This window comes from Emticicia sp., from assembly GCF_043780375.1.
In the GTDB taxonomy this organism is placed as follows: domain Bacteria; phylum Bacteroidota; class Bacteroidia; order Cytophagales; family Spirosomataceae; genus Emticicia.
On the sequence record NZ_JAYWCU010000004.1, the window covers coordinates 1 to 55,187 of the forward strand.

A 55,187-nucleotide genomic window follows, 5' to 3' on the forward strand; every position below is an offset into this window, starting at 1 on the left:
TGGACTTAGATTGGTTTTGCCAATGGTGTTGTCGGGAACAATAATTGAGAACCCATTGTAGCGAACACCTGCCGAAAATTGCCAATGATTTTGGGTGAATTGATGCAACGAATAAAGCGAGTAATTTAAGAAAGTCGAATTGTCAGGGTATAATCCACGTAAAATTTTTGGGGCTTCCGATGAAGTGAACGATGCAGGAGCATCAATTTTTGTACTTCGCACCAAATCGTGGTAGATTTCTATGCCCGAATTGGCTGTCCACTTGTCCGAAAATTTAGAATAAACATTGGTAGTGAGGCTTTTAGTATAAACTTTATCGGATTCGCGAATCACTCTCATCGCTCCGTTTTTTTGACTATTTCTACCTTCATAAGTAGCTTGTAGTGAGCCAATTATCGAAATTCCGTTGAAAAACTTCGACTCGTTTTCTTGCGTAAATTTCAGATATGACAAATTTCTACGTTGCGGCTGAAATTCGTTGATAGCAAAGTTTTCTAAAACAACTTTATGATATACAGGCACATCCTGAGCCTCGAAATATTGATGAGCCAAAGTCAAAATACCGTTTCCTACTTTAACCTTTGCTTTCAGATTTGCCATTTGCTCGTCATAGCCCGACGGCGACTGTTGGCCAGTAAGTTTTCCGCCTACTAAATTGCCAAAGTTTCGGTAGCCAAAACTTCCCGAAATAGCCAATTTCTCACCGCCATAATTAATTTCACCACGAGCGGTTTGTTCCATTCCTTGCGTGGCGAGTCTTCCCAATAGGTTGATATTCAGTCCTTTGCCAAATGTTGGTTCGGTCGTAAAAACCTGAATCGTTCCGCCCACGGCATCAGAGCCGTACTGCACTGAGCCTCCGCCTTTCAAGACTTCGATTTTTTCAATCGAAAATGGGTCAATCGTATTCAAATATTGGTTTGGCCCGTAGCGAAAAGTGCTATTATTAAGCCTGATGCCATCAACCAAAAGTAATGTCTGATTGCCTGTAAGTCCACGAACATAAGGTGAACCTCCGCCGTGATTGGTTTTCTGAACAAACACACCATTAACGCCAAAAAGAGCTTCTGGCGTAGTGCGTGGGGCATTGCTTTCGAGGTTTTTTTTATTTAAAACCGTAATCGAATTAGGGGTTTGAAATGCTTGATTTTTCGAGCGGTTTGCTGTAACAACGATTTCATTCAGTAAAGTTGTTTTGATAACCGTACTGTCTGGGGTATTTAGAGATATTAGCAATAAAGTCTTGAAAATCATTTGACTGAATTATTTTACATTTGAAATAATTGAAATATACAGAAAAACATAAAATTTTCTTAATCTTTATCGTTTTTGATAACTCGCAGAAATGCACTTCTTCGTGGAGCGGGTAATTGGGCTAATTCACCTTTAATTCCTTTCCATAAAATCTCGTTGAAAAGATTATCATCGTTACTATCAACTTCGGCAAAATCTAAACCTTCCGAACGCTTCGCCGATGGCGTGTAGGCAATGTTTATTTCACTCAAATTTATAGAAGGTATAACCAATTGATATGGCATGAAATCAGGTTTTGAAGTAAAACTACGAAACATTGGCGTAGCGGCGGCATCGTATTGCGTCATTGGGGGTAAACCCAAAATTAGCTCCATTGTTCGTAACATTCCTGAAGTTGAATACATTGTGTGGTCAACGAATTTGCGTTTAGTAAAAGGACTAATTACGAGGGCATTTGAACGGTGAGCATCAACGTGATCAGGCCCATTTTGAGCATCATCTTCTACAATAAATACTGCTGATTCATTCCAAATAGGGCTTTTGCTTAAATGTTCCACAAACATTCCGACAGCCAAATCATTATCGGCAACACAAGCAAAAGGTGTTGGTCTGCCTACTGCCATTCCTTGGGTATGGTCAGCTCCAAGCCTAATTGAGTTGAAAGCTGGTACTGCTTTGACAACAACTAAAGAATCGAAATCTCGCTTCCATTGATTGACACGAGTGGTATCTTTTACTTTTTGGTTATAATAACCTGTGAAATACGAACAAACATGGTCTTTATCTAAGGCGGGAATATTACCTTTTTTGTCATCGGCAAAAACACCATAGGTGCGGTAACTTACGCCTTTACGTTTGCAAAAATCCCAGATGAAACCATCTTTGTCATTAGCAATTTCACGTCGTCCCATACCTTCTGTTACGCCCCCTCTTCTGCCGTAGCCTGTTGGCCAAGTTTTTTCCAAATAATCGTTGGCGTGAGCTCCCAAAGACCAATTATGACCATCGGCACTTACTTCGGCATCAACGTAAAAATTATCTAATAATACATATTCTCGTGCCAATTTATGTTGATTAGGCGTATATTTTTCTCCAAATAGGCAAAGGGTAGAATCGCCATTTCCTTCTTTCATATCACCAAAAACTTGGTCGTAAGTACGGTTTTCTTTCAGAATATAAAATACGTGTTTAATAGGTGAAGCATCACCAACTTTCATTGGGATAGGGTTGTTTGCTTCGCCATTAGTGATAAGTTCTTTATCTTTTTTGTAAGGTGTATTTTCATATACTTTTTTAGAATAAATTTCTAATTCACTTGCGTTGGGCGTATCAATAATACTAAGTGTTCCCTTCATCAAGTTACCAATATATTGCCCACGAGTATCTTCTCCTAAATGAGATTCTGATCGTATTTCTCGCTTAATAGGCTGTGGGCCTTGTGGATTAGCAAATGAGGTAAATCCTTTTCCATTGGCTACAAAAATTTGCTTGCCAACCACTCTTACATTGGTCGGATACCAGCCTACAGGAATAAATCCCTTTGAAAAACTATTTCCTTTGGCACTTACATCAAAAACCGCTAAACAATTATTATCAGCATTGGCAATGTAAAGTGTTTTTTCGTCTTTTGATAAAGCAACTCCATTTGTAACTGAACCAACAAGCGAGTTGGGGTACAGACCCGCATCTAAAACTTCGATTACTTTTTGTGCCTTAGTATCAATTACCGAAACACTATTATCGCCTGCGTTTGCAACGTATAAATATTGTCCGTTTTTGGTCAAAATCAGTTCATTAGGGTTGTAAGAAACTGGAATTGTGCTAAGAATTTTTCGGGTTTTGGTGTCGAATAATGCAATTTTGCGTCCGCCCCAAAGAGATATATAAAGAATTTTTTTATCGGGAGAAAGCATGCAAGTGTAGCCTTCGTGACCTAAATTTTGCTCGTGAACAATTACCTTAGTTTTCAAATCTAAGATATAAAACGAGTTGTTTTCTTTGGTGACGACATATAATAATTGACGGTCGTCATCAATTTCGATTCCTACTGGTGATATTTTATTGGGCCATTTTTTGCCCAGAATCAAGCTATCATTCAGCACAAGTTTATTTTTGATGATTGCATATTTCAAAATCCAGTTGTCATTTCCGCCCGAAGCATAGAGGTTTTTCTCATCCCGACTAAATTTTAGTCCATAGAATGATTTTGGGATTTCGATATTATCTAATATTTTCTCAGTTTTTGTATCAATCAACTGAATCGTTTGTTTGCCTTGCCCATTGTTTGTTACCGCCATTAGTTTCTGTGAAGAAGAAACGGCGATATTTAGAGGCAAATCACCCACTTCTAATGACCGCCCCGCAGGAGTTAAAGACCAACCATTGGGCAACATCACTCGGCGACTTTCGAGCTGAGCGTTTAAGTTTTGTCCAAAAGTTGCCAAAGAAGACAATAAAATGATAAGGTTGAATATTTGTTTCATTTTAAACAATTTTTAAATGTATAACGCTGACAAGTTACCAAGAACTTGCCAGCGTCTGAAAGGATTTCATATAATCTTTTATTTTTCCCACCAAACTTTGGTATCGCTATTATCACCACCGATGGAGGTTGCGGCATTAGCCAATCCTTCGGGGTTTAGCGACTGTAAATAAGTCGGATACGGTACACGGCTCGGAAATTTGTTTGCAACAGGAATACCCATGCCACGTGGTAAAATCGGATAGCCAGTTCTACGTTTTTCAAACCATGATTGATAATCGACAAAGAAGTAAGCGTAGTATTTTTGCAACATAATTTGCTCTAATTGCTTGTCTGCACTTAGGGTTTCGTCATACGCAATGCTTTTTTGGGTTAAAAATGTAGCTGGTATGGTTGCACCCCACTGAATCATTGAAGCCGCAATTCCTGCATCATAATGATTTTTTGGCGTTTTTCCAGTTGTATAGCCTTTCAGAGCAAGTTCGGCTTTAATAAATTCCACTTCGGCGTAAGGCATCATTACACCTAATTGTGGAAGTGTTTTGAGGGCATCGGTATAGCTCGAATTTTGACCGACTACATATTCTAAAGTTGTTGGATAACCACTTTGAATGCCTCTGAAAGTTGAAACTCCCGCAACCATCACTGGAATTGCCCAAATAGCACGGCGTGGGTCAGAACTGGTATTCATTTGATTCAAGAAAAATTCGGTAAAATAGGTGCCTTCACGCCAATCCAGCGTGCGGGCATTGTAGTAAGGGTTGAAATAAGGAAATGTGCCAGGATAACGAAAAATGGCATCATCGGCATTGGCTGTAAAAGTTGGGTATTTTACGGCATCAGCCAAAATTGCTGATATTTGCTCTTTTACATTAATTTCACCCTCTTTTTTCGAGATTCTTAGCAATAATCTCAATCGAAGTGAATTTGTAAATTTTTTCCAACGTTGAATTCCGACATTTTTACCACTTGTCAAAACGCTTGTATTATAGACTAAATCACCACCATAGGTCAAAATTTTAGTATCATCAAAAAGACCATTTGCTGTTTCTAAATCTTTAAAAATCTGCGTGTAAATGTCCTTTTGTTTGTCGAAAGAAGGTTTAAAGTTGCCCTCTGTTGCTTTGATTGCTTGCGAATAAGGCACATCGCCATACAAATCTGTTAAAATAGAATACGCCCAACATTTATAAACCAATGCAATTGCCTTATAATTATTTTCTTTCAAACGGTCGGCGATTGTATAAATATCTTCGGCATCGGTGAGGTTTTGATAAAAACTACTCCAAACACCCGCCCCAGGATTTACCGTATATCGGTGCAAGCCTAAGCCACTCGTACTGGAACGGGGTGCATCAACTTGCATCAATTCGTGCGTAAATCCACGAGCTGCCGAAACAGAACTGTTGATGATTCGGTACTGCATTTGTCCTAAAATTACTCCAGGATTTACTTTTTCTGGGCGATTTGGGTCAATATTGATTTCTTCAAAGTTTTTAGTACATGAGGTTATGCAAGACAACAGGACTAAAACGGTAATGATATATTTAGATTTTTTTTTCATTTTCGAGGTTCTTTTTTATTAAAACTTAAAGGTCAAATTTGCTCCCATGCTACGTGCTGACGGAAACTGAGCGAGTTCTACACCGGGTGTTAATGTTCCATTATTAAGATTACCTCCTTCGGGGTCAAAACCTGGAAATTTGGTAAAATTGAACAAATCACGTCCAAACAAAGCAACGCTTGTTTGACGAATACCAACTTTACTGAGCAAACTTTGTGGTAAATTAAATTCAAAACGAACTTCTCTTATTTTCAAAAATGACGCATCAAAAATATTTACTTCCGCATTGCTGATTTGATAGTAGTTGTCGTAATAAGCACTTGCTGCTACTTTAACGGTATTTGGTTTAAATGCACCATCAGCCTGTGAAACTACACCATCACCTATTAATCCACCATCTCTTCCTGGCAGTGTTACTTTTGTTTTGCCAAGTGTATTATTTTTATGGTTGGTTTGAGAATACATACTTCCACCCATTTGACCATCTAATAATACGCTTAGTTTGAGCCCTTTATAGGTAAATTCGTTTGATAAACTTCCCTTCCAATTGGCAAAAGCATTACCCCATTTCTTTACAGTTGGGTCAAGTTGTGCTGGCAATCCGTTTGTGCCATAAATGATTTGACCATCGGGAGAACGTTGGAAACCACGACCATACATATCGCCCATTAGTCCACCTACACGGGCTTCAATTGTGACATTGCTAGCATGACTGTAAATTGTTTGGTTAGTAATTCCTTCTGCCAATTCACGCACATAACTACGATTACGTGACCAAATTGCAGTCGAATTCCACTTAAAATTAGTGTTATTAACGATTTTTCCATTCAATTTGACTTCAACGCCTTTGCTATTAATCAAACCTGCATTGATAAGGGCATTTGAAAAACCAGAAGTTGGGTCAAGCGGCACGGCTAAAATTTGATTACGGCTATTATTATTGTAGTAAGCCAAATCTAAACCTAAACGGTTTTTGAATAAACGCAAATCTAAACCAAACTCGTAGCTTGATGTAATTTCGGGTTTGAGATTGGCATTAAATAATGTCGAAGGATTGGTGAAACTATTACCATAAATTCGGTCATAATAACGAGTAGTTTGGTAGGGACGAGTATCGTTTCCAACTTGAGCCCATGAAGCACGCACTTTAGCAAACGAAACCGATTGTGGCATTTTGAATAACTCGTTCAATAAAAAACTTGAGCTAACAGAGGGATAGAAAAACGAATTGTTAGCAAATGGCAAGGTACTCGACCAATCGTTTCTTCCAGTCAAGTCCAAGAAAATCTTTTCATCGAAGGCAAATTGAGTTGTAGCATAAACACTATTGATTGCTTTACGAGTTTTGAGTGGGTCGGCTACGGCTTGGTCTAAACTATTTGAAATTTGATAGATTCCAGGCTGTGCCAATTGGTCAGCATACAATCCCGCAAAGTCGTAGGTTTGTTTCATGGCATTTCCTCCCACCGAAGCTCTTACGCTAATTTTATCGCTAAAATTATCTTTGTAGTTTAATAAAACATCGGTATTTGATTCGTAACTAAAAACATTTTGTTCTCTAAACATTCCTCTTGGATATTTTGTCATACTGAATGGGCGTTGCTGCGAACGATATTCAAACGACATATCTACACCCGTTCTGAGCATCAAATCAAGTTTATCAGAAATCTGGTAATTGGCAGAAATATTTCCGATGAGTCCATGCTTATTCATTTTATTCAGCATTTCGTACATATCCAAAAATGGATTATCAGGACCGGGATTAAACGGATTTCGTTGTTGAACACCCTCTAAACCAGGCTGCCAATAAGGTTTGTACCACTCTGGATTTACATTGGGTGCTGGGCCAATTATAACAAAATACATCAAAGATTGATTATTATAACCAGCCGCAGGAAGATTATTGCTCCTTTTGTTAGTATAATTTGCTTTACCCGTGATTTTTAATTTAGATGATAATTGTTGATTGACCGACAAAGCAGCATTGATGCGTTCAAAGCCAGTATTCGGTATAATCCATTCGTTTTTTAGGTGCGTAAACGAAAATCTTGCCGAACCCTTCTCCGTTCCACCTTCGAGTGAAAGACTATTTGAGAAAGTTTTTCCTGTTTGAAAATACCCTGAAATATAGTTTTCGTAAGGAACCCACGGTGTACGCTCAGTTGCTTTACCATCTGCCGCATCGGGGTTATATTGAAAGTAGGTTTGACCATTAAATTTTGGCCCCCACGCACGCCCAGCCGCAGCCGTTGTACCTGTATTGATGCCATCGACACTATTTAGGTATGAATAATAAGTATCAGTGCGACCTTCGCCATATTCAAACTGATAATCGGGGTAACGATTTATTTGCTCAATATTAAAGTTAGTATTGAATGTTACGCCAATTCCTCGGTCTTTTCTTGCTCCTGTTTTTGTTGTAATAACCAACGCACCACCTGCCGCACGACTGCCGTAAAGTGCGGTTGCTCCTGGACCTTTTAATACCGTAACGCTTTCAATATCATCAGGGTTTAAGTCTGAAACTGTTGAGCCATAATCAACTGGACTATCAGCCGAAAGATGAGAAGTATTGCCTGTTCCAGTAATTTTACTGCTAATTGGCACACCGTCAACAACGATTAGTGCTTGGTTATTTTCCAAATTGAGCGAAGACTCGCCTCTCAACGTAATCCGTGACGAACCCATCGGACCACCGCCAACACCTTGAATATTCAAACCAGCTACTTTGCCCGAAAGTGAATTTACCCAGTTGTTAGATTTAGCATCAATTACGGCGTTAGCGTTTATAGTTTGTGCCGCAAATCCGAGTGATTTTTCATCCCGTTTAATACCCAAAGCCGTAACAATTACCTCATTTAGGGTTTTGGCATCTTCTTGTAAAATTATATCAATCTTACTGCGATTTCCCACCACTATTTCTTGGGCAACAAAGCCAATTGAAGAAATTACAAGAATAGTTTTCTCGGCATTTATACTGATTTTGTAAAAACCTTTGGCATCAGTAACCGTACCTGCGTTTGTTCCTTTAACTTGGATGTTTACTCCAGGTATAGTCTCGCCTGACACCGCCGAAACAGTACCAGTAATAATGTTGCTTTGTGCTGTTAAATGTTGTATAAAGAATAATACAATTAGAAAGGTCTGTAAGACCTTGAGTAGATTTTTTAGCATACTTTTGGGTGATTTTTTTGTAAGTTTTTTAAAAACCAAGATATTCTTGAATCAATTATTAAGAATATCTTGTACTAATATTACGAACAACAAAGGTATTTTTAATGTATAAAGCAGATGTTAAGCAAAAATGAAATTACTATTATTTTTCTGTAACAGAAACCATAATGAATAACAAAACCTTAACAAACAATTGGATTAAAATATGGTTGAATGAATTAGATTATTGCACTTCACCAAATTTGACTATATGGCTAATACCTACTAAATTGTTGTAGAAATGGCTTTTGTGGAAGGTATGTTTTGTCATTCTTCCCTAAGCCTTTCCATTCTTCCCAATATATTGACAAACCTCCCAAAAGCTTGATAATCAGCCCTTTGTTTTGCTCTGAAATATAGTTTTGACTTACATTTGTATCATTCAAAAACTTAAATATTTTAAACAAATAAACAATTATCAAAATGAAAACGCTTGTAAAATCAATTATTCTCACTGCCATTTTAGGAATCATTTCAAATATTACTTTTGCCCAAAACAAATTTAGCGTAACGGTAACAGTAAAAGGAATTCAGAAACGAGAAGGCAAAATTTTAGCATCTATTTCTAACGATATGGAGAGTTTTCCGCAAAGTGGCGGAATAAAATCGGTTCTTGCCGAGGTATCAAAAGATGGTGAAATTACTTTGAAATTTGAAGGTTTGTTAGAAGGGAAATACGCTATTGTGCTGTATCAAGATTTGAACGATAACAAAACTTTAGACATGAATGGACAAATGCCCGCCGAGCCTTTTGGTTTTTCAAATGTAACCATGATGATGGGACCTCCAAATTTTCAGCAATGTGCCTTCGATTTGAAAGAAAATATGGCAATGGATGTTAATTTGTTTATTTTCTAAATGACAAACAACCATTTTGCTTAGACTGGCATCTTCACCTAAAAGATGTCAGTCTTTTTTGGTTTTTAAATTTTAATTTACCACAGAAAAATCCAATGAAAAAAATCCTCCTGCTACTGGTAGTCAGCCAACTGAGTTTTGGGCAGTCCAAAATTAGTAATTTTATGAACGAACGACGAAACAAAAAAGAAAATCGCTGGGCAAACGAACACGTTTATCGAACTTCTGCCCTGGCTTTGACCTCACAAAGTTTTCAACAACAAGTGTTTTCACAAAATCAATTTTCGGGGCTTGGTCTTGCTTATTTTAGTAGTAATTTGGTGGATAGACCAAAAATTCAGAAAGGATTTGAAAATTATATTGGCATAACTCCTTTCTTGAAAGCTGCCCAAAGCACCTCTACCAGTTATTCTGTCAATGCCATGTTTGGTTATTTTTACCTCAAAAAAATGAATGAAAGTTTAGCTATTGGTGGGCAACTAAATGCCCTAATTGGCGGACGCCTCAATGGAAATTATGATAACAATTCAGTTTCTGCCGAGGCCATAATTGAGTTAGCTCCCAAATTACATTATGCTAGAACGTTTCGATTTTTGAAGAAAAATTTAGAGTTAAATTATACATTATCAGCTTCGGTTTTAGGTTTTGGTTTTTGGACACCAACTTACACCGCCAATTTTACTCAAAATGGAATAGGTTTACTTTCGCCCAAAAACTATAACCATTTCAATAGTAGAATAATGCTGAAACTGCCTGATGGTAAGCGTTTTATAAATTTTAGCCCAACGATTGGTTACGGTTGGAATGCCTATGTTTTGCAAGCCAATAGTGAACAAAAAATTATCAATGCCACACATTCTATATACTTGATTGCACACATACAAAAACTAAAATAATCATGAAAAAATACCTGCCATTACTCCTTGTTTTATTGATGTCTTGCGAGCAAGCATTCATGAAACCCACCCCAGCCACTACGCCAAAAGCAGTTTTTGAGCAAGTTTGGTCGTTTGCCAATGAAAAGTACGCCTTTTTTGAATTTAAAAATGTTGATTGGGACAAGGCCTACAAAACTTACAGTACCAAAGTAAACGATTCGATGAGCGAAGAAGCACTCTTTAAGGTTTGCTACGATTTGCTTTATGAGTTGAAAGACGAACATGTAAATTTGATTACGAAATTCAATATTTCGCACAATCCAGAGGTGTTTTTTGATTATCCAGAAAATTATTTTAGTGATATTCTTGCCCGAAATTATTTCAATGGTCGCCAACAACGCATTGACCAAACATTTAGTCTATTCGATTTTGGTGATGTTATTTATATCAGATATTCGTCATTTAGTGATAACATAAGCGACTATGCAATGGACTATATTATTGACAAAACGAAAGATAAAAAAGGTCTTATTATTGATGTAAGAAATAATGGCGGAGGCGATATTGGTAATATTGATGCATTATGCTCACGTCTGATTAAGGAAAAAACTTCAATGGGCATCGAACGCCATAAATCGGGTGCAGGAAAAAATGATTTTACCGATGAAAAAGTAAACGTTGGTGTAATAGCCGATGCAAAAAAATACCTTAACAAACCCCTTGTAATTCTCACAAGTAGAGGTTCTTATAGTGCTACTAATCGTTTTGCAGCTTATATGAAAGGCTTGCCAAATGTAACACTCGTGGGCGATGTAACGGGCGGAGGCGGTGGTTTGCCAACGGCAACCGAACTAAGTAATGGGTGGATTTTGAGAGTTTCGGGTTCGCAATTTATAGACCGAAGAGGTGAAAATATTGAAAATGGTGTGAAACCAGATGTGAAAATTGACATTCTCAAAATCGATATTGACAAAGGTAAAGATACGATTTTAGAAAAAGGTTTGAGTTTAATAAGAAAGTAAATTGTTATTCATCCCAAAAGTTTGACAAACTCCCCGTGGGTTTGTCAAACTCCCCAACTATTTGCCCATGATTTTCTGATATCATACATTTGTGTCATTCAAAACGCAAAAAAATTAAATAGAAAGTATGGAAACGCTCATTTACAAATCTTCAATCGCAGTTCATGTATTATGTGGCATCTTATCGTTGGCGGCTGGTTTGGTTGCCATGATTGCCAATAAAGGTGGCAAAATTCATAACGGTGCGGGCTTGGTATTTTATTGGTCTATGTTTATGATATTTGTTACGACATCTATCTTCTTTATTCTTTATCCAACCAATTTAAAGTATCAATTTTTCTTGGGAATTGGTATTGTAAGTTTTTACCCAAACTGGTCAGGAAAACGAATGTTGAGCATGAAAAAAGGGTTAATGCCAACAATGATTGATAAAATTGGAGCGTGGTTAGTTGGAATATCAGGTATTTGTATGTTGGCTTATGGAGCTTATTTAACTCAAAATCCACCTAAAAGTTTTGGAGGCTTGAATATTTTATTTTTTGTTTTCGGAATGGTGAGTTTGGCAAATGCTTATGGCGATTTGAAAGTTTATTTAGGATTCGTAAAAGCCGAAAAAATGCACTGGTTTTTTGCTCACGCTGGCAAAATGATGGGTGCATATTCGGCGGCAATCACTGCTTTTTTTGTAAATATTGTACCAAGATTTTTTCCCGAAAACACACCTTTCTTTATATTTATCGTCATGTGGACAGCTCCTGGAGTAATCATCGGAATTTTGTCGGCAAGAATTATCAAAAAATACCAAGTAAAGTTCAAAGTTGAGCCAAAACCAAGCATCTTTTCAAGAATTAAACTAAGTTTTAATAAAAAAGAACTTGCTTGAGTTTAAACCCAATCAACTTCGCAATAATCAGATTGTCCACCAATAGAATCTATCGTAATTTTGACAAAGATTCGAGATTTGAGAATTTCGTAGTTTTAAAAAAATCTCATATTCAGAATCTCATATCTCAAATCCGATAAAAATATGGAAAGCATTGACAATCAAGGAATTATAGATTATCGTCGCATCGAAAAAGCGATTCTATTTATCGAAGAAAACTTTCAAACACAGCCAAGTCTTAAAGAAATTGCTGACTATGTGGCACTTTCAGAGTTTCATTTCAATCGTCTTTTTAGTAAATGGGCAGGCACCAGTCCACAGCGTTTCATGCGATTTTTGACTAAAGAATTTGCCAAAGAAAAACTCGTAGAAAGTAGTAATCTTTTAGAAGCAACTTTTGAGTCAGGCTTGTCAAGTTCGAGTCGTTTACACGACTTATTTGTGACATACGAAGCCATGACTCCTGCCGAATTCAAATCAAAAGGAGCGGGTTTAACTATTCATTATGGAATTCATGAAACACCATTTGGTGACTGCCTCATTGCTATTACCGAGCGAGGAATTACTGATTTTCGCTTTATTGAAAATGAAGGTAAAGATTTGATAATCAAAGAATTACAACAAGATTTTGACAAAGCTAAACTCATTTTTGACAATAATTTTACAAAGCCATTTATCGAACAAATTTTTTATGAAACACATAATTCTAATAAACCACTCACACTTTTGATGAGAGGAACCAATTTTCAAATAAAAGTTTGGGAAGCATTATTGAAAATTCCGTTTGGGCAAATGGTCAGTTACGAAACCATTGCTAATGCCATCGGGCAGCCCACAGCACAGCGAGCGGTAGGCACCGCCATTGGTAGTAATCGTTTGGGTTATATAATTCCGTGCCATCGGGTTTTGCAGAAAGTGGGTGGAATAGGGGGCTATCGTTGGGGAGTTACTCGTAAAAAAGCAATTCTGGGCTGGGAAATGGGTCACTTGTAGTACAATTTTAAACTTGTCCTATACCCATTTGGAATAGGAGTTGCGTTCAACATTGTGCTACTCCAGCAAACTCAAAATATCTGCTTTTGAGAGTGATTTAACAAAGTTTTCTTCGATGGTTATTAGGTTGTCGAATAGTTTTCGTTTGTTTCGTTGTAAAGCCAAAATCTTCTCTTCGACCGAATTTCGGGTAATAAATTTATAAGTAAAAACCGTATTTTGCTGTCCTATTCGGTGAGCTCGGTCAATGGCTTGTGCCTCAATGGCAGGATTCCACCACGGGTCGAGCAAAAATACATATTCGGCAGCAGTAAGGTTGAGCCCCAAACCACCAGCTTTCAATGAAATCAAAAATATTTTTACAGAATCATCATTTTGAAAACGCTCAACTTGCTCTTGACGATTGCTTGTTGAGCCATCTAAATAACAATAATCTACTTTGTTTTCGTCCAAATGTTTTCTAAAAATGCTTAAATGTTTCACGAATTGGCTAAAAATTAGCACTTTATGCCCTTCTTCTACAATCGTTTCGAGTTTTTGTAGAACCTCTTCGTTTTTGCCCGAATCACCCACATAATTTTCATCAATCATTAATGGGTGATTTGCTAACTGCCTCAATTTGGTCAATCCTTGCAAAACTGTCATTTGAGATTTGCCAAAACCTTTCTCTTCGATTTGCTCCAAAATGATATTTCGGTAATACGATTTTGCCTCTTCGTAGCATTTTTCTTGCTCTTCGGTCATGTCGCAATAATGAATACTTTCAACTTTGGGAGGCAGCTCAGTTGCTACTTGCGATTTATTCCGACGCATCATAAAAGGCTTAATCAGGCTATACAAACGCTTGGTTTTTTCTACATCTTGGTGCTTTTCGATAGGAATTTGGTACTCATTTCTGAAAAAACTTTGCGTACCCAGCAAGCCAGGGTTGATAAAAGTTAGCTGTGTCCACAAGTCCATTGTGCTGTTTTCGAGTGGTGTACCAGTCAAAATCAAGCGATTGGCAGAATTTAGCTGCATAACAGCTTTTGAAATATGTGAAGTAGGGTTTTTTATAGATTGCGATTCGTCCAAAATAACATAATTGAAACGATAATTTTTGATAAAATCAATATCTATTCGCAAGATTCCGTAGGATGTCAAAATCAAATCATAGCTATCAAATTGTTGGGTGTTTTTTTCTCGATTTGTTCCAGTATAAACAAAAGTTTTAAGGTTAGGTGTAAATTTTTCAATTTCTTTCAGCCAATTGTAAATCAAGGAAGTTGGCATCACCAGAAGAGTCGGATTTTCGGCTATTTTTAGTTCTTTTTGCGATTGCAAAAAAGCCAGTGCTTGAATGGTTTTTCCCAAACCCATATCGTCGGCAAGGCAACCTCCTAATTTGTATTCTGCCAAGAATCTAAGCCAATCGTAACCTGCTTTTTGGTAGGGTCGAAGATTTGCTAATAGCCCTTTTGGTGTTTCATATTGCTCAATTTTATCAAAATTTCGTAATCTTTCGAGTTTTTTTGTCATTACTGAATAAGCCAAACCTTCATCGGTCAAATCTTGTACTAAAACAAGATGATGCTTCTTCAAAATAAACTCATCATTGTCCAATTTATCAACGTAACTAAACAACTCCGAATAACGGGTAAACCATTCTTCGGGAATAACGGCTACTTGTCCATTGGGCAAAATAAACTCACGTTTATTTGCAATAATTAGGCTGCGAAGTCTCAAAAATGGAATCTCAAATTCACCAAAAAGTACCTTTGCTTGAATATCAAACCAGTCGTTTTTTTCTTCAATTCTGACCTCAATTTCAGAATAACCCAAAAAATATTGTTTCTGGTTTTGGCTATTTTCGAGTTGTTTTACTTCAAAATTATTTTGTTCTAAAGTTTGTGCATTACGTTGCAACCATGAAAATGCCTGCTGTTTTATAAGCGAACTTCGCCCTTGTCGAATATCCAAACCCAAATCTTTTAGTAAATTTACTTGAGTTTTTTCGTAGCGTAAATCACGCTTTACTTTATGAAAAACCCATGAATCGCCTTGTTTTTCAACATTTACATAGGCTTCTGCCGAAAAGCTATCAAATCGAAAATTATTGTTTCCATATTGAAACGATAAATCAAAAACTATTTTGTTTTCTTCGTCATTTTCTTCTTCCTCCGTTTGGTCGAAAATTGAAGCCACAACTTTCTTATTATTGATTATTTCTGAAATTGTCAGGACTGGTTTTGACTCGTGTCGTTCAAATTTTATTTCAAAACCTTGAGCAAAAACATCAAATTGAGCAACTAAAGGGGCAATAAATTTTTGGAAGTAAGTATCTTCAATATTGCGAGGAATAATGATGTGATTTTTACTTAGAAAAGGCTTTAGTTTTTTGCCATCAACTTGTTTTTCAAAATGATAAAGTTTGTCGTCAATGAGTAACCAAGCAGGTTCGTCGCATAAAATTCGAGCATTTTTAAATTGAAATTGCACTCGTTCTCCGCCACATTTAATAGTCGGGAAATAGTGTGTGTTTTCTTCATTTCTGATAAAATTAAAGTAGGCTTTTGCTCCTTCTTGAATAGTATTGATGGCTTTCCATGTTGGGTCGCCGTCGTTGCTCATAATATAAGATTTCTTTGAAAGTAATCTTTCTAAAATATCAGAGCGATGCTTTTCCATGTAGCCATTAATAGTTTCTTTTAGCAATTTATCACCTTTTTCGGCGTCGAAAACTTTCAAGAAAAAATCAAGTGGGGGTTGTTTTTTGGTATTAAATTTCTTTGCAACGATTTCTTGCTGAATGGCTTCGGTGAGTTTTACTAATTCATAATCGGCGGCATCGAGTCGCTCTGAAAATTCGTGGATATTTTTGGAAGAAACACTTTGATTTTGGAGCGTAAGCTCTCCTTTACTATTCAATTGCACTACATAAGCCTCAAACAAAAATCCCAAATATTCATGCTCAAAAAGTGAATAAATAATCTGAAATGGTTGCAGTGTTGAAACTTTCATATTTACAAAATAAGATGCCCTTCCACGCGGGATTTTTGGTGAAACTTTTCTAATCTGCGTCATTAATCAATATTTATCTTAATCCAAACTACAAAATGACTATGATTAGTTTGTAAATCAAAAAAAAGGCTTTAAAAAGAAGCATTAAAAAATAAATTTATGTTTTTATTTAAAACCGAACTACGAATATAGAAAAATCAAAGAAGGCAACCAAATGGAAGGAGCATTTTTTATTTAATGGGTTATATTTTGTCAAACCCAATAATGATAAAAGCCTCGAAACTTCGAGGCTTTTATAACTATAAAAAACTATTTCAAAACTCAATTCCAAATCTGACAACCATTCTTCGGTAATTTCTGACTTCGTTCGATTCGTACCAAAAAGGGTCGTTAGTGCGTTCTTGCTTATACTCGGCCCGTTGGTAGCGATAACCAAAATTTATTAACCAAGCCGAGCCATTTCTCATTGGAAGTTTATAACCAATCGTGGGACTAACGATTATACCACCCGAAGTTTTGTAGCCAGTATTATCTTCATTGAGCAAAGTATTGGCATAACCTACATCGAGGCTGCCGAGCAGAATACTTCCCCCTTGCTTTTTTTGAATCAAGTTTCTACGAATTCCTGCTGAAATAGGCATTAGTACCGTTGAGCCGTAGGCATCGACACCAAGTGTTAAACCTAAGGCAGTTTTTTTATCAAGATAAATGCCATTGAATGTCTGCAAAGCAAAATTTACTCGATTTTGAATTTGGTATTGCACATCAACAGGTTGCGGATAATAACCTCTGTAATAATAACCATAAGATTCGTACTTGTTACGACCGAATAAAACACCAAATTCGGTCATATTAACGAATGGATGTTTTTGAAAAAAGCCTTGTTTAGCTTCTTGAGCTATTGTTGGGAAAAAGTTTAAAATCCCCAGCACGAATATTATTTGTATTTTTTTCATGATATTTTGTGGGGTTTAAATTTCTTTTTTTACAGGAATTACACTCAATAACTTCAAATTCTTAGGGTTTGAAGCATCGTATTGGTACAAACCGTCTTTTCCAACCATCAATAAATGTTTTCCTTCGAGCGTAATTATATCATAAGCGTCTATTTTTTCAATATGTTGTTGAAGCATGATGTTGGTCGCAGAAGTAGCATCGAAAGATTTTAGTCCATATTTTCCTTCGCAAATGAAAAGATTTGGGAAATCAATGCCTAAACCAGCAGGATTTTTCATATCATAGCTTTTAATCAATCTCGGTGATGAAAGATTGGCAACATTTACTACATCAAGGCGATTGGGAGCAGTGCCGCACCAACCCGAACGAAGAGTAACGTAGGCAATATCGTTATGTACTATTACGGGATCACAAGCACGGGCGTGCTGAAAAATAGATAAACGCTCTGGTTTTTCAGGGTTTTTATTATCGTAGATGTACATTCCTGTATTTGAACCAATAAACAATTTGTCTTTGTAAGGAAAAATAGTTTCAATGCCCCAACCGAGATTGATTTTTAATTGCTGAGTTGGTTTATTAAGTATTTTTATGTTGAAAAGTAGCAAATCAGACTGTGAAACGGTATAAAGATAATCTTCATAGATTGTAAATCTTGCCATTGAACCACCAGCCCCAGTTGCAGTTGCTCCACTATTGCTTCCAGAACTTGCTGATGGAGAAGTGCCACTTTTAAAAGCTACATCCTCGGCATAATAAATAGGATTTATACCATTTTGTCCACAATTAGTACGAATTGTTTCGGTAACAGTTTTTATTTCATAATCTGTAACTGTCTGATTCTGAGCATTGTAATACCAAGAAATGCCATCGGTCAGTCCATTCATAAAAACATTTTTCACTCGACCCGTTTCTTTAATTGCTTTCGGATTTGAAATATCAAAAGCTACAATATCGATGTAATTATCGGCATATAATGTGTTTTCTTTCACTGCCATATCGATTACGCCTGGAATTTTCAAGAATACAATGCTTTGAGGTTTTTCGGGGTTACTGTTATCAAAAACATGAATGCCTTTTTTTACTTCATTGATAAACAAATAATTATCTTTTACATAGATTTTTCCAGGATTGACCAAATCTTTCGGGGCTTCTGTAGTAATGCCCGAGCGGATTTGCTCAAGACTCAAAGTTACGGGTACAGTAGTGCGATAGGTGCGAGTAGTTTCGCACTTGTCGGTACATGATAAGTTGGTAAATGCCAAGCATGCACCAAGTATGAATAGAAATTGTTTTTTCATAATTGTAGAAGATAAAGGTCTATTTTACTCTTATTTTGGTCAGTTTTAGAGGGATTCCCAAAAGAGATGCTGAAATGACCGATTCTTTCACTTCGCCACTAAATACTATTTTTAGGTCTGTTTTAAGCTTTAATTGAGCAGGAAGGTTTCCAACCACATACCTTTCGGAAGGGTTGGCAGCACATGAAAGAGGGTCAAAATTATCACCATTTCCTTCAACAACTATTACAGTCAAATTATTGCCAGCATCCATCAAAAAACCGTTTTGGTTTTTAATCGTCTTGGTAGTTTTCAAGTTATCATAGTCGCTTACCGCTACAACTTCTATATTTTCTTTTTGGCAAGCCACGAAAAAAAGAATAGAACACAAAATGAATATTTTTTTCATAAGATTAGGGTTTTTGAATTCGATATAGGTGATTCAAGATTTTTCTCAAATCTCATATCTCGAATCTAACGTTTTCATAGATTTACAATTTTTCCTGCAAAAAGTATTGTATTTGATTGTTTTTCACTAATAATAAATAAAAATGGGCGATTACAAATTACTTCTGGATAGGAAGGAGCAGACGTTACTATAATTCCAATAGTTGTTACGGCTGCTGCTTCTGTGCCTTTCTCATCAACTGCAACAAAGGTATTTTGCTTTACGAAACCTACTTTTATTTTACCCGCTGGAGGGGCAATTTTTGAAAGATCTGCCGCCTCGCTAAACATCGTTGGCATTCCCATATTGCTCAATACATTATTCAGATTTGTTTCATATTCCAGCGTAAATTTAGGTAAACCAACAATTACTTTTTGTTCTTGTAGAGCGGCATTGAGGTTTTTCCATTCAGTACCCGACAAAGCATTAACCAAAGACCCTACATTTGTTTTTTCATTGGGCAATAAAATTGTCATGGCATAGTTTCCGCTTCCATAAGCAAGTTCAATTGCTTGATAATCAGTGCGTTTGGCATATTTGACTGGCTCAAGCATATTCATCATTTTTACAGTTTTTGAGCTTGTTGTTCCCACAAAACTGGCATCTTGTGTATTTTCTGTTTTGAAAGGAATTTTCCAATCACCTTTAAAATAAAGTGCATTCATCAAAAACATCACGTGAGCAGGCTCAATTTTATCAAGCACTTTTTTGATTTTACCATTAGTATTATCGCTCGCCCAAGTGTTGATTTTGCCAACCGTTGCTACATTATTAAAATCTTCTGCCGAAGCCGTTGCATTGAAAGAAGTTTTGAGTACATCTAAAAAAGATTTCTCGACAGTAAAGCTATTTCTGTACCAAATCGAATTTGCAATCGTGTTAGTTACTTTTGGGTCGGATTTGGGCAAATTATCAATCAAATCTTTGTAGATACCGTTGGTCGTTGTCAAGTCTGACGAAACACGCAAGCCTGTCTGAATCTCTTCTTTGGTTTTTCCTTCAGCTCCATTAAGTAACATTCCCAAAGCGATATGAAGACTTAGTGGCGACACGAGATAATTTTTATCAGCTTTTTCTTCAGCATTGTGTTTTTTCAAGAAATCGAAAGCAAACTCACTTGTTTGGTTCGAAAAAGTAGCAGGAATAGCCTGTAATTGTTTGTTTGGTGTCACCGAATTGCTGTGATTACAGCTGGCTACCATAAAAAAACAAGCAGCAGCCAATGATAAATTTTTTATTTTTTTCATTTGTTTGGATTGGTTTATTTATTTTCTTTCAAAATACATGGCTTCTTTAACAGGGTTCGACAAATAAAAAATGAGGGTATTTTTGTCTTTAAAATCATATTGCTCAATATTTCTGAGTCGCTCATAATAAACCATTTCAAATTGATTGGCTTCGGTAGTACCTGCAATTTTGGTACTTCCAAGAGCAGATAATATTATCGTTTTTTTATTTTCATTTGTCTCAAAAGAAGCAAAATAAAAGTTTACTGATGAACGACCATTGAGTGTATATTTTCCTTCTTCATCTTTGATTTCAAGTGTCACATCGTATGCAGGAACTTTTCCATTGGCATAACTTTTAAATTTCCATTGACCCAACAAACTTGACTCACTCAATGCACTCAAGTTTGCATCGGCAGTTTCGATAGTTTTTTGTGAACATGAAATTATTAGTAAAGTGCTGATTATCAGCGAAATAGTTAGCTTTGCCATTTAGTTTTTCCGTTTAAAAGTTTCAGTAAAGCCATCGTAATTATTATTGGCTAATATTAATTCTTCAGATGTTTGACTCAAAATGGCAGACATTGTTCCATCATCAAACTTGATAAAATCAATGAGTTCGGTTTTGTAAATAGACTTTGCTTTAATGATTTCAAACTTTCCCGATTTTTGGGTAATATTGTTTTTTGAGTTTAAATATTTTGAATCATAAGTAAAGGTCAGATTTCGCTCATAGCCTTCAGAAACTGGCGTAAAAGTTTTTCCAGCAATGCCACCCGTTGACATCACCCATTGCCAATTACCTGCGAGCGAATTATTGGATATAGCTTCTTTTTTGCAAGAAAACACAAAAAATGTGCTGATAAGCAGTAAGGAAATTAACTTTTTCATTTTTTGTAAGAATGTAGATTTTATAATTATTACCAAGCAACTGCCGTCTATTGTCTTTGTAGAGTAGATTAAAAACTCAGTTTGTCGGGGAGAAGAAATAAATGAATTCAACTCATTTCTTCTCCCTCGACGAAACAAAATGTTTCTGTCTGAGTAAATTACCCTTTTCATCAATAAAGATTCGTGTTTTGTCTAATTGGTTGGAATGAGGAGCAAAAAAGTCTATATTTATGCAAAAATTAACAAACTCTATGAACATAAAATTTGCTCTAATCACTTTACTGTCAGTCTCTTACTTAACAAATGCCCAAGACCGAATTTCGGGTAAAACATGGGCAGGTCGCTCCGAAGTCATTGCCCAAAACGGTATGGTTTGTACTTCGCACCCCCTTTCTACGCAAGCCGCCATTGAAATTTTGCGAGCAGGTGGCAGTGCAGTTGATGCCGCCATTGCCGCCAATGCCATGGAAGGAATGGTCGAACCGCACGTAAACGGTATAGGCGGTGATATTTTTGCCATCGTTTGGGATGCCAAAACTCAAAAACTTTACGGACTAAACGGTTCTGGTCGTTCTCCTTACACATTGACACTCGAAGAATTTAAAAAACGTGGTTTAACGCATATTCCTGCAACTGGTCCTTTGCCTATCAGCGTGCCTGGTTGTGTGGACGGTTGGTTTGAGTTGCACAAAAAATTTGGTAAGTTGCCAATGGAAAAAATCCTTTCGCACGCTATTAGTTATGGTCGAAACGGTTTTCCTGTACATGACGAATTGGCGGTGAGTTTGCAGAATGTTCCACGTTTATATGGTAAGTTTCCAAATATCAAAGAACATTATTATCCAAATGGAGAAGTACCGAAAAAAGGTGATGTTTTCAAGAATCCTAATTTAGCAAATACTTTAGAAAAAATAGCGAAAGGTGGACGTGATGCTTTTTATAAAGGTGAAATTGCCCAAACAATTGATGCGTTTATGAAGAAAAATGGCGGATTTTTGAGTGCAAAAGACCTTGCCGATCATACTTCAACATGGATTGAGCCAGTTTCGACCAATTATCGTGGCTATGATGTTTGGGAGTTGCCACCAAATGGACAAGGAATTGCGGCTTTGCAGATGTTGAATATATTGGAAGCTTATGATTTCTCGAAAATTCCTTATGGCAGCACCGAACATGTGCATTTATTTACCGAAGCTAAAAAATTGGCTTTTGAAGACCGTGCAAAATTTTATGCCGACCCTGAGTTTGTTAAAATTCCAGTAAAATCATTAATCTCGAAAGAATACGCCAACGAAAGACGCAAACTTATCGACCCCAATAAAGCTGCCGCTCATTATGATGCAGGAAATCCTGCCTTGCGAGAAGGCGACACTATTTATTTGACTGTTGCCGATAAAGATGGAAATATGGTTTCGTTGATTCAGAGCAATTATCGAGGTTTTGGTTCGGGAATGATGCCCGATGGTTTAGGCTTTATTTTTCAAGACCGTGGTGAATTATATAATTTGAAGGAAGGCGAAAACAATACTTATGCTCCGCATAAACGCCCGTTTCAGACCATTATTCCTGCATTTGTAACCAAAGATGGTAAGCCATTTATGAGTTTTGGTGTAATGGGCGGAGCTTTTCAGCCGATGGGTCATGTGCAAATTATCATGGATGTTGTTGATTTTGGCATGAATTTGCAAGAAGCAGGCGACGCACCAAGACTCAACCACGACGGTTCGTCAGAGCCAACGGGCGAGCCGATGGAAGGCGTAGGCATGATTACGATGGAGTCGGGCATACCTTACGAAACCATTAGAGGTTTGATGCAAAAAGGGCATAAAGTTGGTTATACTTTGGGGCAATATGGTGGTTATCAAGCTATTCGTTACGACCCAATCAGAAAAATATATTTCGGAGCATCAGAATCTCGGAAGGATGGTCAGGCGGCTGGGTTTTGAGAATTTAGAATTATATAATGGAAAACGAAGTTTTTAAGCAAATTTCAATTCGAGGAAGGTTTGCGTATGGTCTTTGCTTTTTAGAATTTCTGTTGAAACATTTCAATACTAAAAATACATTATTAGAAGATATTGTAAATGAATTTTGGTATTTTACAAATTTAGAGAAAGTGGGAGAAATGGAGGGCTTTTTTTATACAAGAGACCCTGTTTGTGTAATTGTAGATTTTCCAGAGATAAAATTAAATCCACAAAAGATGATATAATTTGGCTATGAAAGAATCATGTTTTCTGAACTTAAATAACTTTTTGAGCTAGATTCAACTTTGCCAGAAGATATATTAACGATATTACATAAACTATCTTTAATTGCTAATCCCAATATCAGCAGGATGTGGACAATATAGTATTTTAACTTATGAACCAACATTAGAGATTTTTGAATTGATGAAGAAATATTTGGACGAGGGCGTTCCAAGCTCCTGAACTTTTTTATTTTCTTCTTTTACAGAAAATGGAGGTTGGGGAAACAAATTTGAAAGAGTTTTAGCCTATTCTTGATTAGTGAACTTATTTATAAAAAAACACTTCAAACAAACAATATGAAAAAACAACTAACCCTAATTGCCTTATTATCAATCACTTGCTTCGCAGGGTTTTCTCAAAAAAAGAAGAAAGTCTCTGCTGAAGCCGCCCCTGTAATCGTTGCAGATGCCGTTTCGCCAACACCAGCCGCCGAAAGAATGTCGGGCTATGAGCAACGCAAAAAACTTCAAGAAGCATCACTCGTAAAAAATCTGAAATTCAGAAATGTTGGCCCAACCATTATGAGTGGACGAATTGTAGATATTGATGCAAACCCCGAAAATCCAACGGAATTTTATGCCGCTTACGCTTCGGGTGGACTTTGGCACACAGTCAATAACGGTCAATCTTTCTCACCAATTTTCGATAATGAGGCAGTTATGACAATCGGCGATATTGCCGTTGATTGGAAAACTCGTACGATTTGGATTGGTACGGGCGAAAATAATTCAAGTCGTTCGTCTTATTCGGGCGTGGGAATGTATAAATCAAGCAATAATGGCAAAACTTGGGAGTATCTTGGCTTGCCAGAGTCGCAGCATATTGGTCGCATTGCTTTGCACCCAACCAACCCAAATATTGCTTGGGTAGCGGTTTTGGGACATTTGTATTCACCAAACAAAGAGCGTGGTATGTACAAAACCACCGACGGTGGCAAAACTTGGAAACAAACCCTTTACACCAACGAAAACACAGGTGCGATTGATGTAAGAATCGACCCAAGCAATGCCAATACACTTTACGCTACCATGTGGTACAAAGAGCGTACTGCGTGGAATTTTGTAGAAGGTGGAAAAGAATCAGGTATTTATAAAAGCACCGATGCTGGCGAAACTTGGAAATTGATTTCGGGCGAAGGTAGTGGTTTCCCAACTGGAGCTGGAAATGGGCGTATCGGTTTGGCGGTTTATCCAAAAAATCCGAATATTATTTATGCCATCATTGATAATCAAGCCAATAGACCTAAAAAAGATGAAAAAGAAGATTTAAGCCGACTTACAACCAAGAAAATGAAGACCATCAGCAAAGATGAGTTCTTGGCTTTGAGCGATGCAACTATTAATGAATATTTAGATGGACAAGGTTTTCCAGAGAAATTCACTGCCAAAACATTCAAAGAAGACCTAAAAGTAGATAAAATCAAGGTGCAGGATATTTACGAATATACCTATAACGGCAATAATGATTTGTTCGACACACAGGTTAGTGGTGCAGAAGTTTACCGAAGCGAAGATGCTGGTGCAACTTGGAAACGCACGCACGCTGATTATTTAGACAATATTTATTTCACTTACGGTTATTATTTCGGACAAATTTGGGTTGACCCAAGCGATGATAAGAAAATCGTTATCGTTGGTGTGCCAATCGTTCGTTCGGAAGATGGTGGTAAAAGTTTTAAAAGCATTGAACGAGAAAATGTTCATTCTGACCACCACGCTTTGTGGTTTGATCCAAAAAATCCGAAACATTATATCAACGGAAATGATGGCGGAATAAACATTACTTACGACGATGGCAAAACATGGTTTAAGGCAAATTCAATTCCTGTTGGGCAATTATACCACGTTTCGGTTGACATGGCGAAACCTTATAATGTTTACGGCGGCTTGCAAGACAACGGCGTTTGGTTTGGTTCGTCCACTAATTCGTTTGATTATAATTATGGTATTTTTGAAAATGGAGACGGCTATAAATTCTTGCTCGGTGGCGATGGAATGCAAGTACAAGTAGATTGGCGTGATAATAATATAGTTTACGCAGGTTTTCAGTTTGGCAATTATTTCAGAATCAATAAAACTACCAATGAAAGAAAAAGATTAGAAATTCCACGAGAACTGGGCGAAGCACCTTTCCGCTTCAACTGGGAATCTCCGCTTACGATTTCTCGTCATAACCAAGACATTATTTATTTTGGCTCGAATAAATTTCATAGAAGTTTCGACAAAGGCGATACCTTCAAAACTCTTTCGGGCGATTTGACTCGTGGTAAAAAAGAAGGCGATGTGCCTTTCGGGACTTTGACGACAATCGAAGAATCGCCAAGTAGATTTGGCTTGATTTATACTGGCTCTGACGATGGACTGATTTATGTTTCAAAAGATGGTGGTTATACTTTCACCAAAATAATGGACAAACCAAATCTTTGGATAAGTGGCATTTCGGTTTCGGCTCATGCAGAAGCTACGGTTTATGCTTCGTTGAATGCCTATCGTGGCGACCATTTTAAGCCTTATCTTTTTGTGTCGAATGATTATGGTCAAACTTGGCAGACTATTGGTTCAGACCTTCCTGCCGAACCAATCAATGTTGTGAAAGAAGACCCTAAAAATGCCAATATTATTTATGTTGGAACGGACAACGGACTATATATTTCGATGGATAAAGGTAAAACCTTCATGCGTGGCAATGGCGATGGAATGCCAAGTGTTTCAATTCATGATTTGGTGATTCATCCACGTGAAAATGAATTGGTTGTTGGTACACATGGTCGCTCAATTTATATTGCCGATGTGAAATCTTTGCAAACATTAAGTAACGAAGTTTTGGCTAAAAATATTTACGTAACCGACTTACCAACAATTACTTATAATGCTTCTTGGGGCAGAATGTTTGATAAGTATGCCGAAGCTGAAGAACGAAAATATAATATTTCGTACTACGCTAAAACATCAGGAAAAGTAACAATTAAAATTCAGACTGATAAAGGCTTAGTTTTAAAAATCATCACCGATGATGCCGAAGCAGGTTTGAATAACGTAAACTTCGACCAAGCAATTGATGCCACAGCCAAAAGTGAATACGAAAAATATTTGAATGACAGCAAGAAAAAAGAAGAAAAAGACATAAAATTAGAGCCAGCCGATGATAAGAAAATGTATTTCCGTGCGGGGAAATATAAAGTTATCGTAGAGCTTAATGGTGAAAAAGTAGAAAAAGACCTTGAAATCAAAGCCGCTGAGCGTCGTTCTCGCCGAGCAATGAGTCCAAAACCAACAGCATCGCCTTCTGAATTTGAAGAATGGTATGAGGAAATGGGTTTTGAAGAAACGAAGAAGTAAAAGATTTTCAACACAATTTGAAAAATTGTTCAGTGAAAAGTAGTCGTAGTTGAAGAAATATTTCTTCAACTGTAAATAGATTTCGAAAAGCCTTTTGTATTACCAATACAAAAGGCTTTTTTTGCTTATTATTACTAAATATTATCTAAATAAATTAAATTTACCTTTCTATTCTACAAAAAACATCTAATCATGAGAATTCAATTTCAAAAACTCGCAAGTATTTTTAGCTTTATTTTTATCATAAGTAGCTCTTCAATGGCTCAATTGGCACCAATCAAAAGCATAGAAGGCCGATGGGACATAACCATAACAAAAGGAGATAAATTCTTGCCGTCATGGCTTGAAGTCAATCATTCGGGTGTAAAATTTCTAAATGGTCATTTTGTGTCCGAATCAGGTAGTGCCCGACCTATTTCTCGCATTTATTTCGTAGATAATAAAATTACATTTTCTATTCCACCACAATGGGATAATGTCGAAAAAGATTTGGTATTGGAAGGAGTTTTAAAAGACGATAAATTAAGCGGAACGATAAATACACCCAAAGGAGAAGTTTTGAATTGGGTTGGCGTGAGAGCTCCTAAATTAAACAATACTAAAAATCCTGTTTGGGGAACTCCAATCAAGCTTTTCAATGGTAAAAACCTTGACGGATGGCAAGCAATTGGTGCTGAAAATCAATGGATTGCAGAAAATGGCATCTTAAAGAGTCCAAAATCAGGAGCAAACCTTCGTACCGTTCGTACTTTCAATGATTTCAAATTACATCTTGAATTCCGATATCCGCAAGGTAGCAATAGCGGTGTTTATTTGCGAGGCAGATACGAAGTGCAGGTTACTGATAGTAAAGGAAGAGAGCCTTTGAAAGATCAATTGGGTGCTGTTTATGGTTTTATTGCTCCATTAGAAATGCCAGCCAAAAGTGCAGGAGAATGGCAAAGTTTTGACATTACTTTGGTGGGAAGAGTCGTAACGGTTGTTTTAAATGGTAAGACAATTATCTATAAAAACGAAATTCCAGGAATTACAGGCGGTGCTTTAGATAGTAATGAAGGCGAAGCTGGGCCGATTTTCTTTCAAGGAGATCATGGAGCCATTGAATACCGAAATATCACTATTACGCCATCAAAATAAATCTTGAAATTAGTTTCTCAGAGGATTCTTTACCCCATAATTATTGTTATTCGTAAATGGGGCGAAGAATCCTCTATTTTTATGAAAATACCAGTAAATATCATCACAGGCTTTTTGGGTGTTGGCAAAACTACCGCTATCAAACATATTTTGACAAGTAAACCAGCCAATGAACGCTGGGCAATTATTATCAACGAATTTGGTGCTGTTTCGATTGACCACACAGCCATTGAAGAACAAGATGGTTTGACAATCAAAGAAGTGGCGGGCGGTTGTATTTGTTGTACGGCAAATGTACCAATGCAAGTAACGCTCACGTCGATTCTACGTTATCAAAAACCCGACCGAATTTTGATTGAACCAACGGGTATGGGGCATCCCGCAAGTATTTTAGATTTGCTACAAAGTAAATATTTAAAGGATATTCTTGAAATTCGGGCAACTATTTGCTTGGTTGACCCACGTCGGTGGGCCGATGCCAATGTTCGTTCGCACGAAACATTTCAAGACCAAATTAATTTGGCTGATGTGCTGATTGCCAATAAATCTGATTTAGTAGGAGAGGAGCTTGCCGAGAAGTTTAGACTTTGGGCAAGCTCATTATATCCACCGAAACTTTTGGTAGAATCAATTTCCAATGGCAAAATAAATATTGATTGGTTAGACATTGAGCCTTTTCAAGGCAGAAAAGCACAATTTCCGCAAGCTCATGCCCACGAGCATCATCACCACGAAGAAAAAACGCTGGAAATTATTGAAATTGGGAAACCGATTAAAAAATTAAGCAAAGGCTTAGGAATGTATAGTTGTGGTTGGATTTTTTCGCCCGAAGAAGTTTTCAATCTTCCAAAACTTCGTCAGTTTTTTAGTTCATTGCAAGGTGTTGATAGAGCCAAGGGAGTTTTCCGAACTGGTAAAGACTGGGTATTAATAAATGCCGTTGATGGGGAGTTTTCGGTGGAATACATTGCTTATCGTAGAGATAGCCGAATTGAACTTATTGCTAATTATGATTTAGATTGGTTGGTTTTTGAAGTGAAATTAATGGTGTGTTTGGTTGAAATGCCTGAGATTGCTTAGTTTTCAATTTTTTATAATGTATAGTTCTGAAAAAAGCCCCACAAACTTTGCGAGGCTTTTCAAAAAAACAAAGACTTTAACTATTAACTGTTCAATACTTTCCGTTCAAATCCCAGCTATAATTCAAATATGAAATAGTAGCATCTTTATTTGCCTGTACTTTTGAATATTTATTGACCCAGTCAAGAACGGTCATTTTTCCTTTAAAATCGCCACCGTACCACTTGAAAAGATTAGATAATTTAGCTTCTTTTTCTGTAACTTTATTTTTGTATGCATCATTCAAAAAATCTGTTCCTTGGTCATCCAATTGTTTATCTAATTTCGATGCAATGTACGCCTCATTACGCAAAGGTGGGCAAGACTTCGCTGCACAAACCAAAGCAAAGTGAATACGTGGCTCACTAAAATCTTTACGAATAATACCGTGTTCGATATTATTCAAATCCATTTTTTTGCCACCGATATTAATAAATTTTACATCCCACGGGGTATTTACAAATGGAATTTTTACCTTGCTACCAATGTCTTTGATACTTGTAATTTTGTTTTTAGTATTATCCAAAATCAACTGTACCGTAAAAGCATTGTAGGCATTTATCCAGTAAGCCAATTTTTCATCTTTGCTCCATTTGTCGCCTGGAGCGTTGTTTTCTACCAAGTCAAGGTATTTTTTCAATTCTGTCTGGTCTTTTTTGAAACCTGCGTAATCAACAAAGCCTTTGTTGTCAACATATTTTTTGAGAAGACCATTCCAAATTTCATGACTAATTGGCTCAGCCGTTGATGTTGGAGCATTGACAGCAAAGCAACTACTAACCGTAATTAAAATTATACTTAATAAGCTTGTGATTTTCATGTTTTTTATGATTTTATGTTTTATAAGTTGTGCAACAATTAGTTACTACTTATAAAGATACGTTAGAATTTCATAAAAAGTTTGTTATTAACAAATAAATTGCATATTGCTACACCCTCAAAAAGAGTTTTTTGCGATAGAGAAACAACAAAAACAACCATTTAACAAAAATAGCACAAGCTACAATTGCTAACTCGTAGTAATTTTCACTAAAAAGTTGCCCAAACCAACGGAAAAGCCCTTCAGCTGTGTAATACCAATCAATAAATTTGACAGATAGATAAATTAAGATAGAATTCATGCCAATAACAGTGAAGAAAAACGCCCAACGTTTATATTCCATTACATCAATAACGAAATAGAAAATTGCCAAAAGAATAATGCTACATCCACCTGCATAAAGCATAAAAGAGCTTGTCCAAAGGTTTTTGTTTATCGGGAAAAACATATCCCACGTTCCACCAATAATTAAACAAATAATACCAAATATGGCAAGAAAAGCGGCTTTTTGAGTGGGGGTTTTATCTGTATTGTTTTTCAAGAAATTCCCAGCAAAAATCCCTAAAAGTCCTGTACAAATAGCAGGAATTGTTGAGAACAAACCTTCGGGGTCGTGAATAATTAAATGTAAACGTCCTGGAAGAACAGTTCGGTCGAACCAAGAAGCAAAATTTCCTGCCATTGTCAAATCGCCAGCTGCAAAACCAGGTGCAGCACTAAATTTCATTAGTAACCAATAACCAATCAAAATGCCGCCAAACCACACATATTGCCAGCGTTGGCTTGCATAAAGATAAATAATGCAGGCAAACATATATGCTAAACCGATTCGCCCCAATACACTTGGGAAACGGATGTGAGAAAGTTCTTTAAATTGTAGGCCATTATTATAAATAATTCCCAAAAGCACTAAAATAAATCCTCTTTTGATAATTCGGAGCATAATTTTTTGATTTTCAACGCCTTTATCAACTTCTCTACCAACCGAATAAGGTGTAGAAACGCCTGAAATGAATAAGAAAAGCGGAAAAATTAGGTCATAAAATCGAAAACCATTCCAAACCACATGAGAGAGTTGAGCTGCCATCCAAATAGCTGCGGGATGCTTGCTTGCCTTCATAAGTTCATGCACAAAATCTTCGCCTCCCATAATCCAAAACATATCAAAGCCACGGAGGGCATCAAGCGAATAAAGCCTTTGTGCAGGGGTTGAGTTACTCATTTTTTAGGGTAAGATTAGATTTGTTAGGGTAATATTTCAAAGATAGAGAAATTACATTTTTTTTCATACAAGTTTTTATTTGTTTTACATTTTGTAAGAAAAACAATTCTAAAAAATATGAATTTTAAATTTAGATTAGCACATTTTGATGATGTGGCAGCGATACGTCAGCTTTCCGAAAAAACATTTCGTGATACATATTCGGAACATAATACTCCTGAAAATATGGAGCAACATGTAGAAAAAAACTTTGCACTTCAACAAATCGAAAAAGAATTAAAACAAATTGATAGTCAGTATATTATCATTGATTTGAATGGCGAGATAATTGCTTTTTCAAAGCTCGTAAAAAATCGTTCAACCAAAGGTTTAGAAGAAAAAAATGTAGTTGAAATTGAACGTTTTTATATTGATAAATCTTTGCAAGGGCAGCAACTCGGTAGAAAACTAATGGATTTTTGTATCGAATGGTCAATTGAAAATAATTTTGAAATAATTTGGCTGGGCGTTTGGGAAAACAATGCGAATGCCATTAAATTTTACCAAAAAATGGGTTTTGAGTTTTTGGGCAAACACAGCTTTGTGTTAGGAACGGAAGTACAGACAGATTTTACAATGAAACGAAATTTGAAATGACTTTAAAAACTCAAAAAGTTACGCTTACCGAACTCGAAACATTAGCTGCCGTAGCTACTCGTGCTTATTTCGACCACTACAAACATTTATGGCATGACGAAGGAACTTGGTATGCTCATAAATGCTTCAATATAAAGCAATTAGAAGAAGAAGTTTCGGATGAAAGGAATCTTTTTTTCTTAGCAATATTTGATGAAAAACCTGTCGGGTTTCTGAAACTTCGCCCCGAAAACCAATTAGCCGAACAAGAGGGAAATGGCTTTGAAGTAGAACGAATTTACCTTGCTAAAGAAGTAACAGGCAAAGGTGTAGGGCGAAAATTGATGGAGTTTTCAATCGAAATGGCTCGCAAGCAACACAAAGATTATATATGGCTTAAGGCAATGGATAGTAGCCAAAGTGCTATTCGATTTTATAAAAGTTTAGGTTTTGAAATATGCGGTACTTTTCAATTAGATTTTGTACAAATGAAAACCGAATATTTGGGAATGGTGTCGATGAAAAAAAACTTACGAGGTACGAATTACGATTTACGAATGTAACTCGTTGATAGTTAATTCATTAAGGCTTAGCAAATGAATAAATATTCGTAAATCGTACCTCATAATTCAAAATTACGCCAACAAAGCCTTTACCATCATCGAAATCGCCTTTCCATCGGCAAGTCCAGCCAATTCTTTTGAGGCAATACCCATTACTTTACCCATGTCCGATGGAGCGGACGCACCTACACGAGCAATCATTTCCTGTATTTTTGCTTTCAAATCTTCTTCAGAGAGTTGTTTTGGTAGAAATTCTTCAATCACCAACAATTCAGCTAATTCTTTATCCAAAAGGTCTGGGCGATTTTGTTGGCGATAAATATCTGCCGAATCTTTTCTTTGTTTAGCTGCTTTGGCAAGCAATTTCATTTCTTCATCCGAAGTCAATTCGCCCGTTTTTCCTTCTTTGGTTTCTTCCAACAAAATGAATTTTTTGATGTCTCGCAAAGCCATTAATCTTGCTTGTTCTCGAGCAAGCATGGCTGCTTTAATTTGAGCATCAATTTGTATTTTTAACGACATAATTTTTATTTATTTACTTGTTTATTGTACTATTATAAGCGTGTTTGCAACATTTTTATGATTTCATAATCACCTATTTTCACAACAATCGAATTGAGTTAATCGTTTCGGAAACCTTGGGAGAATTTAGCAAAATTAGATGTCAATTTTATTTTGGTAAAAATAGGGAACTCATTTTGGCTTCAAATTAGTTATTTCAGTACCAAAACGATGCTAAAGTAATTGCCGACAATAATTTGGTAAAAGTAAGCGAAAATAGCTATTATTACCAACAAAATAGACTTGTAAAGTGCGTAAATCATAAGTTGAAGGTCGCATAAGTTGATAAATTATCTCGAAGTCGTTGTTACTTGGTAAAAGTTTGATACTTACCAAACAGATTAAATAGCAGTATTATGACAAAATTATCGGTCAATATCAATAAAATAGCGACCTTACGCAACTCAAGAGGTGGCAATCAGCCTAATGTAGTTCAGGTTGCGATTGATTGTGAAAACTTCGGAGCTGAAGGAATTACGGTTCATCCTCGCCCCGATGAACGACATATACGTTACCGTGATGTATATGATTTAAAAGAAATAATCACGACCGAATTTAATATTGAAGGAAATCCGACTGAAAAAAAATTCATAGACTTGGTACTTGCCAACAAGCCTACACAAGTTACGCTCGTGCCCGATGCACTCAATGCCGTTACTTCGAATGCAGGCTGGGACACAATCAAGCACCGAAATTTGCTCAAAGATTTAGTTGCAACCTTCAAAAGTGTGGGTTGCAGGGTTTCTGTTTTTGTTGATCCTATCGAAAAAATGATTGAAGGGGCAGCCGAAACTGGCACTGACCGAATCGAACTTTATACTGAAAGCTACGCCCACAATTACTTCAAAAACAAGGCAGAAGCTATCAATGATTATATTCATGCTGCCAAAATTGCTCAAAATATGGGTCTTGGCGTAAATGCAGGACATGATTTGAGTTTAGATAATCTACGTTATTTCAAAGAAAACATTCCCAATCTTCTCGAAGTTTCTATCGGACACGCCCTTATTTGCGATGCACTTTATTTGGGTTTAGAAAATACAATTCAGCTATATTTGCGGGAGTTGGAGTGAATGGCTATTAGCGTTTAGCTCTTGGCTAAAAAAACTTTTTATACTTCTCGAAGTTTATTTTATTTAACAAAAAAAAGCTAATTGCTAACAGCTAAAAATAATGACAAAACCACTTTCTGTAGAGCAGTTTCTTGAAAAGGCTAAAACTCAGCCTATTATTGACGTTCGTTCGCCAGCCGAATTTGAGCGTGGACATATAGTAGGTGCGGTTAATATTCCCCTATTTGAAAACCATGAACGAGCGGAAGTTGGCACTCGCTATAAAAAGGTAGGAAAAGAATCTGCTTTTTTGTTGGGATTAGATATTGTTGGGTCAAAATTGTCAGGATTTGTCAAAAAAGCCAATAAAATTGCTCCAAACAGAGAAGTTTTGGTGCATTGTTGGCGTGGTGGGATGAGAAGCGGAAGTTTTGCAACATTGCTCGATTCGTCAGGAATGAAAGTTTCTATAATGATAGGGGGGTATAAGGCATATCGAAACTTTATTTTGGATGAATTTTGTAAACCATTGACTATCATTGTCTTAGGTGGAAAAACAGGCAGTGGAAAAACGGAAGTTTTGTACGAATTGGAAAAGCAAGGAGAACAAATCTTAGATTTAGAAGATTTGGCAAATCATAAAGGCTCATCGTTTGGAATGTTGGGACAAGCTCCGCAGCCAATGACTGAATATTTTGAAAATATGCTCTACGAAAAACTTTCTAAACTTGATACAAGCCGCCGCATTTGGATTGAAGATGAAAGTAAAAATGTAGGGTGTTGTAATATTCCAGAAGGACTTTGGCAACAAATGAGGGTTGCAAATGTAGTTTATATTGATGTTTCAAAAGAAATCAGAATTAGTCGCTTGATGAATGAATATGCTCAATTTTCGTTTGAAGAATTAAAATCCTCGACCGACCGAATTGCCAAGCGGCTTGGTGGACAACAACATAAAGAAGCCCTTGATGCTTTGGGAAAAGGCGATTTTTCGGTAGGAACCGATATAGCTCTCACGTACTACGACAAAGCCTATCTGCACGGGCTTTCACATAGAGAACCCTCGAAAATCAAATCTTTTGAAGTAAATGAAAATAATCCTGTTGCAACCGCAAAGCGATTAATTGATGAATTTTAACATATTTTAAGATTTTTTAACGCTCCATTAGCTATCACTTTGCTAAGTTTGTGCAACGTTTTGCTTAAAAAAACGTCATTTCAGAATATTTTCAATAAAATAACAAAAATTATGAGAGCTACTTTAAGTAAATGCCTGAAACTCAGTGTTTTGAGTCTTTTGGCAATTGTTCCTTTTATTTCTTTTTCTCAGGGGAAAAAAGATAAAATTCGCATTAGAATAGAGCAAGAAATCAACGGTAAAACCAAAGTTGATGAAAAAGTAATTGATGCTTCGGGTCTTTCTGATAATCAAAAAGAAAACATGATTCAAAAGTTTCAAGATTCGGTCATGGCACAAAATAAGGGTAAAGTACAAGGCATGAAAATTGAAGTTGAAAATGAATCGGATGTAAGAAAAGGGGAGAAAAAAAATGAGCGTAATTATAATTATAATAATAACAACGGCGATGAAGAAATTGTAATTAGAGAAAAACCACGTGTAAAAATTTATCGTCGAAATGGAAAAGAAGGCTTTGATAGTGAAGAGTTTTCACACGAATTGAATGAAAACATGGAAAGTTTGAGAGATAATCTAAAACAAATGGGCAAAGATTTGAAATTTGAATACCGTACAATTCCAGATGTTTTTCCTTTTGATGGTGGAGGTGCGGGAAGTAAAACTGTTCGTGGTGTAGAAGTTTTTCCGAATAACCCTAAAACCGAAATTTTGAATTTGAGATTTAACACTCAGCAAAAAGGTGATGTGAGCATAAAAGTGATGGATGTGAAAGGAAACGTAGTAGCAAAAGAAGAAATCAAAGATTTTTCAGGCGAATATGTAGGTCAAATCAACATCGGTAAACAGAAAGGTACTATTTTCGTAATGATTACACAAGGCGAAGATGGAACGGTGAAAAGAGTGGTTTTACCAGCGAATTGATTAGAATAGTTGCCAATGAAGTCCCTCTCCACAAGGAGAGGGACTTCAGTTGAGGTAAATTGCTCATCGACTGAGGCTATTTTTTTAATCTTCAAAGTTTGTCTCACGCTTTTGCATTTTAGCGGAAAATGCTTCTTGTAAATCACTTGATAGTAACATGGCAGCATTCCATGTTGCCATATAGTTGAGTCCGTCAGCTACCGAATGGTCACGAGTATGTAGCAAAATATGCTTTGTTCCACGAATCGACAAAGGTGATTTTGAGGCAATAGTTGCTGCGATTTTCATTACTTCTTCCAACATTTTTTCTTTACTTTCATAAGAACGATTAACGATTCCGATTTTCTCGGCTTCTTGTCCTTCTACATTTCTGCCCGTATAAGCCATTTCTCGCACTAACCCATCACCGATTAGCTTTGGCAAACGCTGCAAAGTTCCTAAATCTGCTACCATTCCCATATCAATTTCTTTGATAGTAAAATAGGCATCATCGGTGCAATAACGCATATCACAAGCACAAACCAAATCAATTCCGCCGCCAATACAACCGCCGTGAATGGCAACCAAAACTGGTTTTGAGCAATTTTCAATGGCATTGATAGGTGCTTGCAAGCGAAAAACATCTTTACGAACTCGCTCACGTCGGCGAGCATCGCAAGCAATATTTGTTTGCGAAACCGACATCAGCAAACTCAAATCAATTCCTGCACAGAAATGTTTGCTTTCGCCACCTTCCAAAATCACCACTCGCACTTCTGGATTTTCGTCAAGATATTCAAAAACTTCAGTAATTTCGTCCCAAGCGATTTGGTTCAAAGCATTAGCTTTTTCTGGGCGATTGATTGTTACATGAGCAATATGGTTTTCGATTGTTAGTTTTAGGGTTTGCATGATGGTTATTAATTTTTTGTACAAAAAAACGGTGAAGTCTTTCAAATGACTTCACCGTTAAAATTAAGAAATTTTACTGAAATTTTTTATTTCTTCTCCCCACTCGTCTGCGTACCAGCAGGTTTATTTTTCAATGCTTCTTGCATTGGGTTTGAACCACTGCCTCCACGGCCAAAACCTGCTTGTTTAAATGCTTGAAAACGAGTCGGTTGCTCTGGCTCTTTCGGAAAAGTATTGTCGGATGTATCAATATCAGGAATTTCGTGATAAGGATCAAGTTTGAATTTGGATACTTTTTTAGTTGTAACCAATGTTTTCTTAACCTCTTTGTCATTCAAACGCCAAATTTCTGCTGGAATACGCACATCTTTACTCGTGCCATCTTCAAATACCATTTTGATAATGATTGGCATTATCAAGCCACCTTTATTTTTCAGATTTACCACATAAAAGTTCTTGCCTTCTTCGATTAGTTTTTTATCATCTTCGCCCAAAGTTGCCAAATATTGCTCATATTTTTTCTTGTCGCCATCAGTTACAGCATATTTGTCATAGGTATTATAAAAATCCTTCATTGTTGGGTCAGCTTCCACAACGGTTTCTTTGATATCGGTTTTGTTCCTGATATTGCTCAAAGTTTGTGCTTTTTCTGCTGCATCAGCTTTGGCTGTTGCTTTTTGTTTGGTGGGATCTTGACTATCAATTCCGTACCATTCTACGTTGGCAATTGCTTGGTCGGCTGGCTCAACGCCGTAGAACCAACCTTTCCAGAACCAATCTAAATCAACGCCAGAAGCATCTTCCATTGTACGGAAAAAGTCGGCAGGTGTTGGTGATTTAAAAGCCCAACGACGAGCGTATTCTTTGAAAGCATAATCGAAAAGCTCACGTCCCATGACACTTTCACGCAAAATATTTAGTCCGGTAGCAGGTTTTGAGTAAGCATTTGGACCAAAAGTTCCGGGTAAAATATTGTCCGAACTACTCATAATGGAATTTTGCTTAGTTGCATCAATTTTCATATAGCCAACAATAGATTGAGGCTCTATACCGTTGGCAGGAAAGTTTCTGTCCCATTCTAAGCAAGATAAACTTTCTAAAAATGTATTCAAACCTTCATCCATCCACGACCATTGACGCTCGTCAGAATTGACTATCATCGGAAAAAAATTATGTCCAACTTCATGAATTACTACTGAAATCAAAAAGTTTTTTGTCCCTTCTGAATACGTTCCATCTGCCTCAGGTCTTGCACCATTGAAACTCATCATTGGATATTCCATACCTCCAACCGAGCCATGCACCGAATAGGCAACAGGGTAAGGGTAGGCTACCGAACGTTTTGAATAACTGGTCAAAGTGTGTGCCACTAAGCGAGTTGAATATTGCCCCCAAAGTGGATTTGCTTCTTTTGGATAAAGCGACATTGCCCAAACTTTTTTGCCTTCAACATCAACTTGCATGGCATCCCAGATAAATTTTCGAGAGGCTGCAAACGCAAAATCACGCACATTTTTGGCAACATAAATCCAAGTTTTCTTGCCTGTTGGCTTTCCCTTTTCGGCAGCTTCTGCTTCTTCTTGCGTAACAATCGCAATTGGATTTTTGGTGTTTTTTGCTTGTTCCCAACGCTTGATTTGCGTAGCTGTTAGCACATCTTTGGCATTTTGTAGTTCGCCAGTTGCACCAACAATCATATCATTAGGTACAGTTAATGCTAATTTATAATCACCAAAAACCAAAGTAAACTCACCTTGACCCAAAAATTGCTTGTGTTGCCATCCATTTACATCATCATAAACTGCCATGCGAGGAAACCATTGAGCAATTTCATATAATATGTTGCCGTCTTTCGGGAAAAGCTCAAAACCACTTCTTCCACCAACCGATTTTAGGTCAATGATATTAAATTTCCAATCTACTTGAAGCGTGAAAGTCATGCCTTTCGCCAAAGGTGTTGGCAAATCGACACGCATCATTGTTTCGTTGATGGTATATTTCAAGTCTTTTCCCAAAACATCTTTTACGGCCGAAATTTTATAACCATAATCTTTTTCATTTGCACCTGCCATTGTTCCAAGTGTATTAAAACTTGCTCCAGTAGTTGGGTTAAGTGCCGACTGACGAGAAGTGCTACTTGTTGAATTTTTAGCAAAAAGATTTTGGTCGAGTTGTAGCCACAAATACCTTAGTTCTTCGGGGGCATTGTTGGTATAAGTGATTTTTTCAGTTGCTGTAATTGATTGTTTTGAATCGTCTAACTCAGCTTTGATGTCATAATCGGCTTTTTGTTGCCAATAATCCTTTCCTGGACTCCCCGCCGCTGTGCGAAAAGTATTAGGAGTTGGCAAAGAAGTACCCATTTGCTCGAAACGAGTATTTGAATTATACTCGGTTGTAGCTGCTGGTCGTTGTGCAATAGCTAATAAAGCAAAATGGAGAATAAAAATGGTAAAAATAGACTGTTTTTTCATGTATTTGATGAAGTTTTGTTTATGCGAAGATAAGGAAAAATATTTATTGATTATCACATGGGTCGAGTCATTTGGAATAAGTTTAAAAACACCATTTTTCCATCATTAACTTAAACGCCACACCAGCCACAAAAGCCGAAAGTATGAGATTCCAAGAATGCTTCTTTACTTTGAAACCTTCTAATAGCAAGAAAGAAAGACCAATAGCCATACTAACAATAACCAATTGACCCAGTTCAAGACCAATATTGAAAGCCAATAATTGAGGAATAATATTTTGGTCTTTGCCCAATAAACTGCGTAAATAATTTGAAAACCCTAAACCATGAATTAAGCCAAAGCCCAAAGCCAAAAAATAGCGGGAAGGCGAAAATTGCTCAGGAAACAATATACTTTCGGTACTTCTATGAAAAAAATTAGAAAAACAAGTAATGATGATTGTTACAGGAATCAAAAATTCGATAAAGTTGGTGCTATAATCAATTATTTTTAGAGCCGCCAAAGCAAGCGTAACAGAATGCCCAATTGTGAATGCCGTAACCAAATATAAGATTTTCTGCCAGTCGGTTATTCGGTAAATCGCACATAAAGCTACTACAAAAAGTATGTGGTCGTACCCATTAAAATCGGTAATATGTTTATAACCAAGTTGGAGATAAATAAAAAATTCGTTCATAGTTTTTATAGATTCAATAGACGCTACTTCCTACAGATAGGTGTTGTAAATGCTTGATTATCAATATAATCAATTCTTATTTTTTGGATATTTGAAACAAAATTACAAGATTTGTGTAGGATAGCTTAAAAAAATTAAGATTAAATTATGAAATAATGGATATTAGAAAAAAAATAGGCTTTGCTTGGGGCTACTCATTTATTGCCTTGCTTCTGTTGGGGTATTATTATATTAGCCACAATTGGACATTTTTCGTGTTTTTTTACGCTTATTTACTCGTACCGATACTTGACGAATTGGTTAACCGAGATTCACAAAATGCCAGTGCCGTAGAATATGAAAAGCTCATTAAAGACCGCTATTTCGATGTTTTGGTCTATTCGCACGTTTATATTCAATATTTTATGTTGGCTTGGTGTTGTTACATACTCACCCATGATGCCCTCACTTGGTGGCAAGTTGTTGGTCTAATGCTCAGTCAAGGTGTTTATGCTTCAACTATTATCAATGTAGCTCATGAGTTGGGGCATCGGGTAAGCCCGATTGCACAGTTTCATTCTCGAATTGCTTTATTATCAGTGTGTTATATGTACTTTATTGTGGAACATAACCGTGGGCATCATGTGCATGTTGCTACGCCACTCGACCCAGCCACTGCCAAAAAAAACCAAACAATTTTTTCTTTTTGGAAACAAACTTTAGTGGGAGGCTTCGAGAGTGCTTGGAATATTGAGAAAAAATTACTTGAAAAGAAAGGGAAAACAATGTGGAATCTGCAAAATGAAATGATTTGGGCAGTAATTTTACCCCTTCTGCTTTGTGGAGTTTTGACCTTGATTTTTAGTAGAATATCAGGCAAATTTGAATGGATTGTGCCTTTGTTTTTTGTGGTTCAGAGTATAATCGCTATTCTTTCTTTAGAATGTGTCAATTATATCGAGCATTATGGCATTGTTCGCCGAGAAATTTCTGAGGGAAAGTACGAACGAGTCAATCCGCTTCACTCATGGAATGCCAATCATTTTTATAGTAATCTGATGCTTTTTCATCTTCAACGTCATTCCGACCATCATGCTTATGCCTCACGACCTTACCAAGTTTTACGTCATTTTGATGAAAGTCCGCAGTTGCCTTATGGTTATACAATGATGATACTGATTTCGCTTGTGCCGCCACTTTGGTTCAAAATAATGAACAAGCGACTAGAATACTGGCAAGCGAATAGTGTTGATGTGGACCAAATAATGAAGGTTGTTAGAGAGTTTGCGTAAGCCAAAAAAGCCTTCTTGAATCGTCAAGAAGGCTTTTTTAAATATCTTTTTGCAAAACTATACTTTCAAAGCATTTTGCAATTCTTCCATTGGAACCATCTCTTCCTTGAAAGAGTAAGCACCAGTTTTAGGCGATTTCACGGCTTTAATAACCTTTGCGAAACTTTTACCTGCCGTTTTATCACGAAGTGTAGCGACTACTTTCTTTGCCATTGTCTAATTAGATTTGAGATACGAGATTTGAGATACGATATAAAAATATGTTTTTTATCATTGCCTCAAATTTCAAAATTATTTAATTTCTTTGTGTAGGGTATGAACTTTCAAAAATGAATTGTATTTTTTCAATTCCATACGACCTGTTGTATTTTTACGGTTTTTAGTTGTTACGTAACGAGACATACCCGCTACACCGCTTGTTTTTTGTACAGTACACTCTAATATTACTTGTACACGATTGCCTTTCTTAGCCATTGTTTTGTATATTTATTATCTTCTTATTTCTTTTTCGGGTTGCAAAGGTACAAAATTGAAATTTGTTTTTCAAAAATCTTCTACTATTTTTTTGCTAATTTCCCGATTTATCTTCATGTAACACCAAACATGCTGTTTCGGTGGTTTTTGGCTCTAATTTGAAACCCATTTTCTGAATACTTTCTTGCACTTTCGATACTTCTTTCGGAAAATCAATTATCCAAACAACGCTTGTATTGGCACTATTACTCTCGTTTATGATAGGCATATCGACCAATTTGGTATCCCAAAGGAGTTTCAAAAAATCTTTTAAAGGCATATCTATTCCTGCACCGCTTGTGGTGATGGGCGAAATAGCATTATCGGTTATTAGAGCATAAACTTTTCGGGTGCGGGTTTCATTGGTAGATTTTACCGAAAAAATATCCTCCAAAAGCTTCATGCCAATTTCGCCCAAACGATGCTTCATAAGCTCAGGTACTCTAATGGTCATACTATATTGTTGCTTTTCGTCCAACAAATACTTTGTTTGTTCCGAAACCTCCAAACAAGCTCTATCATTCGAATTTGAAAGAGTAGTTTGATAAAGTATTTGGTACATCAGCGGCACAGTACAGTTGATAAACTCATACTCAAAATTAGATTTTTTATTGATTTGTGATTGAGTGCCTTCTTTGTACGGAGAGACCGCCACCTTATAAAAACTTTTATCTTCGGCCAGTGTCGTGGTCATAGCAGTTGCATTTTCGTTTTTAACAACAAATTCGGCTTTTGTTTTTACTGCCAAAATTGCCCCACTTTTCGCCAAATAAATCACATCTTCAGTTACTTCTTCGGGCGAAGTGATGGCTTTGATATAGCCTTGCGGGTCAATAATAATGGTATGGGGCATCAATTGATGATAGAATATTTGGTTAATTGATTTGTCTGTATCAAGTCCAATTGTTAAAAAAGTAGGGTGTTTTTTTAGAAAACTAACAACTTTCCAACGTTCTTCATCAGTAATATTGATAACTTCTAAATCTTTTTGAAATTTGGATTGTAAATTAGCCAAATGATCCATTGCGGGCAAACATGGGCCACAGAAGGTTGCCCAAAACTCTAAAATGACTACTTTTCCTCTATAATCGTTAATATTTTTTTTTACGATTCCTTCTTTCGTCAAAATATTTATATTGAAATTAGGCACTAAAGAGCCAATTTGAATCGATTCAGAAACCGCTCCTTCTTGAGCATAAATTTTACCTAAAGAAAGGTAAACAATGCTTAATATGGTTAAAATATTTTTCATTTTCTTTTCTACCCAATTTGAGAGTCTTGCAAAATTAACCTTTTATTTGGCGTAGTTGCAAGAATTTATTATTGGTTTTATGAACAAGCGTATCTTTTTTCAACAAATTTTATACAAACTCTTTTTGAAGTCCTTCTTACAATTATATATTAAAGCCTATGACATTTTGGCTAATCTAGTAAATCATTATAATCATAATGCGAATTACGGGTTAATACTTGCATTATTTTTATTTTTAGTATAACAAAAAAACTAAACTATCAGTTTTTCCATTAGAATTGAAGTAACATTAAAACAGAAGCGACTAATTTAGCATAGATATGTACTAATAATCCACTTTTTGACCTAACCTTGGATGCTATTTGAATCTTGGTTTTCTCTTGAATCCAATTAAAAAAGGACTCTATTGGTTGTCTAATTGTTGAAACTGCTGTTGAAAACAAATCATTAGCGGCTTTATCAAATTGGTTTAATGCTGCTGAAACACCTTTCATTTTTTTAATTGGAGTGAGTAATTCATTTTCATTTTGTTTCATTTTTAGTTTTAGGTTTTTATCACAATAGGCTTTATCTAAAAAGACAGCTTGCACATGGGTGACTTCTAAAACGGGTCGTAAAGTAGTTATATCAGGTGCGGAAGCAGGGGTAATTCCTATTTTGACAGGAAAAGGTAGTTGTGTTTTTCGATGCAAATTTAAAGCATGGATTTTTACACCAAAATAATGCAAATTTTTAGTTGCACAATAGCTTTTATCCGCTAAATCTGGGGCTACCCTTGCCCTCCTTTTGTGGGAACAGGTTATCACAGGCATTGAATCTCCTATTAAAATAGGTATTTTATCGGCAGAAAGTTCAAATTCTTCCATTGATAAAGATAGGAGTAATTGGAATGCTTCAACTAAGTTATTTAGTCGGACACTAAAATTTTTATAGCTGGGTAAAGCAGGAAACCATGAGTGCCAATAATCTATAATATGTTCATACATGGCTCTTTTAGTCGTTTTTTGTTCATACATTGTACAAAATAAATAGATAGTTAATAACTCCTCATCGGTTATTTGTCCAATATTACCGTTAGGGCTAAAACGCTTAACTTCCCATTGAAGTTCGTTTTTGTAAGACTCACAGATGTGGGTGTACAAAGTGATAAGTTTGATAGGTTTTTGCATATCTTTCAAACCATTTTTTACCCCACTCTGTCTTTTTTTGCTAAAAATTAAAATAATACAATTTGAGTCAAGTTATCTTAAAATAATTATACTTTAAACCCGTAATTCGCATAATCATAGTATATTTTTATGCACGCATACTATTTTTCAAGAAATTTGACTTAATTTCGCCATCTGTACTACAAACTTTATTTGTTATAAAACTATCAATCCAAAATGAAAAATACACAAGTAAATTTGATTGCTCGCCCAGTGGGTTTACCCACAGCAGAATGTTGGCAAATCGAAGAAACAGAAACGCCAGAATTGGCTGATAGTCAGGTACTTATAAAAACTCAGTATTTGTCAATTGACCCTGCCATGAGAGGTTGGATGAATGAGGGAAAATCGTATATTCGCCCTGTAAGAATTGGTGAAGTGATGCGTGCTTTGGGGGCAGGGGTTATAGTAGAATCGAAGCATCCTGATTTTAAGGCAGGTGATTTTGTAACGGCTGGAACGGGCGTACAAGAATATGTGGTTTTAGATGGAAAAGAAGCAGTTAAAGTTGATACAAACTTTGTGCCACTGCCTGCTTATTTAGGAACTTTGGGTATGTCTGGCTTGACAGCCTACTTTGGTATTTTGGATACTGGACAGCCAAAAGAAGGCGAAACCGTAGTAGTTTCGGGAGCTGCAGGTGCTGTGGGAAGCGTTGTTGGACAAATTGCCAAAATTAAAGGTTGCCGAGTAGTTGGCATTGCAGGTGGAGCAGATAAATGTAAGTACGTAGTTGAAGAATTAGGCTTTGATGCGTGCGTAGATTATAAAGAAGGAGATTTGCGAAAGCAACTCAAAGAAGCTTCTCCTGATGGTATAGATGTTTATTTTGACAATGTTGGTGGTGAAATTTTAGATACTGTTTTGGGACTAATCAATCTTCGTGCAAGAATAGTGATTTGTGGAGCGATTTCGCAATATAATGCGACTGCAAAACCAGTTGGACCAGGTAATTATTTAGCACTTTTGGTTAATCGTGCTAGAATGGAAGGAATTGTAGTTTTCGACAATGCTGCCAATTACGGAAAAGCCATCAAAGAAATGGCAGGTTGGATTGCTCAAGGAAAGCTAAATTCAAAAGTTTTCGTTGCTGAAGGTGGAGTAAAGGCATTCCCAGATACTTTAATGAAACTTTTTAAAGGTGAAAATACAGGAAAATTAGTCTTGAAAGTATAGATTTGTTACATGGCAAATGACATTGAAAATTATATTGATATTTTAATTGAAAGCATCGCTTCGTGCCAGTCACGGGGCGATAAATTCTTTCCCCAAGGGATTTTTCCATCGCATCGACAAAACAAATATTTATTCTACAAACGCCCCGATACAAATATTTTTTATACCGCTACGATTGTTTTTATCTTGAATCAAATTAAGCACAAAGTTTCTAAAAAATCACAAGCTATTGTTGAAGATATTACCCAAAAAGCTATTAAGAACTATCCCGATTTTCAAAACAAAGATGGTTTGAAAACGTATAATTTTTGGCAAACAAAACCCACTAATCATTTCCCTAACGGATTTATATTTAAGCGTTTAGACCATTTCAGAATCCCCGATGATATTGATGATACAGCTTTGCTTTATTTAACTTTGCCCCACTCGAAAGAAGATGTTGTTTGGTTGAAAGAAAAGTTAAAATTGCATACAAGCCCCGAAGCGTCGGTCGCACTAACCTCCAGAGGGGGAATTTACTCCACTTGGTTTGGTAAAAATATGCCGATTGAGTTTGATGTATGTGCTTTGTGTAACTTAATGTATTTGTTTGAAAAACATCAATTGCCTTATAACGAGTATGACGAGGCTGTTTTTACATTTCTGCGAGAAGTTATTTTACGAGAAGAATACATAACAGATGCTTTTAAAGTGGCTCACAATTATGCTACAACGCCACTAATTATTTATCATTATGCCCGACTTTTGGGAGATTTTGAAGTAAAAAAATTAGAAGTATGCCGAGAGAAATTGATTCAAAAAACAAGAGAACTGCTTGATAATGAGAAAATTGAGATTGCCAAAGTAATTTTAGAAACGTCTTTGATGAAACTTTGTGGGATTAAAAATCACACGACCAACAATTCAGAATCGCACGGCGAACCGTTCAGAATCGGACGGCAAACGGTTCAGAATCGCACGGCGAACCGTTCAGAACTCAATACCTATTTTATCGCAGGGCTTTTAAGTTCGTACCAAAACCCAATTTTATACTTTTTTGCCCCCATGAAAATTACTCAAATGGAATGGAAATGCGAAGCACATGATTTGGCATTGATTCTTGAAAATTTGGTTGTAAGTTCAACCTAAATTCGCATCGGAATGCCTTTATTTTTCAAATAATTCTTCAAATCAGGAATACCAATTTCCTTGAAGTGAAAAATACTTGCTGCCAAACCTGCATCGGCTTTTCCAGTGGTGAAAACGTCATAAAAATGCTCCATCGTTCCAGCCCCGCCCGAAGCAATAATAGGTATGTTTGAATTGTCAGAAATCTCTGCTGTAAGTTCAATGGCAAAGCCTGCTTTTGTGCCATCGGTGTCCATTGAAGTAAGCAATATCTCACCTGCTCCACGCTCTTCTACTTCTTTTGCCCATTCGATTGTTTTTAGTTCGGTAGGCTTACGTCCGCCATGCGTATGAACAATGTGTTGAAAACCATTTCCATACTCAATATATCTTGTATCAATTGCTACAACAATACATTGCGATCCAAATTCGAGAGCTAACTCATTGATTAGCTGATGGTTACGCACTGCAGAAGAATTAATAGAAACTTTGTCGGCACCTGCGTTGAGTAATTTTGAAACATCGGCAACCGAGCCGATACCGCCACCTACACAAAAAGGAATATTGATTGTATGAGCTACTCGTCTAACTAAATCGAGTAGTGTTTTGCGTTCTTCTACGGTAGCTGTTATGTCCAAAAACACCAATTCATCGGCACCTTGGCGGGCATATTCTGCTCCCAATTCTACGGGGTCGCCTGCATCACGAAGATTGACAAAGTTTGTGCCTTTTACGGTTCGTCCGTCTTTAATATCTAAACAAGGAATGATTCTTTTTGTGAGCATTTTTTCAGTGAGTAATTATCAGTAAACAATCGGGCGATGTTCCGAATAAATATTTGGGCGACCAATTTGCAACATTTTTTTTAATTCGTAAATCATAAAAACCTCTTTTCAATTTCTTTCAAGGTAATTCGACCTTCATAGAATGCTTTGCCAACGATTACACCAAAAATATTGAGTTCGGCAAGGTCTTCGAGGTCACGCATTGAACTTACTCCACCACTTGCAATCACCTGTAAATCAGGGAACTGTGCGTGCATGTTTTTGTATAAATCTACCGAAGCTCCTTGTAAAAGTCCATCTTTGGCAACATCGGTGCTAATTGTATATTTTACTCCTTTCCGAATCCAATCACCTACAAAATCATAAACCCAAATGCCCGAATCTTCTTCCCAGCCACTTACAGCAATTTTTTCGTTGCGTGCATCGGCTCCCAAAATGATTGCCTCGCTTCCAAATCTTTTCAACCAATCTTCAAATAACTCAGGGTTTTTAACGGCAATACTCCCACCTGTAATTTGCTTTGCTCCGCAATCAAAAGCCAATATAATGTCATCGTCCGATTGCACTCCTCCGCCAAAATCTATATGTAAATTAGTTTTTGAGGCAATGGTTTCTAATACTTTTGCATTGGTAATTTTCTTGTTTTTTGCACCATCCAAGTCAACCAAATGAAGGCGTTTGAGTCCCGCATCTTCAAACATCTTAGCTACTTCGAGCGGATTTTCGTTATAAGTTTTTTTCTGAGAATAATCACCTTGCGTGAGTCTTACGCATTTTCCTTCGATGATGTCAATAGCTGGAATGATTTGAAACATGATTTTTTGAAACGGTTTTTGTAATCGTGGATTATGAAAAATAGAACTGTGACAAAGATAAGCGTTTTCTTATAAACGCTACATTGAATAAGCAAATAAAAAACGTAACTACTTTATAATAAAATAGTTACGTTAATTTTATAATTCTTAATTCTTATCTCAAGGCTTCAAAACTAAAGTTTTTTCAGCAACGTCCACTATTTTAGACTTAGTGAAATAGACAGGGAAATAGCCGCCTGTTCCCCAAAGGTTAAATAAATCGCCGTAATGCTCGGAGCGTGGGTCGCCCGATTGCCCAGGGTTATTGATACCCAAAGTTCTATCCCAATTTTCGGTATCAACAATTATTTTGAACGAAGCTCCGTGCGTTTGATTCAAATTATTGCTCGAATTATTGACTGTTTCGCCATAACCTCCACGTGGAATTGGACCAAGATTAATTTTTGATTTTAAAACGGGGTCAGTCACCCAATCAGACATTGCGTGGGTAAGTTTTATATGTTTATTTTGGGCTTGCCCATAATGCCATTGGCTTTCATCTTTGCCTAATCGTATAGTTAAACTATCAATAGCTTTTTTGAAACAAATGATAAGTATAGAATCACGAGCAACTAAAGGATTTGCACCAAAGAATGGCGGAGGCGTAATGAGCCAATCGGTTAAAAGCTTCGTTGGAATTGTTTTCAGGTACTTTCTGGCTTTTTCGGGAACAGCCAATAAATGCACATTTTTTTGTAACTGCTTTTCCCATTCAACATAAATACTCGCAATAGTTGACGTTGGACTCAGCTCAAATGAATCCCAATTTTCGAGTTTGTTTTTGAGGCTGGCGTATTTGCTTTCAATTTGTATGCGTCGCAAAAGCGGAACTAAAGTACGGGCTGTGAGCGAAACATAGTCGCTTTGCAACAAGGCAAATTCTGCCAATGTATGTTTTTTGCCCGAAGTTAATACTTCTTCAATGCGATTGGCTCGCACAGGATTTGCCCATTTCCAGCCAATGGCATTTCTATTAGGAAAATTCGGAGGTGTCAAATTGTTATTTGCCGTAACTACAAAGCCCTCGCTTGGGTCAAATTTATTGGGCAACAAATTAATAGGTAAATAACCTCCCCACTCATAGCGACCATCGCCAGAAACTGGTACTAAACCCGACCAGTTTTTACGAATCGGAGAAATACCAACTGCTTGCCAGCCAATATGCCCTTTTTTATCTGCCCAAATCATATTTTCACCAGGAATGCGGCTGAATGTGCATGCTTTGCGAAACTCATTCCAGTTTTTTGCTTGATTCATGCGTAAACTTGCCAAATAAGGGGCAGACCCCACTTCTTGCCAACCCGCTCGAACGGCGTATAAATGATTGTTTTTTTCATCTTCATATACTACTGGTCCATGTCGGGTATATTTGAGTTGAACAATTTTTGGCGTTTGACCTTTTACTTGAATCGTGTCAGTAATGATTTTTATGTTTTCCCAAACACCTTTATATTTATATTGATTGGGGTTTTTAGGATTGATTTCGTAAACATATAAATCTTCATTGTCGGTTTCAAAAATTGTTAAACCCCAAGCACCGTATTCGTTATGACCAATCGAAATTCCTGGTAAAGTTGGTTCGCCGCCGCCTATCACATTCCAACCTGGGGCGTTGAGGTGTACCCAATATCGCAATGAAGGCGTAGATTGAGCCCGATGCGGGTCGTTTGCCAACATCGGATAACCGCTTTCGGTCAATTTTCCCGAAACAATCCAATTATTTGAACCAACATTGTCTTTTTCGTCTTTGTACCAATCATCAAAACCATCAAGTAACCCAATATTATTATTGGGTTTAGGAAATTTCATTGGAGCTCTAAAAGCCTCATAATATTCGAGAATATTGTTAAACAAAACATCATTATCAAGTATTTTATCAAGCTCTAAATTGGGTTCGTTGTCCGAATTTTTTGGGTGAAACCAAGACAATTCTCGTACTTTATCTGCACCTAAAATTTTGACTAAACGGGCATTGTTAATTTCTTCTTCGATATTTCCCAAAAGCCCTTGGTGGCGACTGATGACAATTTCGGGAGTCCAAAAATCAGGGAGGGTATTTAGTAGTTTAAATTCAAAAGGAAGTTCATCGGGTTTTTGTCGAGCTTCGGCGATGTATGCATTAATTCCTTCAACAAAAGCCTCAATGATTTGTTTGCTACGAGGATGATAATGTTGCAATTCGGCAGTTAGATTTCCCCGAAACTTAAATAATCTTGTGCCAATATCACGCTTGAGTTCTCGTTCACCGAGCAGTTCTGCCATTGTACCTGTGGCTTGTCTTCGCCACATTTCAAGCTGAAACAATCGGTCGGATGCTGCCATGTAACCTTGTGTTACAAATAAATCATGTTCGTTTTGAGCATAAATGTGCGAAACTCCCCATTTATCTTTTAACACTTCAACAGGTTGTTTCAGAATTTTGAGTTTAATCGTTTGAGAAAAAGCAGAAAGGCTTATGATTGAAATAAGCAAAGTTTTGATGAAGTTTGTCATTGGTTAGGCTTAGTTTGTATCATTCAAATATATCTATGAAATTATGGATTTCAAAATGTTTTGATTTTATCATAGTCATTTTAAAATGATTTCCTGTAATATTATAAAAAGAGCATCAACTATTTATTTAAGATTACTTAATATCAATATAAATAAGATTTGGCTTTCATTCATTATTTTTGAAAAATATTCACTTTACAATTCGGTCATGAGAAAAAATAGCATTTACTTATTCATACTTTTATCCATTGCTTTACTCAATATTTGGAGTTGCAAATCTTTCAAAAAAGGCGATACTTATGCCTCGGTCAATCAATCGTCATTAAGATATGACGATACTACACTTTTTGCCGAAAAATCGCCCTATTTGATGCCTTATAATCGAATCATTGACGGTGCTGGAGAATCAATAAATTTTGGAAATTCAGATATGGAAAACCATAGTTTGGATTTGGTAATGATTCCAAATTCGCCATTTGTAGTGGTTGAAGATAGATATGGAATCGCAGTTTTTAATACGCAAACGCATGTTTTAGTAAGCCGATGGAGTTACGACCAAGCACCGCAATACAGAAGAAACATGAGCTCGTTTTCGGGAATAAAAACTGTATTATTTAAAGAGTCAACTTATATTTTTTGGGGAGCAGCAGGACGAGATACGCCTAATTCGTATGTGATGCAAGCCTTTTGGGATGGAAAAGAAGTCAAGTTTATGAAGGCGTTTACGTTCAAAGCCGAAGCTCCTGCAACAGTTGCTTTACCCAATGAAGTTTCGGTGCAGGAAGAAAACGGCGAACTTTTTTTGTACACGGTTTTAAATGGAAATAACCAACTGGCAAAAGTGAGGGTAAGCAATGAAGAATTGATTTGGTCTAAACCAACTGGTGTTGCCCCGTATGGCTTGAGAATTGTTGATAATCAGGCATTTGTAACAAACTGGGCAGGGCCAATAACTAATCCTGCCGATGGACTTGAAACCGCTGGTGTGCCTTGGGGAAGTGCCTACGTAAATCCACAAACTGGAGCAATGTCACGAGGTACAGTTTCTGTTTTTGATATAAAAACGGGTCAATTTCAAAAAGAAATTAATGTTGGTTTGCACCCAAATGCGATAGTTGTAAGTGCCGACAAAAAGTTTGTTTACGTTGCCAACGGAAACAGCGATTATATTTCGGTGATTGATGCTAAAAATTTGACGGTCATTGATTCAATTTTTGTTGGACTTTTCAAAGAAAATGAAAAACTTATTGGAAGTACACCCAATGCCTTAGCTTTGGATAATATAGGAACAATTTTGTACGTAGCCAATGGCATGGATAATGCTATAGCGGTTGTTTCACTTGGTAAAAATGCCAGTAGCACGGGTTCTGGACAAAGTTACGTAAAAGGCTATATTCCTACACAGGCATACCCTTCAGGCATTGTGCTGAATAAAGATGAATTGTACATAACCAATATTGAAGCTATCGGGGCGAGGGTGGCAACAAAGGTAAATGATGCCGCCAAAGCCGAAAAAGCGTATAATTCACACAGGCAATTGGCATCAATATCGTTTATTTCGCTGCCAAATGAAGCACAATTGAAGGTTTATACTGAAAAAGTTAGAAACCAAAGTTTATACAAAAGGGCTAAATTAGCAGAATTGCTTCCTCGAAAAAATATCGCTCCCAAGCCAGTTCCCGAACGAATTGGCGAGCCTTCGGTTTTTAAGCATGTATTGTATATTATCAAAGAAAATCGTACTTATGACCAAGTTTTGGGCGATATGAAAGAAGGTGATGGAATGCCATCACTTTGTATTTTTGGCGATAGCATTACACCCAATCAACACAGCATTGCGAGAGAATATTTGTTGATGGATAATTACCATGTTTCGGGTAAATCGTCGGCCGAAGGACATCATTGGGCAAGTGCAGGAATGGTAACAGATTATACCGAAAAAAGCGTGCGTGCGTGGTTTCGTAGTTATCCGCACGTGCTTTATGATGCTTTGGTTTATAACAAAAAAGGCTTGATTTGGAACAATGCCCTCGACCACGGAAAAACAGTAAGAATCTACGGAGAAGCATGTAGTTGTGAATTTGATGAGGAGAAATATAATTGGACTAACTTATATGGATTACAGAAAAATGGAGAAACTTTTCCTTACAAAAACATCAGTACGATTTCACGAGTACGCCCAGTTTTAGCGGCAGATTTCCCTGGTTGCGATGATACATCTGTCAGCGACCAAATGCGAGCCGATGCGTTTTTGAAAGAACTAAAAGCTGCTGAGACTGACCCAAATGGGAAGTTGCCAAACCTAATGATAATGTCGTTGCCCAATGACCATACGTCAGGTATGAATCCAAAATTCCCTACGCCACGGGCAATGGTTGCCGATAATGATTTGGCTGTTGGACGCATTGTTGATGCCATTATGCACAGCCGATTTGCTGACTCAACGGTTATTTTTATTAGTGAAGATGACTCGCAAGCAGGTTGGGACCACGTAAGTGCTTATCGCACAACTGGTTATGTTGTAAGCAATTATTCACGCCTACAAAAAACAGTACATACCAATTACAATCAAACATCATTGCTACGCACTATCGAACAAATTTTGGGACTTCCGCCAATGAATATCATTGATGCTACAGCCTCGCCCATGTTTGATTGTTTTACTGACAAAATAGCTACAAACTATCCATTTACCCACAAAAGAAATTTAATTCCGCTCAATGAAATGAACAAACCTGCTAATGTTCAAAGAGGTGCGGCATTGAAATTTACGAATCAATCAATTAAATATGTGTTTAATAAAATTGACCGTGGTAATGATAATATGTTAAATCGAATCTTGTGGTTTTCGATGAAAGGTTCAAAACCATATCCTGCAAAAATGTCGGGTAGTGAAGAAGACGAGGATGATGAATAATTTAAAATTAAAGTTTTTACCACTTCATTTTCAGTTCAAATGTAGCCCTAAAACCAAGCCCCACATTAGCACAAAACTAATAAGCAGTGAAATATTGATGAGTGTTCCTGCGATGCGGGAATCATAATTCAGTTCGTCAGAAAATGGCAAGATTGTTAATCCAGAAGGCAAAATTACACAAATAATTAAGACACTATACAAAAGAGTATCGTGAGGTAAAATATAATATAAAAGAAAGACAAACAACAATCCAATCGAATAGCGAATGACTAAAACCTTTGAAATGGCCATCATTTGTTTTTTGCCTAATTCAAAACTTAGATAAATTCCCATCAATAACAATACTAAGGGCTTATTTGCTTTCGCCATTACATCCAAAAAATCGTAGAATAAAGTAGGCATTTCGATGGATGAAAAATTAATCAATAGGCCGATAACCATTCCTAAAACGGGAGGCAAACTAAAGATTTTTTTCACGAGTTGCTTAAATTCAGGCAAGCCTTTGTGATTAGCAGAAAAATAACTGCCGATTGGATAGACGACTCCAAAAACAATAATGGTATTGCCAATATCAAACATGACGGCGTAAACCAAGGCTTCTTTCCCAAATAAACCTTCAATAATAGGAAAACCAAAAAGCCCAACGTTCAATCCACCTGCCCCCATTGTCAGTACGCCACGCAAATCATTGGGGTATTTTGCAAACCAAAACCAAGCAATTGCTATCATTATGGCACAAAAAACAATACAAAACAGTGGAATCAACAATAAAGAGGCATCTAACTTTACTCGTGCTGTAGAAATAATCATCAAGGCTGGGAAAGTGGTATGCATCAAAAACTTTGAAATAGTTTTACCTTCTTTTTCGGTAATATAATTGTATTTTTTTAATAAAAACCCTAAAAGTATAATAGTAAGGGTGAGAATAAAAACGTTATTGGTTTGAGTCATTATATTGGAAATAGTATAATTCGACAAATATACTAATATTTGATTTAGCTCAATATTCGGAGTTTGCTACTTTATAATATTGGGAAAAATAGAAGGTTTTTTTGTTGGCATTAACAAAAAAACGCAATCACTTGATTATCAAATGATTGCGTTTGCATTTTGAGGTCCCGAGCGGATTCGAGGATGTGTTGATAATCAGCGTTTTAGCTAAAAAAAATGATTTGGGTATCATAGTGGGTAGCAAAAAATGTAATAGGGATTTATAAAAGAGCTTTAAAATATAGTGTACCCAAAAGTTTACACAGTTTATTTGCTATTGTTATTGTAAAATTTTCTTTTTTCGCTACTTTTTTTCTTTTGTTAATTAGTATGGAAAATGGGATAACTTAGGATGCTTGCGAATAAATTTTATCAGGAGTTTGATAGCTCAAACTTTGGTGAAAACGTTCTTGATTATATAAGTCAAAATATTTCTCCAAGCCTTTTTGCAACGCTGTTTTATTCTGATAAGATTTTAGGTAAATATCTTCATATTTGATACTTTTCCAAATTATTTCCACAATAATATTATCTATGGCTCTACCTTTTCCGTCCATGGAAATCAGTATTTGGTTGTCTTTTGGGACTTTGAAATCGGTCTGCCGCTGCTGTGACTACCTTGGTCAGTATTGAAAACTTCAGGTTTACCAAACGCCGCAATGGCTTCTTTTAAGACTTCTGCCCTTATTTGAATTGGAGCAACCAGCACTAACACATATATAAAAGGGTGCATAAAAAACATCAAAAATAAAAATATTCATATAGAAATAAATAACAATTAACATTCTCTATTTTGGACTAAGTAGGTCATTATAATTAGTTTAGATTATTTTTTAATTTTGTCCCATGGGACGAGTAAACACACCAATATTAGATTCAAAAGCCAAAGATGCGTT

47 protein-coding genes are annotated in these 55,187 nt (G+C 36.6%); 19 read left to right on the top strand and 28 right to left on the bottom strand.

What is annotated here, in order from left to right; all coding sequences use genetic code 11:
* From ACH2CJ_RS00240 to ACH2CJ_RS00260, 5 genes are all read right to left on the bottom strand, one after another.
* A partial coding sequence (locus ACH2CJ_RS00240) for a TonB-dependent receptor plug domain-containing protein (protein ID WP_394990040.1) occupies positions 1-1,254 on the bottom strand: 1,254 nt, incomplete at its 3' end.
* Between the two features lie 59 nt (positions 1,255-1,313).
* Entirely contained in the window at positions 1,314-3,737 is a 2,424-nt protein-coding gene (locus tag ACH2CJ_RS00245) for a bifunctional YncE family protein/alkaline phosphatase family protein (protein ID WP_394990042.1), read from the bottom strand.
* 78 nt (positions 3,738-3,815) lie between these two features.
* Positions 3,816-5,300, bottom strand: coding sequence for a SusD/RagB family nutrient-binding outer membrane lipoprotein (locus ACH2CJ_RS00250; RefSeq protein ID WP_394990044.1), 1,485 nt, complete (start codon positions 5,298-5,300; stop codon positions 3,816-3,818).
* Positions 5,301-5,318: 18 nt separating this feature from the next.
* Positions 5,319-8,474 carry a SusC/RagA family TonB-linked outer membrane protein gene (locus ACH2CJ_RS00255; protein WP_394990045.1) on the bottom strand — a complete coding sequence of 1,052 codons (3,156 nt, stop codon included), beginning with the start codon at positions 8,472-8,474 and terminating at the stop codon, positions 5,319-5,321.
* Between the two features lie 254 nt (positions 8,475-8,728).
* A complete protein-coding gene (locus tag ACH2CJ_RS00260; RefSeq protein ID WP_394990046.1) occupies positions 8,729-8,899 on the bottom strand; it encodes a hypothetical protein in 171 nt (56 codons plus the stop codon).
* 37 nt (positions 8,900-8,936) lie between these two features.
* Here ACH2CJ_RS00260 and ACH2CJ_RS00265 point away from each other — a divergent pair, with 37 nt between their 5' ends.
* From ACH2CJ_RS00265 to ACH2CJ_RS00285, 5 genes are all read left to right on the top strand, one after another.
* Positions 8,937-9,371 (top strand): DUF2141 domain-containing protein, encoded by a 435-nt coding sequence (locus tag ACH2CJ_RS00265; protein ID WP_394990048.1) that lies wholly within the window; start codon positions 8,937-8,939, stop codon positions 9,369-9,371.
* A 95-nt stretch (positions 9,372-9,466) separates the two neighbouring features.
* A complete protein-coding gene (locus ACH2CJ_RS00270; RefSeq protein ID WP_394990050.1) occupies positions 9,467-10,267 on the top strand; it encodes a hypothetical protein in 801 nt (266 codons plus the stop codon).
* Between the two features lie 2 nt (positions 10,268-10,269).
* Complete coding sequence (locus ACH2CJ_RS00275; RefSeq protein ID WP_394990051.1) at positions 10,270-11,271, top strand: S41 family peptidase; 1,002 nt, start codon at positions 10,270-10,272, stop codon at positions 11,269-11,271.
* A gap of 127 nt (positions 11,272-11,398) precedes the next feature.
* Positions 11,399-12,154 (top strand): hypothetical protein, encoded by a 756-nt coding sequence (locus ACH2CJ_RS00280; RefSeq protein ID WP_394990053.1) that lies wholly within the window; start codon positions 11,399-11,401, stop codon positions 12,152-12,154.
* Between the two features lie 144 nt (positions 12,155-12,298).
* A complete protein-coding gene (locus tag ACH2CJ_RS00285) occupies positions 12,299-13,147 on the top strand; it encodes a methylated-DNA--[protein]-cysteine S-methyltransferase (RefSeq protein ID WP_394990055.1) in 849 nt (282 codons plus the stop codon).
* 57 nt (positions 13,148-13,204) lie between these two features.
* Here ACH2CJ_RS00285 and ACH2CJ_RS00290 read toward each other — a convergent pair whose 3' ends face one another.
* From ACH2CJ_RS00290 to ACH2CJ_RS00320, 7 genes are all read right to left on the bottom strand, one after another.
* On the bottom strand, positions 13,205-16,147 hold the full coding sequence (locus tag ACH2CJ_RS00290) for a DEAD/DEAH box helicase (RefSeq protein WP_394990099.1): 2,943 nt from the start codon (positions 16,145-16,147) through the stop codon (positions 13,205-13,207).
* A gap of 314 nt (positions 16,148-16,461) precedes the next feature.
* Complete coding sequence (locus tag ACH2CJ_RS00295; RefSeq protein WP_394990057.1) at positions 16,462-17,103, bottom strand: hypothetical protein; 642 nt, start codon at positions 17,101-17,103, stop codon at positions 16,462-16,464.
* Between the two features lie 15 nt (positions 17,104-17,118).
* Positions 17,119-18,402, bottom strand: coding sequence for an LVIVD repeat-containing protein (locus tag ACH2CJ_RS00300; protein ID WP_394990058.1), 1,284 nt, complete (start codon positions 18,400-18,402; stop codon positions 17,119-17,121).
* Positions 18,403-18,421: 19 nt separating this feature from the next.
* Complete coding sequence (locus ACH2CJ_RS00305) at positions 18,422-18,790, bottom strand: hypothetical protein (RefSeq protein WP_394990060.1); 369 nt, start codon at positions 18,788-18,790, stop codon at positions 18,422-18,424.
* 74 nt (positions 18,791-18,864) lie between these two features.
* A complete protein-coding gene (locus ACH2CJ_RS00310) occupies positions 18,865-20,076 on the bottom strand; it encodes a serpin family protein (RefSeq protein WP_394990061.1) in 1,212 nt (403 codons plus the stop codon).
* Positions 20,077-20,094: 18 nt separating this feature from the next.
* Positions 20,095-20,547 carry an META domain-containing protein gene (locus ACH2CJ_RS00315; protein WP_394990062.1) on the bottom strand — a complete coding sequence of 151 codons (453 nt, stop codon included), beginning with the start codon at positions 20,545-20,547 and terminating at the stop codon, positions 20,095-20,097.
* A complete protein-coding gene (locus tag ACH2CJ_RS00320; protein WP_394990063.1) occupies positions 20,548-20,946 on the bottom strand; it encodes a hypothetical protein in 399 nt (132 codons plus the stop codon). It lies immediately after the preceding gene.
* Between the two features lie 251 nt (positions 20,947-21,197).
* On the opposite strand from ACH2CJ_RS00320, the gene ggt reads away from it, so the two are divergent.
* The 5 genes from ggt to ACH2CJ_RS00345 all read left to right on the top strand — a co-directional run bounded on the left by ggt (position 21,198) and on the right by ACH2CJ_RS00345 (position 28,753).
* Positions 21,198-22,892: a gamma-glutamyltransferase gene (ggt, locus tag ACH2CJ_RS00325; RefSeq protein WP_394990065.1), complete on the top strand. Its 1,695-nt coding sequence runs from the start codon at positions 21,198-21,200 to the stop codon at positions 22,890-22,892.
* Positions 22,893-22,909: 17 nt separating this feature from the next.
* Positions 22,910-23,158, top strand: coding sequence for a hypothetical protein (locus ACH2CJ_RS00330; protein WP_394990067.1), 249 nt, complete (start codon positions 22,910-22,912; stop codon positions 23,156-23,158).
* Between the two features lie 336 nt (positions 23,159-23,494).
* Entirely contained in the window at positions 23,495-26,536 is a 3,042-nt protein-coding gene (locus ACH2CJ_RS00335) for a WD40/YVTN/BNR-like repeat-containing protein (RefSeq protein ID WP_394990068.1), read from the top strand.
* 192 nt (positions 26,537-26,728) lie between these two features.
* On the top strand, positions 26,729-27,673 hold the full coding sequence (locus tag ACH2CJ_RS00340; RefSeq protein WP_394990069.1) for a DUF1080 domain-containing protein: 945 nt from the start codon (positions 26,729-26,731) through the stop codon (positions 27,671-27,673).
* Between the two features lie 81 nt (positions 27,674-27,754).
* Positions 27,755-28,753, top strand: coding sequence for a CobW family GTP-binding protein (locus ACH2CJ_RS00345; protein ID WP_394990070.1), 999 nt, complete (start codon positions 27,755-27,757; stop codon positions 28,751-28,753).
* Between the two features lie 91 nt (positions 28,754-28,844).
* On the opposite strand, the gene ACH2CJ_RS00350 is transcribed toward ACH2CJ_RS00345, so the two are convergent.
* Together ACH2CJ_RS00350 and ACH2CJ_RS00355 are read right to left on the bottom strand one after the other, a co-directional pair.
* Positions 28,845-29,612 carry a DUF547 domain-containing protein gene (locus ACH2CJ_RS00350; protein WP_394990072.1) on the bottom strand — a complete coding sequence of 256 codons (768 nt, stop codon included), beginning with the start codon at positions 29,610-29,612 and terminating at the stop codon, positions 28,845-28,847.
* A 109-nt stretch (positions 29,613-29,721) separates the two neighbouring features.
* Entirely contained in the window at positions 29,722-30,834 is a 1,113-nt protein-coding gene (locus ACH2CJ_RS00355; RefSeq protein WP_394990073.1) for an acyltransferase family protein, read from the bottom strand.
* A 117-nt stretch (positions 30,835-30,951) separates the two neighbouring features.
* Here ACH2CJ_RS00355 and ACH2CJ_RS00360 point away from each other — a divergent pair, with 117 nt between their 5' ends.
* Together ACH2CJ_RS00360 and ACH2CJ_RS00365 are read left to right on the top strand one after the other, a co-directional pair.
* The gene (locus ACH2CJ_RS00360) at positions 30,952-31,470 is read left to right on the top strand and encodes a GNAT family N-acetyltransferase (RefSeq protein ID WP_394990075.1); all 519 of its coding nucleotides are present in this window, start codon (positions 30,952-30,954) and stop codon (positions 31,468-31,470) included.
* The gene (locus ACH2CJ_RS00365; RefSeq protein ID WP_394990076.1) at positions 31,467-32,012 is read left to right on the top strand and encodes a GNAT family N-acetyltransferase; all 546 of its coding nucleotides are present in this window, start codon (positions 31,467-31,469) and stop codon (positions 32,010-32,012) included. Before ACH2CJ_RS00360 ends, ACH2CJ_RS00365 begins: the two co-directional genes overlap by 4 nt.
* A 72-nt stretch (positions 32,013-32,084) precedes the next feature.
* On the opposite strand, the gene ACH2CJ_RS00370 is transcribed toward ACH2CJ_RS00365, so the two are convergent.
* Positions 32,085-32,534, bottom strand: a complete 450-nt coding sequence (locus ACH2CJ_RS00370; RefSeq protein WP_394990077.1) for a GatB/YqeY domain-containing protein — start codon at positions 32,532-32,534, stop codon at positions 32,085-32,087.
* 395 nt (positions 32,535-32,929) lie between these two features.
* Here ACH2CJ_RS00370 and ACH2CJ_RS00375 point away from each other — a divergent pair, with 395 nt between their 5' ends.
* The 3 genes from ACH2CJ_RS00375 (at position 32,930) to ACH2CJ_RS00385 (ending at position 35,684) form a co-directional block, all read left to right on the top strand.
* Positions 32,930-33,646: a pyridoxine 5'-phosphate synthase gene (locus ACH2CJ_RS00375; protein WP_394990078.1), complete on the top strand. Its 717-nt coding sequence runs from the start codon at positions 32,930-32,932 to the stop codon at positions 33,644-33,646.
* Between the two features lie 100 nt (positions 33,647-33,746).
* Complete coding sequence (mnmH, locus tag ACH2CJ_RS00380) at positions 33,747-34,763, top strand: tRNA 2-selenouridine(34) synthase MnmH (RefSeq protein WP_394990080.1); 1,017 nt, start codon at positions 33,747-33,749, stop codon at positions 34,761-34,763.
* Between the two features lie 111 nt (positions 34,764-34,874).
* Positions 34,875-35,684, top strand: coding sequence for a T9SS type A sorting domain-containing protein (locus ACH2CJ_RS00385; RefSeq protein ID WP_394990081.1), 810 nt, complete (start codon positions 34,875-34,877; stop codon positions 35,682-35,684).
* 84 nt (positions 35,685-35,768) lie between these two features.
* Here the strand turns inward: ACH2CJ_RS00385 and ACH2CJ_RS00390 are convergent, their stop codons facing one another.
* The 3 genes from ACH2CJ_RS00390 to ACH2CJ_RS00400 all read right to left on the bottom strand — a co-directional run bounded on the left by ACH2CJ_RS00390 (position 35,769) and on the right by ACH2CJ_RS00400 (position 39,725).
* A complete protein-coding gene (locus ACH2CJ_RS00390) occupies positions 35,769-36,575 on the bottom strand; it encodes a crotonase/enoyl-CoA hydratase family protein (protein ID WP_394990082.1) in 807 nt (268 codons plus the stop codon).
* A gap of 86 nt (positions 36,576-36,661) precedes the next feature.
* Positions 36,662-39,049, bottom strand: coding sequence for a M1 family metallopeptidase (locus ACH2CJ_RS00395; RefSeq protein ID WP_394990083.1), 2,388 nt, complete (start codon positions 39,047-39,049; stop codon positions 36,662-36,664).
* Between the two features lie 82 nt (positions 39,050-39,131).
* Positions 39,132-39,725 carry a HupE/UreJ family protein gene (locus ACH2CJ_RS00400; RefSeq protein ID WP_394990084.1) on the bottom strand — a complete coding sequence of 198 codons (594 nt, stop codon included), beginning with the start codon at positions 39,723-39,725 and terminating at the stop codon, positions 39,132-39,134.
* 155 nt (positions 39,726-39,880) lie between these two features.
* On the opposite strand from ACH2CJ_RS00400, the gene ACH2CJ_RS00405 reads away from it, so the two are divergent.
* A complete protein-coding gene (locus ACH2CJ_RS00405) occupies positions 39,881-40,996 on the top strand; it encodes an alkane 1-monooxygenase (protein ID WP_394990085.1) in 1,116 nt (371 codons plus the stop codon).
* Positions 40,997-41,053: 57 nt separating this feature from the next.
* Here the strand turns inward: ACH2CJ_RS00405 and ACH2CJ_RS00410 are convergent, their stop codons facing one another.
* The 4 genes from ACH2CJ_RS00410 to ACH2CJ_RS00425 form a co-directional block, all read right to left on the bottom strand.
* On the bottom strand, positions 41,054-41,209 hold the full coding sequence (locus ACH2CJ_RS00410) for a DUF4295 domain-containing protein (protein WP_394990086.1): 156 nt from the start codon (positions 41,207-41,209) through the stop codon (positions 41,054-41,056).
* 78 nt (positions 41,210-41,287) lie between these two features.
* Positions 41,288-41,470, bottom strand: a complete 183-nt coding sequence (gene rpmG / locus ACH2CJ_RS00415; RefSeq protein ID WP_394990087.1) for a 50S ribosomal protein L33 — start codon at positions 41,468-41,470, stop codon at positions 41,288-41,290.
* A gap of 94 nt (positions 41,471-41,564) precedes the next feature.
* Positions 41,565-42,761, bottom strand: coding sequence for a TlpA disulfide reductase family protein (locus tag ACH2CJ_RS00420; protein WP_394990088.1), 1,197 nt, complete (start codon positions 42,759-42,761; stop codon positions 41,565-41,567).
* 272 nt (positions 42,762-43,033) lie between these two features.
* Positions 43,034-43,930, bottom strand: coding sequence for a transposase (locus ACH2CJ_RS00425; protein ID WP_394990089.1), 897 nt, complete (start codon positions 43,928-43,930; stop codon positions 43,034-43,036).
* 216 nt (positions 43,931-44,146) lie between these two features.
* On the opposite strand from ACH2CJ_RS00425, the gene ACH2CJ_RS00430 reads away from it, so the two are divergent.
* Positions 44,147-45,145, top strand: coding sequence for an NADP-dependent oxidoreductase (locus tag ACH2CJ_RS00430; RefSeq protein WP_394990090.1), 999 nt, complete (start codon positions 44,147-44,149; stop codon positions 45,143-45,145).
* Positions 45,146-45,154: 9 nt separating this feature from the next.
* Positions 45,155-46,273, top strand: coding sequence for a hypothetical protein (locus ACH2CJ_RS00435; protein WP_394990091.1), 1,119 nt, complete (start codon positions 45,155-45,157; stop codon positions 46,271-46,273).
* On the opposite strand, the gene hisF is transcribed toward ACH2CJ_RS00435, so the two are convergent.
* From hisF to ACH2CJ_RS00450, 3 genes are all read right to left on the bottom strand, one after another.
* Entirely contained in the window at positions 46,270-47,037 is a 768-nt protein-coding gene (gene hisF / locus ACH2CJ_RS00440) for an imidazole glycerol phosphate synthase subunit HisF (RefSeq protein WP_394990092.1), read from the bottom strand. The genes ACH2CJ_RS00435 and hisF overlap by 4 nt on opposite strands.
* A gap of 92 nt (positions 47,038-47,129) precedes the next feature.
* The gene (hisA, locus tag ACH2CJ_RS00445) at positions 47,130-47,852 is read right to left on the bottom strand and encodes a 1-(5-phosphoribosyl)-5-[(5-phosphoribosylamino)methylideneamino]imidazole-4-carboxamide isomerase (protein WP_394990093.1); all 723 of its coding nucleotides are present in this window, start codon (positions 47,850-47,852) and stop codon (positions 47,130-47,132) included.
* Positions 47,853-48,011: 159 nt separating this feature from the next.
* Positions 48,012-50,384 (bottom strand): penicillin acylase family protein, encoded by a 2,373-nt coding sequence (locus ACH2CJ_RS00450; RefSeq protein ID WP_394990094.1) that lies wholly within the window; start codon positions 50,382-50,384, stop codon positions 48,012-48,014.
* 208 nt (positions 50,385-50,592) lie between these two features.
* Here ACH2CJ_RS00450 and ACH2CJ_RS00455 point away from each other — a divergent pair, with 208 nt between their 5' ends.
* Positions 50,593-53,301 carry a bifunctional YncE family protein/alkaline phosphatase family protein gene (locus ACH2CJ_RS00455; protein ID WP_394990095.1) on the top strand — a complete coding sequence of 903 codons (2,709 nt, stop codon included), beginning with the start codon at positions 50,593-50,595 and terminating at the stop codon, positions 53,299-53,301.
* 30 nt (positions 53,302-53,331) lie between these two features.
* Here the strand turns inward: ACH2CJ_RS00455 and ACH2CJ_RS00460 are convergent, their stop codons facing one another.
* The 3 genes from ACH2CJ_RS00460 to ACH2CJ_RS00470 form a co-directional block, all read right to left on the bottom strand.
* Positions 53,332-54,252 carry an AEC family transporter gene (locus tag ACH2CJ_RS00460; protein ID WP_394990096.1) on the bottom strand — a complete coding sequence of 307 codons (921 nt, stop codon included), beginning with the start codon at positions 54,250-54,252 and terminating at the stop codon, positions 53,332-53,334.
* A 386-nt stretch (positions 54,253-54,638) separates the two neighbouring features.
* Positions 54,639-54,848, bottom strand: coding sequence for an integrase core domain-containing protein (locus ACH2CJ_RS00465; RefSeq protein WP_394990097.1), 210 nt, complete (start codon positions 54,846-54,848; stop codon positions 54,639-54,641).
* 5 nt (positions 54,849-54,853) lie between these two features.
* Positions 54,854-55,024, bottom strand: a complete 171-nt coding sequence (locus tag ACH2CJ_RS00470; protein ID WP_394990098.1) for a hypothetical protein — start codon at positions 55,022-55,024, stop codon at positions 54,854-54,856.
* Positions 55,025-55,187: the final 163 nt, after the last annotated feature.

Bases quoted from the DNA above. Each gene is read 5' to 3' on its own strand.
- ACH2CJ_RS00455 (WP_394990095.1), top strand. From the start codon at position 50,593: ATGAGAAAAAATAGCATTTACTTATTCATACTTTTATCCATTGCTTTA.
- ACH2CJ_RS00390 (WP_394990082.1), bottom strand. From the start codon at position 36,575: ATGCAAACCCTAAAACTAACAATCGAAAACCATATTGCTCATGTAACA.
- ACH2CJ_RS00395 (WP_394990083.1), bottom strand. From the start codon at position 39,049: ATGAAAAAACAGTCTATTTTTACCATTTTTATTCTCCATTTTGCTTTA.
- ACH2CJ_RS00320 (WP_394990063.1), bottom strand. From the start codon at position 20,946: ATGAAAAAGTTAATTTCCTTACTGCTTATCAGCACATTTTTTGTGTTT.
- ACH2CJ_RS00405 (WP_394990085.1), top strand. From the start codon at position 39,881: ATGGATATTAGAAAAAAAATAGGCTTTGCTTGGGGCTACTCATTTATT.
- ACH2CJ_RS00360 (WP_394990075.1), top strand. From the start codon at position 30,952: ATGAATTTTAAATTTAGATTAGCACATTTTGATGATGTGGCAGCGATA.
- mnmH (WP_394990080.1), top strand. From the start codon at position 33,747: ATGACAAAACCACTTTCTGTAGAGCAGTTTCTTGAAAAGGCTAAAACT.
- ACH2CJ_RS00460 (WP_394990096.1), bottom strand. From the start codon at position 54,252: ATGACTCAAACCAATAACGTTTTTATTCTCACCCTTACTATTATACTT.
- ACH2CJ_RS00335 (WP_394990068.1), top strand. From the start codon at position 23,495: ATGAAAAAACAACTAACCCTAATTGCCTTATTATCAATCACTTGCTTC.
- ACH2CJ_RS00430 (WP_394990090.1), top strand. From the start codon at position 44,147: ATGAAAAATACACAAGTAAATTTGATTGCTCGCCCAGTGGGTTTACCC.
- ACH2CJ_RS00255 (WP_394990045.1), bottom strand. From the start codon at position 8,474: ATGCTAAAAAATCTACTCAAGGTCTTACAGACCTTTCTAATTGTATTA.
- ggt (WP_394990065.1), top strand. From the start codon at position 21,198: ATGAACATAAAATTTGCTCTAATCACTTTACTGTCAGTCTCTTACTTA.
- ACH2CJ_RS00340 (WP_394990069.1), top strand. From the start codon at position 26,729: ATGAGAATTCAATTTCAAAAACTCGCAAGTATTTTTAGCTTTATTTTT.
- ACH2CJ_RS00330 (WP_394990067.1), top strand. From the start codon at position 22,910: ATGGAAAACGAAGTTTTTAAGCAAATTTCAATTCGAGGAAGGTTTGCG.
- ACH2CJ_RS00400 (WP_394990084.1), bottom strand. From the start codon at position 39,725: ATGAACGAATTTTTTATTTATCTCCAACTTGGTTATAAACATATTACC.
- ACH2CJ_RS00385 (WP_394990081.1), top strand. From the start codon at position 34,875: ATGAGAGCTACTTTAAGTAAATGCCTGAAACTCAGTGTTTTGAGTCTT.
- ACH2CJ_RS00345 (WP_394990070.1), top strand. From the start codon at position 27,755: ATGAAAATACCAGTAAATATCATCACAGGCTTTTTGGGTGTTGGCAAA.
- ACH2CJ_RS00450 (WP_394990094.1), bottom strand. From the start codon at position 50,384: ATGACAAACTTCATCAAAACTTTGCTTATTTCAATCATAAGCCTTTCT.
- ACH2CJ_RS00290 (WP_394990099.1), bottom strand. From the start codon at position 16,147: ATGAAAGTTTCAACACTGCAACCATTTCAGATTATTTATTCACTTTTT.
- ACH2CJ_RS00410 (WP_394990086.1), bottom strand. From the start codon at position 41,209: ATGGCAAAGAAAGTAGTCGCTACACTTCGTGATAAAACGGCAGGTAAA.
- ACH2CJ_RS00315 (WP_394990062.1), bottom strand. From the start codon at position 20,547: ATGGCAAAGCTAACTATTTCGCTGATAATCAGCACTTTACTAATAATT.
- ACH2CJ_RS00425 (WP_394990089.1), bottom strand. From the start codon at position 43,930: ATGCAAAAACCTATCAAACTTATCACTTTGTACACCCACATCTGTGAG.
- ACH2CJ_RS00435 (WP_394990091.1), top strand. From the start codon at position 45,155: ATGGCAAATGACATTGAAAATTATATTGATATTTTAATTGAAAGCATC.
- hisA (WP_394990093.1), bottom strand. From the start codon at position 47,852: ATGTTTCAAATCATTCCAGCTATTGACATCATCGAAGGAAAATGCGTA.
- hisF (WP_394990092.1), bottom strand. From the start codon at position 47,037: ATGCTCACAAAAAGAATCATTCCTTGTTTAGATATTAAAGACGGACGA.
- ACH2CJ_RS00305 (WP_394990060.1), bottom strand. From the start codon at position 18,790: ATGAAAAAAATATTCATTTTGTGTTCTATTCTTTTTTTCGTGGCTTGC.
- ACH2CJ_RS00245 (WP_394990042.1), bottom strand. From the start codon at position 3,737: ATGAAACAAATATTCAACCTTATCATTTTATTGTCTTCTTTGGCAACT.
- ACH2CJ_RS00365 (WP_394990076.1), top strand. From the start codon at position 31,467: ATGACTTTAAAAACTCAAAAAGTTACGCTTACCGAACTCGAAACATTA.
- ACH2CJ_RS00470 (WP_394990098.1), bottom strand. From the start codon at position 55,024: ATGCACCCTTTTATATATGTGTTAGTGCTGGTTGCTCCAATTCAAATA.
- ACH2CJ_RS00370 (WP_394990077.1), bottom strand. From the start codon at position 32,534: ATGTCGTTAAAAATACAAATTGATGCTCAAATTAAAGCAGCCATGCTT.
- ACH2CJ_RS00300 (WP_394990058.1), bottom strand. From the start codon at position 18,402: ATGAAAAAACAATTTCTATTCATACTTGGTGCATGCTTGGCATTTACC.
- ACH2CJ_RS00280 (WP_394990053.1), top strand. From the start codon at position 11,399: ATGGAAACGCTCATTTACAAATCTTCAATCGCAGTTCATGTATTATGT.
- ACH2CJ_RS00310 (WP_394990061.1), bottom strand. From the start codon at position 20,076: ATGAAAAAAATAAAAAATTTATCATTGGCTGCTGCTTGTTTTTTTATG.
- ACH2CJ_RS00350 (WP_394990072.1), bottom strand. From the start codon at position 29,612: ATGAAAATCACAAGCTTATTAAGTATAATTTTAATTACGGTTAGTAGT.
- ACH2CJ_RS00355 (WP_394990073.1), bottom strand. From the start codon at position 30,834: ATGAGTAACTCAACCCCTGCACAAAGGCTTTATTCGCTTGATGCCCTC.
- ACH2CJ_RS00285 (WP_394990055.1), top strand. From the start codon at position 12,299: ATGGAAAGCATTGACAATCAAGGAATTATAGATTATCGTCGCATCGAA.
- ACH2CJ_RS00275 (WP_394990051.1), top strand. From the start codon at position 10,270: ATGAAAAAATACCTGCCATTACTCCTTGTTTTATTGATGTCTTGCGAG.
- ACH2CJ_RS00265 (WP_394990048.1), top strand. From the start codon at position 8,937: ATGAAAACGCTTGTAAAATCAATTATTCTCACTGCCATTTTAGGAATC.
- ACH2CJ_RS00270 (WP_394990050.1), top strand. From the start codon at position 9,467: ATGAAAAAAATCCTCCTGCTACTGGTAGTCAGCCAACTGAGTTTTGGG.
- ACH2CJ_RS00420 (WP_394990088.1), bottom strand. From the start codon at position 42,761: ATGAAAAATATTTTAACCATATTAAGCATTGTTTACCTTTCTTTAGGT.
- ACH2CJ_RS00250 (WP_394990044.1), bottom strand. From the start codon at position 5,300: ATGAAAAAAAAATCTAAATATATCATTACCGTTTTAGTCCTGTTGTCT.
- ACH2CJ_RS00295 (WP_394990057.1), bottom strand. From the start codon at position 17,103: ATGAAAAAAATACAAATAATATTCGTGCTGGGGATTTTAAACTTTTTC.
- ACH2CJ_RS00375 (WP_394990078.1), top strand. From the start codon at position 32,930: ATGACAAAATTATCGGTCAATATCAATAAAATAGCGACCTTACGCAAC.
- ACH2CJ_RS00465 (WP_394990097.1), bottom strand. From the start codon at position 54,848: ATGGACGGAAAAGGTAGAGCCATAGATAATATTATTGTGGAAATAATT.
- rpmG (WP_394990087.1), bottom strand. From the start codon at position 41,470: ATGGCTAAGAAAGGCAATCGTGTACAAGTAATATTAGAGTGTACTGTA.